The 57,671-nt window shown below is 35.2% G+C and carries 51 protein-coding genes and 1 tRNA gene (2 of these 52 running past the window's edge); 25 read left to right on the forward strand and 27 right to left on the reverse strand.

All coding sequences use genetic code 11. The features are described from left to right. From D7004_RS01405 to D7004_RS01415, 3 genes are all read left to right on the forward strand, one after another. Positions 1-389: the 3' portion of a DUF4397 domain-containing protein gene (locus D7004_RS01405; RefSeq protein ID WP_123204084.1), read on the forward strand. The gene continues 313 nt to the left of window position 1, outside the view; only the last 389 of its 702 coding nucleotides appear in the window; the start codon falls outside the window, past its left edge; its stop codon occupies positions 387-389. A gap of 195 nt (positions 390-584) precedes the next feature. Beyond that, positions 585-1,097, forward strand: coding sequence for an RNA polymerase sigma factor (locus D7004_RS01410; protein ID WP_167459368.1), 513 nt, complete (start codon positions 585-587; stop codon positions 1,095-1,097). Next, the gene (locus D7004_RS01415) at positions 1,090-2,370 is read left to right on the forward strand and encodes a hypothetical protein (protein WP_148042734.1); all 1,281 of its coding nucleotides are present in this window, start codon (positions 1,090-1,092) and stop codon (positions 2,368-2,370) included. The genes D7004_RS01410 and D7004_RS01415 overlap by 8 nt, the downstream gene beginning before the upstream one ends. 83 nt (positions 2,371-2,453) lie before the next feature. On the opposite strand, the gene D7004_RS01420 is transcribed toward D7004_RS01415, so the two are convergent. From D7004_RS01420 to D7004_RS01455, 8 genes are all read right to left on the reverse strand, one after another. Then, positions 2,454-2,960, reverse strand: a complete 507-nt coding sequence (locus tag D7004_RS01420) for an FKBP-type peptidyl-prolyl cis-trans isomerase (RefSeq protein ID WP_123204087.1) — start codon at positions 2,958-2,960, stop codon at positions 2,454-2,456. 611 nt (positions 2,961-3,571) lie between these two features. After that, the gene (locus D7004_RS01425; RefSeq protein ID WP_123204088.1) at positions 3,572-3,892 is read right to left on the reverse strand and encodes a TfoX/Sxy family protein; all 321 of its coding nucleotides are present in this window, start codon (positions 3,890-3,892) and stop codon (positions 3,572-3,574) included. Between the two features lie 132 nt (positions 3,893-4,024). Beyond that, positions 4,025-5,068 (reverse strand): ligand-binding sensor domain-containing protein, encoded by a 1,044-nt coding sequence (locus D7004_RS01430; protein ID WP_167459369.1) that lies wholly within the window; start codon positions 5,066-5,068, stop codon positions 4,025-4,027. 199 nt (positions 5,069-5,267) lie between these two features. Beyond that, the gene (locus D7004_RS01435; protein ID WP_123204090.1) at positions 5,268-5,684 is read right to left on the reverse strand and encodes a hypothetical protein; all 417 of its coding nucleotides are present in this window, start codon (positions 5,682-5,684) and stop codon (positions 5,268-5,270) included. An 11-nt stretch (positions 5,685-5,695) separates the two neighbouring features. Continuing rightward, a complete protein-coding gene (locus D7004_RS01440; protein WP_123204091.1) occupies positions 5,696-6,049 on the reverse strand; it encodes a YciI family protein in 354 nt (117 codons plus the stop codon). Positions 6,050-6,128: 79 nt separating this feature from the next. Beyond that, positions 6,129-6,698 (reverse strand): Crp/Fnr family transcriptional regulator, encoded by a 570-nt coding sequence (locus D7004_RS01445; RefSeq protein ID WP_123204092.1) that lies wholly within the window; start codon positions 6,696-6,698, stop codon positions 6,129-6,131. A gap of 65 nt (positions 6,699-6,763) precedes the next feature. After that, positions 6,764-8,050 carry a hypothetical protein gene (locus D7004_RS01450; RefSeq protein WP_123204093.1) on the reverse strand — a complete coding sequence of 429 codons (1,287 nt, stop codon included), beginning with the start codon at positions 8,048-8,050 and terminating at the stop codon, positions 6,764-6,766. A 328-nt stretch (positions 8,051-8,378) separates the two neighbouring features. After that, on the reverse strand, positions 8,379-10,400 hold the full coding sequence (locus tag D7004_RS01455) for a thioredoxin domain-containing protein (protein ID WP_123204094.1): 2,022 nt from the start codon (positions 10,398-10,400) through the stop codon (positions 8,379-8,381). Positions 10,401-10,511: 111 nt separating this feature from the next. Between D7004_RS01455 and D7004_RS01460 the strand changes: the two genes are divergently transcribed. Together D7004_RS01460 and D7004_RS01465 are read left to right on the forward strand one after the other, a co-directional pair. Then, the gene (locus D7004_RS01460) at positions 10,512-11,501 is read left to right on the forward strand and encodes a PDDEXK nuclease domain-containing protein (RefSeq protein ID WP_123204095.1); all 990 of its coding nucleotides are present in this window, start codon (positions 10,512-10,514) and stop codon (positions 11,499-11,501) included. Further along, on the forward strand, positions 11,498-12,595 hold the full coding sequence (locus D7004_RS01465; protein WP_123204096.1) for a mandelate racemase/muconate lactonizing enzyme family protein: 1,098 nt from the start codon (positions 11,498-11,500) through the stop codon (positions 12,593-12,595). The genes D7004_RS01460 and D7004_RS01465 overlap by 4 nt, the downstream gene beginning before the upstream one ends. Before the next feature lie 113 nt (positions 12,596-12,708). Here the strand turns inward: D7004_RS01465 and D7004_RS01470 are convergent, their stop codons facing one another. Then, complete coding sequence (locus tag D7004_RS01470) at positions 12,709-13,560, reverse strand: glycoside hydrolase family 25 protein (protein WP_123204097.1); 852 nt, start codon at positions 13,558-13,560, stop codon at positions 12,709-12,711. Positions 13,561-13,689: 129 nt separating this feature from the next. Here D7004_RS01470 and D7004_RS01475 point away from each other — a divergent pair, with 129 nt between their 5' ends. Next, on the forward strand, positions 13,690-14,916 hold the full coding sequence (locus D7004_RS01475; RefSeq protein ID WP_123204098.1) for an MFS transporter: 1,227 nt from the start codon (positions 13,690-13,692) through the stop codon (positions 14,914-14,916). A gap of 6 nt (positions 14,917-14,922) precedes the next feature. Here the strand turns inward: D7004_RS01475 and D7004_RS01480 are convergent, their stop codons facing one another. Further along, on the reverse strand, positions 14,923-15,903 hold the full coding sequence (locus D7004_RS01480; RefSeq protein ID WP_123204099.1) for a glycoside hydrolase family 43 protein: 981 nt from the start codon (positions 15,901-15,903) through the stop codon (positions 14,923-14,925). Between the two features lie 144 nt (positions 15,904-16,047). Further along, positions 16,048-16,389, reverse strand: coding sequence for a winged helix-turn-helix transcriptional regulator (locus D7004_RS01485; RefSeq protein ID WP_123204100.1), 342 nt, complete (start codon positions 16,387-16,389; stop codon positions 16,048-16,050). Positions 16,390-16,511: 122 nt separating this feature from the next. Here D7004_RS01485 and D7004_RS01490 point away from each other — a divergent pair, with 122 nt between their 5' ends. Continuing rightward, positions 16,512-17,186, forward strand: a complete 675-nt coding sequence (locus tag D7004_RS01490; protein WP_123204101.1) for an isochorismatase family protein — start codon at positions 16,512-16,514, stop codon at positions 17,184-17,186. A gap of 76 nt (positions 17,187-17,262) precedes the next feature. Continuing rightward, complete coding sequence (locus tag D7004_RS01495) at positions 17,263-17,997, forward strand: pirin family protein (RefSeq protein ID WP_123204102.1); 735 nt, start codon at positions 17,263-17,265, stop codon at positions 17,995-17,997. Positions 17,998-18,112: 115 nt separating this feature from the next. Here the strand turns inward: D7004_RS01495 and D7004_RS01500 are convergent, their stop codons facing one another. Next, positions 18,113-19,483 (reverse strand): dipeptidase, encoded by a 1,371-nt coding sequence (locus tag D7004_RS01500; RefSeq protein WP_123204103.1) that lies wholly within the window; start codon positions 19,481-19,483, stop codon positions 18,113-18,115. 257 nt (positions 19,484-19,740) lie between these two features. Here D7004_RS01500 and D7004_RS01505 point away from each other — a divergent pair, with 257 nt between their 5' ends. From D7004_RS01505 to D7004_RS01535, 7 genes are all read left to right on the forward strand, one after another. Then, entirely contained in the window at positions 19,741-20,712 is a 972-nt protein-coding gene (locus D7004_RS01505) for an SGNH/GDSL hydrolase family protein (protein WP_123204104.1), read from the forward strand. A gap of 136 nt (positions 20,713-20,848) precedes the next feature. After that, positions 20,849-23,146 (forward strand): ATP-dependent helicase, encoded by a 2,298-nt coding sequence (locus D7004_RS01510; RefSeq protein ID WP_123204105.1) that lies wholly within the window; start codon positions 20,849-20,851, stop codon positions 23,144-23,146. Between the two features lie 353 nt (positions 23,147-23,499). Beyond that, the gene (gene smc / locus D7004_RS01515) at positions 23,500-27,039 is read left to right on the forward strand and encodes a chromosome segregation protein SMC (protein ID WP_123204106.1); all 3,540 of its coding nucleotides are present in this window, start codon (positions 23,500-23,502) and stop codon (positions 27,037-27,039) included. A 174-nt stretch (positions 27,040-27,213) separates the two neighbouring features. Continuing rightward, positions 27,214-27,426 carry a DUF2281 domain-containing protein gene (locus D7004_RS01520; RefSeq protein ID WP_123204107.1) on the forward strand — a complete coding sequence of 71 codons (213 nt, stop codon included), beginning with the start codon at positions 27,214-27,216 and terminating at the stop codon, positions 27,424-27,426. 111 nt (positions 27,427-27,537) lie between these two features. Next, complete coding sequence (locus tag D7004_RS01525) at positions 27,538-28,488, forward strand: M28 family peptidase (RefSeq protein ID WP_123204108.1); 951 nt, start codon at positions 27,538-27,540, stop codon at positions 28,486-28,488. Positions 28,489-28,668: 180 nt separating this feature from the next. Then, the gene (locus tag D7004_RS01530) at positions 28,669-29,040 is read left to right on the forward strand and encodes a BlaI/MecI/CopY family transcriptional regulator (protein WP_123204109.1); all 372 of its coding nucleotides are present in this window, start codon (positions 28,669-28,671) and stop codon (positions 29,038-29,040) included. Continuing rightward, positions 29,037-30,347 carry a M56 family metallopeptidase gene (locus D7004_RS01535; protein ID WP_123204110.1) on the forward strand — a complete coding sequence of 437 codons (1,311 nt, stop codon included), beginning with the start codon at positions 29,037-29,039 and terminating at the stop codon, positions 30,345-30,347. The genes D7004_RS01530 and D7004_RS01535 overlap by 4 nt, the downstream gene beginning before the upstream one ends. A gap of 102 nt (positions 30,348-30,449) precedes the next feature. Here the strand turns inward: D7004_RS01535 and D7004_RS01540 are convergent. From D7004_RS01540 to D7004_RS01560, 5 genes are all read right to left on the reverse strand, one after another. Further along, a tRNA-Leu gene (locus D7004_RS01540) sits at positions 30,450-30,533 on the reverse strand. A gap of 45 nt (positions 30,534-30,578) precedes the next feature. Further along, a complete protein-coding gene (locus D7004_RS01545) occupies positions 30,579-31,343 on the reverse strand; it encodes an MBL fold metallo-hydrolase (protein WP_123204111.1) in 765 nt (254 codons plus the stop codon). Positions 31,344-31,392: 49 nt separating this feature from the next. Beyond that, entirely contained in the window at positions 31,393-31,665 is a 273-nt protein-coding gene (locus D7004_RS01550) for a hypothetical protein (protein ID WP_123204112.1), read from the reverse strand. A gap of 208 nt (positions 31,666-31,873) precedes the next feature. Continuing rightward, a complete protein-coding gene (locus D7004_RS01555) occupies positions 31,874-32,524 on the reverse strand; it encodes a LolA family protein (RefSeq protein ID WP_123204113.1) in 651 nt (216 codons plus the stop codon). A 53-nt stretch (positions 32,525-32,577) separates the two neighbouring features. Beyond that, positions 32,578-35,181: an FtsK/SpoIIIE family DNA translocase gene (locus D7004_RS01560; protein WP_123204114.1), complete on the reverse strand. Its 2,604-nt coding sequence runs from the start codon at positions 35,179-35,181 to the stop codon at positions 32,578-32,580. A 378-nt stretch (positions 35,182-35,559) separates the two neighbouring features. Here D7004_RS01560 and D7004_RS01565 point away from each other — a divergent pair, with 378 nt between their 5' ends. Next, a complete protein-coding gene (locus tag D7004_RS01565; protein ID WP_123204115.1) occupies positions 35,560-36,213 on the forward strand; it encodes an ankyrin repeat domain-containing protein in 654 nt (217 codons plus the stop codon). A 52-nt stretch (positions 36,214-36,265) separates the two neighbouring features. Here D7004_RS01565 and D7004_RS20920 read toward each other — a convergent pair whose 3' ends face one another. The 6 genes from D7004_RS20920 to pyrF form a co-directional block, all read right to left on the reverse strand. Then, positions 36,266-36,484: a PspC family transcriptional regulator gene (locus D7004_RS20920; RefSeq protein WP_123204116.1), complete on the reverse strand. Its 219-nt coding sequence runs from the start codon at positions 36,482-36,484 to the stop codon at positions 36,266-36,268. Positions 36,485-36,587: 103 nt separating this feature from the next. Continuing rightward, complete coding sequence (locus D7004_RS01575; protein ID WP_123204117.1) at positions 36,588-36,803, reverse strand: hypothetical protein; 216 nt, start codon at positions 36,801-36,803, stop codon at positions 36,588-36,590. A 49-nt stretch (positions 36,804-36,852) separates the two neighbouring features. After that, positions 36,853-38,136: a DUF2851 family protein gene (locus tag D7004_RS01580; protein WP_123204118.1), complete on the reverse strand. Its 1,284-nt coding sequence runs from the start codon at positions 38,134-38,136 to the stop codon at positions 36,853-36,855. Positions 38,137-38,211: 75 nt separating this feature from the next. Continuing rightward, entirely contained in the window at positions 38,212-39,114 is a 903-nt protein-coding gene (locus tag D7004_RS01585) for a DMT family transporter (protein ID WP_123204119.1), read from the reverse strand. A gap of 299 nt (positions 39,115-39,413) precedes the next feature. After that, on the reverse strand, positions 39,414-39,785 hold the full coding sequence (locus tag D7004_RS01590; protein ID WP_208646772.1) for a GxxExxY protein: 372 nt from the start codon (positions 39,783-39,785) through the stop codon (positions 39,414-39,416). Positions 39,786-40,135: 350 nt separating this feature from the next. Further along, positions 40,136-40,987 carry an orotidine-5'-phosphate decarboxylase gene (gene pyrF, locus D7004_RS01595; protein ID WP_123204120.1) on the reverse strand — a complete coding sequence of 284 codons (852 nt, stop codon included), beginning with the start codon at positions 40,985-40,987 and terminating at the stop codon, positions 40,136-40,138. Between the two features lie 412 nt (positions 40,988-41,399). Here pyrF and rho point away from each other — a divergent pair, with 412 nt between their 5' ends. Further along, positions 41,400-43,118 carry a transcription termination factor Rho gene (gene rho, locus D7004_RS01600; RefSeq protein ID WP_123204121.1) on the forward strand — a complete coding sequence of 573 codons (1,719 nt, stop codon included), beginning with the start codon at positions 41,400-41,402 and terminating at the stop codon, positions 43,116-43,118. Positions 43,119-43,196: 78 nt separating this feature from the next. Then, entirely contained in the window at positions 43,197-43,892 is a 696-nt protein-coding gene (gene pssA / locus D7004_RS01605) for a CDP-diacylglycerol--serine O-phosphatidyltransferase (protein WP_123204122.1), read from the forward strand. Here the strand turns inward: pssA and D7004_RS01610 are convergent. After that, positions 43,889-44,272, reverse strand: coding sequence for an Hpt domain-containing protein (locus tag D7004_RS01610; RefSeq protein ID WP_123204123.1), 384 nt, complete (start codon positions 44,270-44,272; stop codon positions 43,889-43,891). The genes pssA and D7004_RS01610 overlap by 4 nt on opposite strands. A gap of 16 nt (positions 44,273-44,288) precedes the next feature. Next, positions 44,289-44,783: a 2-amino-4-hydroxy-6-hydroxymethyldihydropteridine diphosphokinase gene (folK, locus tag D7004_RS01615; protein WP_123204124.1), complete on the reverse strand. Its 495-nt coding sequence runs from the start codon at positions 44,781-44,783 to the stop codon at positions 44,289-44,291. A gap of 52 nt (positions 44,784-44,835) precedes the next feature. Between folK and sppA the strand changes: the two genes are divergently transcribed. From sppA to murA, 7 genes are all read left to right on the forward strand, one after another. Further along, positions 44,836-46,602: a signal peptide peptidase SppA gene (gene sppA / locus D7004_RS01620; protein WP_123204125.1), complete on the forward strand. Its 1,767-nt coding sequence runs from the start codon at positions 44,836-44,838 to the stop codon at positions 46,600-46,602. A 177-nt stretch (positions 46,603-46,779) separates the two neighbouring features. Then, the gene (locus tag D7004_RS01625) at positions 46,780-48,456 is read left to right on the forward strand and encodes a helix-hairpin-helix domain-containing protein (RefSeq protein ID WP_123204126.1); all 1,677 of its coding nucleotides are present in this window, start codon (positions 46,780-46,782) and stop codon (positions 48,454-48,456) included. A 346-nt stretch (positions 48,457-48,802) separates the two neighbouring features. Then, the gene (locus tag D7004_RS01630) at positions 48,803-49,405 is read left to right on the forward strand and encodes a DUF4254 domain-containing protein (protein ID WP_123204127.1); all 603 of its coding nucleotides are present in this window, start codon (positions 48,803-48,805) and stop codon (positions 49,403-49,405) included. Between the two features lie 26 nt (positions 49,406-49,431). Beyond that, the gene (locus D7004_RS01635; RefSeq protein WP_123204128.1) at positions 49,432-50,460 is read left to right on the forward strand and encodes a glycosyltransferase family 9 protein; all 1,029 of its coding nucleotides are present in this window, start codon (positions 49,432-49,434) and stop codon (positions 50,458-50,460) included. Next, entirely contained in the window at positions 50,453-50,950 is a 498-nt protein-coding gene (locus D7004_RS01640) for a SixA phosphatase family protein (protein WP_123204129.1), read from the forward strand. Before D7004_RS01635 ends, D7004_RS01640 begins: the two co-directional genes overlap by 8 nt. Before the next feature lie 938 nt (positions 50,951-51,888). Further along, entirely contained in the window at positions 51,889-52,575 is a 687-nt protein-coding gene (locus tag D7004_RS01645; RefSeq protein WP_123204130.1) for a DUF4290 domain-containing protein, read from the forward strand. Positions 52,576-52,745: 170 nt separating this feature from the next. Further along, on the forward strand, positions 52,746-54,071 hold the full coding sequence (murA, locus tag D7004_RS01650) for a UDP-N-acetylglucosamine 1-carboxyvinyltransferase (protein WP_123204131.1): 1,326 nt from the start codon (positions 52,746-52,748) through the stop codon (positions 54,069-54,071). 252 nt (positions 54,072-54,323) lie between these two features. Here the strand turns inward: murA and D7004_RS01655 are convergent, their stop codons facing one another. After that, positions 54,324-55,973: an alpha-L-fucosidase gene (locus D7004_RS01655; protein ID WP_123204132.1), complete on the reverse strand. Its 1,650-nt coding sequence runs from the start codon at positions 55,971-55,973 to the stop codon at positions 54,324-54,326. Positions 55,974-55,981: 8 nt separating this feature from the next. Beyond that, positions 55,982-57,671: the 3' portion of an alpha-L-rhamnosidase gene (locus D7004_RS01660; protein ID WP_123204133.1), read on the reverse strand. It continues 1,085 nt past the right edge of the window; the window shows 1,690 of its 2,775 coding nt (coding positions 1,086-2,775); its start codon lies off the right edge, out of view — the gene reads right to left on this strand; it ends in the stop codon at positions 55,982-55,984.

The following is a 57,671-nucleotide window of genomic DNA, read 5'->3' on the forward strand; positions in this document are numbered from 1 at the left end:
AATCTGGTTTATTCTATTCGGCTTTTGTGATAGATGTTTTGCCAACTCCAAAAATTTTAGTGGTTGAAGATGATTTAAAAGCTCCTGAAACCGGCAAAGCAAAAATTCGATTTATAAATTTAAGTCCTGATGCTGCTGCTTTAGATTTAGCTGTTGTTGGTAAAGATGCAGCTTTAGTAGCTGCAAAAGCATATAAAGAAGCTTCTCCTTTCATTTCTATAGACCCATCAGCAAGTTATACTTTTCAAATTAAAGAAAGCAATGCAGTAACTGCTACACTTCCAGACACAAAAATTGAAGCCGGCAAAATTTACACACTTTGGGCAAAAGGTTTAAAAAGTAAAACAGATAGCACCAAATTTGGCTTAAGCATCCTTACAAATAAATAACACCTACATATGAAACGAAAATCGACATCATCCGGTTAAACGGATGGTGTCATTTTCATTAACTTTGCATCAGAATTGCAATCCACACCAAATCATTAACAAATCTCTATAAGTTCTTAAAGGTTGATAAAAAAAATACTCAGTATTGAGGAAATTATACAAGGCTGCCAAAGGAATGATAACAGCTGCAAAGAAATGATGTATAAATCATTTTATGGCTATTTAATGGGTATTATTTTAAGGTATGTAAACAACAGTTATGATGGAGAAGAACTTGTAAATGATAGCTTTATAAAAATTTTTAAGAGTATTGACGGTTTTCAAGCGCCAAATAATGCTTCAGATTTACAAAAAATATTTAAAGGTTGGATTGCCAAAATTGCTTCGAGAACAGCAATTGATAAACTTAGAACCTTAAAAAACCAGGCTTATGTTGATGATTTATCGGAAGCTGAGCATCCTGTTACCCACGTTTCAGTTGCATCTGATTTACATGTTCAGGATATTCTGAAACTGTTAAATCATTTACCTGAAACACATCGGCTGGTTTTTAACCTTTACGAAATTGAAGGCTTTGCAGACGATGAGATTTCGAAAATGATGAACATACCCGAAAGTTCGAGCAGGGTATATTTAACCCGTGCTAAAAATAAGCTGCGAACATTGTATTTAAAAACGCAGGTTAATTCGTATGAGAAAAATGGATAAAGAATTAATTGACCATATAAAAGATAATCTTCAGGCACATGAAGAGGCATATACTCCCGGAGCTTGGGAGCGCTTTAGCGTGCCCGAAAAAAAGAAAAGAAGAGGTATTGCTTATTGGCCTCTTTGGTCGGCCGCAGCAATAATTTTAGTTATGGGCAGTATATTCTTCCTGCAAAACAATGAAATTAAGCAAGATAAAATCGTTGTAAATCAACATAAAGCAGTAGATAAAGAAATAGAAAATAAACCATTAACAACTGTAGAAGAAACTCCTTTACTACAACCTAAAACTCAAAAAACAGAGCGCAACTCATTATACAGTAAAAACGAACAAAATTCGGTTTCTTCACCAATAGAAAAAGATGAGATCATTTTAAATAAAAATCCATTTATCACATCAAATGAGGTAGAAATAGCTTCAGTTTCTGATAAATCATCACCTAACAATGTATTAGCTGGAAGATCAAACATAGAACAAATTGCTCCAAAATTGAAGACTAATGAAACTGAAATCGTTGTAGAGAAAAAGCCGAAAGCGCAATCAAAAACTACTTTTGAAGAACTTTTAGCGCAAGATAGTTATGCCAATAGCACAAACAAATCGCAAAAAACTAAAGGAAATACAAAATGGGAACCTGGAATATTTGTTGCGCCTGCAATAGGAAACGATAATAAAGTAAATATGAATTATGGTTTTTCCCTTTCATATAATTTAGCAACTAAACTTTCTATTAGTTCTGGAATTGCTTACACAGCTTTAAGTTCTACAAGTAACCCCGCACAAAATGATTTTGGGGCAGCTCAAAATTCCCCATCTGCAATGGCTTTGGCAAGTTCTAATAACAGCAACCGAAGTCTTCAATCTGTTGATGCGAGTGTTCGTGGTATTAATATTCCGCTTGAGCTAAAATATAATTTCAGCAATAAATTTTATACTGGAATTGGCGTTTCTGCTTTAGCTATTCTCAACAATAAGCAGCAAAATAATTATATTGTTAGTCAGGCACAAAACACTACAGTTGTAAATACAATGGGTTATGCCGAGCAAAAAATGCAAGTTGTTACAGAAAGAGTTTCAGAGCAACAAAGTGAAGCAACAAGTGCACCCGAAAAATATTTAGGCTTTTATAATTTTAACCTTGGTTACAAACAAAAAATTTCATCGAAGAAACATATTGCCGTAGAGCCGTTTTTGAGGTTACCAATGAAAGATTTCTCTAAAGATAATTTAAACCTTACCAACGGAGGATTAAGGTTAAAGCTTGACTTTTAGAAAAATGCACATAAAAAAAACCTTTCCGAAAAATCGAAAAGGTTTTGCAATTTATCAGTACAAAAACTGATAGATATAATTTATTAATGACCAGAGTGACCGTCAGCGCCGTGAGCATGACCATGAGCCAGTTCATCTTGCGTAGCTTCGCGAACGTTTAAAATTGTTCCGGCAAACATTAAATTTTTACCAGCCATCGGATGGTTTAAATCAACTGCAACCGTTTCATCATGAACTGCAGTTACACCAGCTCTAAACTGATTTCCTTGATTATCTTGCAATGGAATAACATCTCCAACTGCCGGTACTTCACCACCAGCTTCGGTAAACATGCTTTTTGGTAAATCTGCAAATGCTCCCGGATCTAATTCTCCGTAACCATCAGCAGCAGATAATTCGAAGCTATATTCATCGCCAGTTTTTAAACCAGTTAAATGCTCTTCAAATTTTGGCAACATCATGCCAACACCATATAAAAATACTAAAGGATTTTGCTCATCAGCTTTTTCAACAAAAACTTGTTGTCCTTCTTCGTTAGTAGTGTGCAATTCGTAAGTTAATGCAACTACTGAGTTTGATGAAATATTCATTTAAATTGTTTTATTGTAAATACTTTAATGCTTCATCAACAGAACTAACCGGCAACTGGCATAACTATTTTCGGCAAATATCTTTTAATTGATTTAACGCTCGTGGCGCAAAGATAACCGAATTATTAGTTTAACAAAAAAAGTGTTTAATTGTTGGCTATTAGATATAAAAATTAATATTGTTGATAACGTGGAAGAAAAGTGTGTCCGCCAATATTGCTCAATTGCGGTTTTGGGGGTTGACGATGGAGTGGAAATCACTGCCTGCCGGCTGGCAGTGAAGCACTAAAGCTGGATTTATTATTAACTCGAGTTCCATTCTTAAATCTAATATTTTGCTGTTTATAGCCGTATTGCTTTTACGACACGTCATGCTGAATTTATTTCAGCATCTTTCCTGCAAAGAAGACCCTGAAATAAATTCCGGGTGACGTAAACTAGAAAAAAGCAACTTATTAATAATGTGATGGACAGTTAATATAATATAATTCAGGTTATTAAATTAAACTGGAAAAATACTTTTAGATTATTCGTGCCAACCCTAACTTTTTAAACCTTTGTTAATGTTTCCTGGCGTGTCTTCCAGTAAAATCTACTTTCCGTCTTTCGATTTATTTTTTTTTAAGCTTCGGTTCTGGCAATTCATCCACAGTAATTTTTATTAATTTTCTTAGCCATTCCCTATCGTCCAATTTTTCTTCAATTAAAAAACTTGGTTTTGCTCCTGGATATGGTGATGCTTCAACAACTTCATTGATATATACTCTTCCCGATTGAGTTGGCTTAATAAATAATTTATTGTCGCAAACAAGAGCAAATAATTTGTTGTCAAAATATAGGCCGTACTCACCAAACATTTTTTTGCTGGTAACTTGTTCTGAAAAACCAATTTGGTCTATGACAAAATCTACGAATTTCTGCTCTGATGCCATGAATAATTTACATTAATTTGAAATATGGATTAATGTTGATGCGGACAACTATTGTTTGATTAACCACTAATGTGTTTTCTTAGAATCGAATCAGCACTTTGCCCAAATCGATGTTATGCGTTCGTAATTTATTTAATATTTTCTTTCGAAAGAACTTCCGTTGAACCAATATACACCGCTTGGATTAGCTCCTCCAAACCACAATTCGCCTTGTTTGCTTTTGTATATCGTCCAAAGGTGTTTACTTTCAACACCATCGTCTTTATTGAAATTTTTAATGGAATTACCATCATATCTCCACACACCAGAAGCTACAGTCCCAAACCAAATATTTCCTGCAGTATCTTCTCCAATCGAAAAAACTTTTTCAAGAGAATTGCCTTTCGTAAACTCCTTTTTCAACTTATTCTGTGCGGTGAAATTGATTACCTTTTTTCCATCATATTTCAAAACGCCCATTCCATTATTACCAATCCAAAGATTTCCTTTCCTGTCTTCCATTATACTTCGAACATGCAAATAACCAGTTTCTACGTTTAGGCCAAGATATTCATTATCCAGTATCTTAAAACTTGATCCATTATATCCAATTACAGCACCATAAGCTCCAAACCAAACGGTTTTATTTTTAGCTTTGACAAAAGGTGTTGAAATGTAATATTTAAACCCATCTCCAGGTTTAGGTGTAACAGGAAACAGATGATAGGAAAGCTTTTGTCCGTCATATTGATACACGCCCGGGTACGCTTCAAGTTTGTTGTAGCCCTCAATTTTATCGCCTTTGAACCAAAGATCACTTTCATTTAACGTCCATTCGTGCTTTGAGCTATAATCCCGATTTTTGTAAGTAGTCATTTCTTTACCATTGTAAGTACTCAATCCTCTTCCACATTCAAACCAAATTATGCCATTTTTATCTTCGTAAATATTTCTTATCTGGTTGTCGCTTAATCCGTTTTTTGTTGTGAAATATTGAAGCTTCCCATTATGAAGCAAACATACCCCTTCATTATAACTGCCAAACCAGATATCTCCCTTACTATCTTCTAAAATTGAACGAACTCCTGTTGTGTATTTTAATCTTATGGCGCTTTGCTTATTACAAGAGATTATTAAGACAATCAAAACTGTGCAGCAAAGAAAGCATATGTTTTTCAATTTTTGTTTTACGCTCATTCTGATGGTATTTTTTCTGTGATGCATAAGGACTTTGGCTTGGTGATACTGCTTAAATCGAACACAAACCTTCATTCAATCACTTAGCCGCCAATTTCTTGCAACTCCGATTAGGCTTACACGCTTCCCTTTCAACTATGCTAAAATACAAAAAGTCGGAACATAATTGTCCCGACTTAAAATTGATTTGCTTTTGCATTTAACCGATTACACTTTTGTCTTTCGCTACAAATTTTGCAAAAGCCAATAATGCACCTGTTACCATTATGTTTCTGAAAAAATTTACCATTTCCAATTCTTTTTCTCTTACTAAATCAGCGGTCATATTTTGTGTTCCTAATTCGTATCCCATTGCTCGTGGCAAGTGAACCAAAATAGCCATTAGTATTACATACAATGCCATTAGCGAATATGCTAACTTATCGTATTTGCCTAGTACAGCACTTACAATAAATAGCAGAATACAAACCAAAGTGAAGTAGTTCCAGAAATATGGAAATGGAATATAGTCCGGCACGAACGAGGCGCCCACTTCTGGTTTCCCAAGGTGCAAACCAACATACAGTAAAAACGAAAGTGGAAAAATGTATTTTCCTGAATTTAAAATTTTGTCCATCGCAGTAAAGTTTAATGGGTTGGAAATGGAATAAGTGTTCTGATTTCTACCGAACTGTTTGGATATTTAAGTATTGGGCAAGTCCTGCTCCATTCTTGCACTTCTTCTATATTGTCGGACTTACAGATTAAAAAACCTGAAACTAAAACACTATCTGTTTCTTTGTGCGGTCCAACAGTAACTTCATTGTTTTTTACAATTAAAGCATCGTAGCGAATGGGTGCTGTATGCACCAGTTTACCTTGCATTGCGATATTACCAATCCAGGATTGCCATTTGGGCATATCTTCGGCCATATCTTGTGAAGTAGTCAAGTAGCCATTCTCGGCACTTGCGTTGCGAAACAATAATAAGTATTCTGTCATTGTGTTGAAATTTAATTTGTGAATGATGAAGCAAAATTCAGCTATTAAATTTCTGTGAGCGATGACAAAAGTCGATGTTTTACAATTTGGCTTTTAGTCGACTGAAAACGTCTTTATTGATGCCTAAATAAGAAGCAATAAGTTTGCTTGAAAGTCTTGTCATCAGCAACGGTCGGTATTCCATTAACCACCTTATTCTTTCTAATGCGGTTAAGGAAACAAAAGTGTTAATGCGATAAACAGAGTTAGCATAAGATGCTTCAAGGATTTGTTTATACACTTTATCAAACTGAGGAACAGTTTCCATCATTTTTTGAAATGATTGTCTATCAATTGCAAAAAGCTCGCAAGGCTCAACGGTCCTAATGTTCTCTGTTGCAGGTTTGCCGCTTCCGAAACTTAAAAGTTCTGAACACCAGTTATCTTCAATAACAATATCTCTTGTAGTTTCGTTATGGTCTTTATCGTAAACGTAAACATGTAAACAACCTTTGGCAATAAAGTAAACGTTTTTGCAAATATTACCTTGCTGTAAAAGTTGTTCGTTTCGTTTAGTCGTGATGTGTTTAAATGAAGAAAGCACCTTTTCTAAATGGTCAAGGTCATTTCCAAGTCTGGTTGTGATGTGTTTCCTTAAAACTTCTATCATTTATTTATGTCGTTGATGTTTGCAGGGGCGATGGTAGAATTAGGCGTAACGGTTTTCGGCTGCTATTATAGCTGTCCGTTCGTAATGGGATTCCATTTGTCTTCGTTATCGGTCAAATAATTTATTGCTAAGTCAAACACGATGTCGGCATTAAACTTTTGAGATGATTTGTTTTCCTTAAAGTCTGTCCAACTCACCACATTAGTTCGTTTGCCATAATCTTCAAGATTATCGTCACCTTCCAAAAAGCCGATGTAATTTGTCTGTGGTGTGGTATAAATTTTTTCTGGAATCCCACCGTTAGAATTTATATACTCTTTGGCATATTCGTAATATTCTTTCCCTTTGCCAGTATCTGGGGCTATGTGCAATAGCCAAAGTGCGTTGAAAATATTTGTGTTTGGATTAAATCCGTCAGAATTCTTGATGATATCGAATAGTTCACCGGCAATATATTCTCTCGCTTTATCAACTTTATAAAATAGAACAGCCGTTATCCCTAAAACTGCACCCGCCATTCCAAGGATGAATAGGTCATAATCTCTAGAAAGTCCATAATTTGCACCAATTTGCTTTATGTAATAAGATTTTTCTTGCCAGTTCATAAAGTCGTCAAAGTATTTATCCTCTAATTTGTCGTCTGCAAAAGCTGAAAGAATACCTAGATGAATAGGAATTTCCCATTCGTTTCCTAAGTAAGTATCATATGATTCACCTTCAAATAATCCTTTAGGTTTTTCTATTTTGAGTTTTAGTAGTCTTATGAAATGAGGTTTGATAGCTGAATACTTTCTGGTGAGCAAAGCATATGAGGGCAATATTGTTCCTTTATCTTTTTCAAATCCCAAGTCTTCGATATGAAGAAGTATTTTATTAATATCTAATAGTTTCCAATTGTCTAACAGTTCACTAATTAATTCAAAAATATTCAAAGAATTTGTGAGTCTACGATGTTGTGTTAAAATATCCAGAATTAAGTTGAGTTCTTCGTCTAAGCTAAATCGGTAAATTCTATAATTGTGGCTGCCAAATAGGTTTTCAAGTTGAGAGATTTTACCAGACCAGTCTCCGCCTTTCAATAATAAAAGAAAAAGTGGTTTTTCAAATTTCTGATTTGATTCTCCAAATATTTTACTCGGATTAGCAACTATGGAGTTTGTCGTTGCACTTTCAATTTCAAAAATAAAAAGCGGATACTTCTGACCTACCTCATAAAGCCAAGCTACATCAACTGCGGACTTGTTGTCTTTGTCAACCGGGTATTCTTTTTCGGAATGATACCACAAAATTTCTCCAAGTCTAAATAACTTGTCGATGATTCGAAGTCCAAATTCTAGTTTATGTTCTGCCATTTCAGGGTCTGTCACTAGTTGCCGCTAACTATTGAATACACTCGACTTAAAAAATCAAATGCCATAGTAAAATGCTTACAGTCGCTACTTCTACTCGCGTATTTTGAATACATTTTATAAATAGTTAAACATTATAAAAGAAAACTCATAGCTAAGACGATTTCGAAGAAGTAGGAGCGTATGAGGTTATTAATTTAGTTCACACTAAACTATAAATTAAAAAGCACATTTCAAGTAGATATATATTAATTAAATGGTTTGGTAACACCAGGAATGGCAAGTATAAATATTGTATTATACAACTGATTTACAGTGCATTAATCTATTTCTATTCCAAATATCCTAAGGCCTCCTCAACAGTTTTAACCGGCAACTGGCATACTTTATTTCGGCAAATGTAAATTTTAGTTTCATTGCTTTGCTTACCTTTTAGCAGCGGCAAGGTACTTTCTGTTCCGCCCAATGTAATTTTATTTGGAATATAATGGTTGCTTAATTCCAATTTAACTACATCAGTTTCTAAACCTGTTAGGGCAATTTCGTTTATGCTATAAACTTCGTTAAGCAATTGAATGGCCCAATTTGAATAAGCAGAACCATAAGTTTTTATTTTTGGATGAACCGCAGCAAGCATTTCAGCAGCTTTTGCACCGTAGTTTTCTAAATCAAAAAATAAGCCCAGTTTTTTAAGGTTTTGAGCCATTACAGAATTCGCCGCCGGAATTACATTATCCATCACTTCGTGTTTACGGGCAATTAAACTTTCACTTTCTGCTGAGGTATAAAAAAACATTGGCGAATCTGTATCCGAAAAGTTTTCTAGTACATAATCGCTAAGGGCTTTTGCCTCATTTAGCCACTTTTCATCAAAATCATATTCATATAAGGCAATTAGAGCATCAATTAAAAAAGCATAATCATCCAAGAAACCGATAATAGAGGCCTTTCCATTTTTATAATTTCGGTATAATCCGCCTTGTTTTGTTTTTAAATTAGCTAAAATAAATTTTGCTGCTTCTGCGGCTTTTTCATAATATAAATCATGGTTCAAAACGGTTGCCGCATCAGCCAAAGCCTTAATCATCATTCCATTCCAGGCCGTCAAACATTTATCATCTAAACCTGGTCTGATTCTTTTGCTTCTAACCTCAAGTAATTTAGCCTTCGCAGCTTTTACTTTATCGTAAAGAGCTTCAGCATCTATTCCATGTTTAGCAATTAAATCATCATCCAGTATGGTTTTACGCAAGATATTGGTTTGCTCCTCCTCCCAATTTCCATCTTCGGTAATGTTATAGTATTCACCGATTATTTTCGCATCATTACCCATTATTTCATCAAATTCAGTTTTATCCCATACGTAAAACTTTCCTTCAACACCTTCGCTATCAGCATCCAAAGCAGCATAAAACAAGCCGTCTGCTGATGTCATTTCCCTAAAAACCCAATCAATAGTTTCTGTAACAGTTCGTTTAAAAGAATCGAATTTTGTGCATTGATAGGCTTCTGCATACAAGCTTACCAGCTGCGCATTATCATAAAGCATCTTCTCAAAATGTGGAACATGCCATTTATCATCTACAGAATATCTGGCGAAACCTCCACCAATCTGATCGTAAATTCCGCCTCTGCTCATTTCTTCTAAAGTGTGACAAACAGCCGTAAAAGCCGATTCATCATCTTTTAAAAAACCGTATCGCAGTAGAAACATCCAATTATTTGGCAAAGGAAATTTAGGTGCCCGGTTATAGCCACCATAAGTGATATCAAAATGGCGTTTCCAAGGTTCAATAATTTCTGTTAAATGTGCTTCAGTGTAGGCTTCCTGAATATCTACCGCAACTATTTTTTCACTATCATTTATTCCAGATGTTAATCGCTCTGCATATTGAATTGCTTTTTCTGGCTCATTACGCCATAAAGCCGCTACGTTTTCAAGTATGTTTATCCAATCATCTTTCCTAAAATAAGTTCCGCCATAAATTGGACGCTGATCTGGCAAACAAATACAATTTAGTGGCCATCCGCCACTCCCTGTCATTAACTGTATGGCATACATATAAATCTGGTCGATGTCGGGGCGTTCTTCCCTATCTACTTTTATACAGATAAAATGTTGATTCATCACTTCAGCAACTTCATGGTTTTCGAAACATTCGCGTTCCATAACATGACACCAATGGCAGGCAGAATAACCTATACTCACTAAAATTAATTTATTTTCAGTTTTAGCTTTTTCTAATGCTTCGGTTCCCCATTCGTACCAATGAACAGGATTATATGCATGTTGCAATAAATATGGCGATGAAGCATTGATTAAACTGTTGGGTTCTGAATGGGTATTTAACATGAGCTATTGGTGTGAAGATTAAGATATAAAGCTATTAATTATCTACAAACCTGTTCGGTTTTAGTTTTGTTTTTATACTTTAGTTCTTAAATCCGAAAGGCCCAAATTGATATGGAATTGACTCAAAATAATTTATTTTCAGCAATAAAAGAGATTATTATTCAATCTCGCTTGAGGGTTTTCCGTGCCGCAAATTCGGCTTTACTGGAATCTTACTGGCAAATCGGAAAGCTGATCGTAGAAGATGAACTGCAAGGAAAATCGAGAGCAGATTATGGTAAAGAAACTTTAAAAAATTTATCTAAACAGCTCACTTTAGAATTTGGAAAAGGATTTGATTATACAAATCTTACTAATATCCGAAAATTTTATCTAGCTTTTCCAATTGTTGACGCATTGCGTCAACAATTGAGTTGGACGCATTATCGCCTATTATCAAGATTAGATTCAGCCGAAAAACGAAACTTTTATATTAATGAATCAATTGTATCTAATTGGAATAGTAGAGAATTACAAAGGCAAATTAATGCCTTATCATTTGAACGATCGCTAACTAAAAATGAGTCGGTTAAACCCAACCCTAATATTCAAGATTACATCAAAGACCCATATATATTTGAATTTCTTGGTTTAAATCCGAATATTAAAAATACGGAGAGAGATTTAGAATCTACAATAATCGAACACCTTCAAAAATTTTTATTAGAATTTGGGAAAGGTTTTGCTTTTGTTGCACGCCAGCAACACATTGTAACAGACACTTCAGATTTTTTTATCGACCTCGTATTTTATAATTATATTTTAAAATGTTTCTTCATAATTGATCTTAAAACAACAAACTTAAGCCATCAGGATATTGGTCAAATGGATATGTACGTTAGAATGTATGATGATTTAAAGAGAAATGATGATGATAATCCAACTATTGGCTTATTACTATGTACAGAAAAAGACGAAACAATTGTAAAGTATTCCGTTTTAAACGATAAGAATCATTTATTTGCAAGCAAATATTTATTGTATTTACCAAAAGAAAAAGAATTAAAAGCAATAATTGAGCAAGATAGGCAACGTTTTGAATTAGATAATCTGAAACTATGAAAATCACCCATACCGAAATATACCGCTTCAGCATCCCGATGGAACCATTCGTTATTGCAACCGGAACTATGCATTTCGCACAAAATGTGCTGATTAGAATTTATACCGATTGTGGTATTCATGGCATCGGTGAATGTTCTGCTTTCCCGATGATTGTTGGCGAAACCCAGGAAACCTGCATTGCAATGGCGAAAGATTTTTCCGCGATTTTAAAGGGTAAAAATCCCTTAGATATTCCTGAACGGATGAGCGATTTATTGGGTTACGCAGACCATAACAATACCATAAAGAGTGCTTTTGATATGGCCTTATTTGATATTGCCGCCAAAGACGCAGGTTTGCCGCTATACAAATTTCTAGGTGGCACTAAAAGAAGCATAGAAACTGATATGACGATTGGTATTGATTCTCCAGATGGAATGGCTGCGACTGCCTTAAAATATCAAAGCAAAGGGTGCAGGATTTTAAAAATTAAATTGGGAAAAGATATTAATGATGATATTGAGAGGGTAAAAAAGATTCGCGAAGCTGTTGGTGATGAAATGATTTTACGCTTAGATGCCAACCAGGGCTGGAGTTTTGATGATGCCTTATTTGCTCTGGGTGAACTGGAAAAATACAATATCGAATTTTGCGAACAACCAATGCGTACCTGGTACGATGATAAATTACCAGAATTAAATATCAATTCACCAATTAAATTAATGGCCGATGAAAGTTGCTACAATCACCATGATGCACGAAAGTTAATTAACAGCCAATCTACAACCTACCTAAACATCAAGTTTTCAAAATCGGGAGGGATTTTAGAATCGCAGAAAATTCATGAAGAAGCTTTACAAACTGGTGTTAAGTGCATGATTGGAAGTATGCTCGAAAGTCGGATTGCCTTAAGTGCAAACCTTCATTTTGCGTTAGCAAGCCCTAATGTTGTATTTTTTGACTTAGACACCGCCCTACTTGGCCATTTGGTTGACCCAGTAGTTGACGGATTGACTTATAACGGCTATTTTTTAGATGTTCCAGAAACACCAGGTATTGGCGCAGAAGCGGATGAATTTTTCTTAGAGCAATGCGAAAGTTGGACGGTATAGTTCATTAGTCATTGGTTCATTAGGAAATTAGTTTAGGCGCAAACAACTACATGGTCCAAAAGCCAGATTTTCAACTAATGAATAATGACCAGTGAACCAATGAACTAACGACTTTACCGAACGAGCATTCTTGCAAGATCAGTACTATCACCATTAAAAGCATTAAAATCCACTACATGACCAATGCCATTGATTTTGGCTTTATCCGAGTGCTGCCAGAATTTCCATTTACTTTTGTCTAAACGCAACTTAGGTTGATAATAATGCGCAATCCAAAGAGGATATTCATCAAAATTATCTTCAAGGTAATCCTCATAAAACTTTAATCCGGTGTAAATAATAGGTCTTACTTTGGTTTTCATTTCAACATAATTCAGGAAATCAGATAGTTCAGCCCTCATCTTTAAAGGTGAAACACCATCCAAACTTTCAATATCAACAACCGGTGGTAAATCTCCTTTTTCGATATTAACAACCTGAAGAAAAAACTTAGCCTGGGCTTTACCATCACGTTTTGGTCTGAAGAAATGGTAAGCTCCACAAATAATACCTACTTTCGGTGCTTCACGCCAGTTACGCTGAAAGTAAGGGTCGACTTGTAAAATACCTTCTGTTGCTTTGATAAATGCGAAGCGAATGCTAACATCATCATCTTTCATCGATTTTACTTTCTGCCAGTTAATCTTGCCCTGATAATAAGACACATCAATTCCGTGGATTGAATAATTCTTTGGGATTTTGATATTAAAGCTTTCGTAGGTTCTATAATTAGGGTCTTGCCCCCAATCTTTTATCCATCTCCAGGTTCCAACAAAACCTTTTACAATATAACCGTAATAAAATGGAGATAATAAAATCAACAGCAAACCAGCAATAGCAACCTTCCATTGTGTAGAAATTGGTTTGGATTTCTTCTTCTTCGGTGCCGTTTTTCGTACTACAGGTTTTCTTTTTATTGGAGGCATTCGCTTTAATTCGACTACAAATTTGATAAAAATATTGAATGTTTAATCGTCCAAAATAATTAGTTTTTATACATGCAAAAGCTAATTATTTATTTAGGTTTTTGGTAATTTCGCCAAGCAAATAAATATATGTTCAAGCTGGTTTACAATACCTATAAAACTTCTTTTAGTGGATTAAGCAGAGAAACCTGGCTTTTGAGTATTGTAATGATGTTTAATCGGTGCGGTAGCATGGCTGTTCCTTTTATGGGCTTGTATGTTACGCAAAGCTTGCACCGCTCCGAAATGGATGCTGGTTTAATCATCACATTGTTTGGTGTTGGCTCTATTTTGGGTTCTGCCACAGGCGGAAAGTTAACAGATATTATTGGTTTCCGACCGGTTCAAATATTTTCATCTATAATTGGCGGCTTACTTTTCATTTTATTTTCTGCTATAACTACCTTTTCTACTTTATGCATTTTAGCAGTGGTAATCAGCTTTTTTTCAGAAGCATTTCGACCTGCAAATTTTACTGCGGTGGCCCATTATGCAGCGGCTGATACCATTACGCGTTCTTACTCCTTAAATAGGCTGGCGGTAAATATAGGCTGGTCGGTTGGTATAAGCTTAGCCGGAATAATAGCATCTATCAATTATAAACTATTATTTATTGTAGAAGGCGGTGTTAGTATTATAGTTGGTTTATTAATTCTATCCTTCTTGCCAAAAGTTAAAAATTTTATAAAGCAGGCAAAAGAAAATGCTAATAAGCTAACGATTTTAAAGCCCTGGCAAGATCCTTTTTATGTTAAATTCATTTTACTAACAACCATATTTATAACCTGTGCTTTTTTAATGTTTAGGGTTGTTCCGGTATTTTTTAAAGAGCAATGGCATATAGATGAATTTGCAATTGGTATTATTATTGGCCTAAACGGAGGCATCATTGCACTTTTTGAAATGATTATGATAAATAAAATTGAGCACAAACGTTCACCGCTTTATTTTATCATTATCGGTTCTATTCTTTTCGCTGTTTCTTACTTAATTTTAAGTGCCCCGGTAAGTTTTCATCTGGCTGCAGCAATACTAACCATAATCATATTTACCGGTGGAGAAATGTTTGCCTTACCATTTATAAATACAATTGTTATAAGCCGTAGCAACGAACATAACCGAGGCTTGTACGCTGCCGGATATACGCTAAGCTGGTCTTTTGCACAAGTTATCGGACCGTTTGCAGGTTTTTTTATCGCCAAACACTTCGGCTACAATTGGCTTTGGTTTGGTTTAGCCTGTATGCTTGTTTTATGTGCATACGGATTCAGCATCATGAATGGCAAAAAGCAAGCATCAGTTCTGCAGGCTAACTAAATTCATTTATTTAACTTTTTGAGCTTTTACACCTTCTTTTGTAATTTTTACAGGAAGAATGTTTCCCTGAGCATCAAAATTCATTTCTTCAATACAGGTTTCTCTGTGGTTTCCATTTGTGTCGCCTAATGGGCGACGATGATAAATAATATAATATTTATTTTTTTTCTGATTGATAATTATCGAATGATGCCCCGCTCCTGTTGCCATAGTTGGATCTTGTTTCAATATTTTATCTACCCTTTTAAAAGGTCCGAATGGAGAATCGCCAACGGCATAAGCTACAGAATAATCAGGACCAGTCCAGCCGCCTTCACTCCACATGAAGTAATATTTTCCGTTTCTTATAAACATGTACGGACCTTCCACATATTTATCTGGCGTTATTTCTTTAAATATTGTTCCATCATCAAATGGATCGAAACCCGTAAAATCTTTGTTCAGTTTAGCAATGTTGCAATGACGCCATCCGCCATAAATTAAATAATACTGCCCATCCTTATCTTTAAACACAAACTGATCTATCGGTTGTGCACCATTGTGAAATTTATCAACCAATGGCTTTCCTAAATGATCTTTAAAAGGACCTTCAGGCTTATCAGAAACTGCAACACCAATTCCACCGACCTCATTATCGCTTTGAATGTCATTTGCGCCAAAGAACAGATAATATTTTTTATCTTTTTCTACAATTGCCGGAGCCCACATGGCTTTATTTGCCCATTTAATTGCTGCAGTATCCAATATATGTTCATGCTTTTTCCAATTGGTTAAATCATCAGATGAGAAGGCATCAAGAAAAACCTGCTCTTTATACTTTGCTGAATACGTTGGATAAATCCAATATTTGTTATTGAAAACCGCAGCTTCCGGGTCTGCGTACCAACCCGGAAATAACGGGTTTCCAGACTGATTAATCGTTTTAGTACTTTGAGCAAAAGAAGTGATTCCAGCAAAAAGTAAAAGTGAAGAGATGATGTATTTCATGGGTACAATGTATAAAAAAATATGAAGTTAAGAAACTTCGTTGTCATAGTTTTTAAAAGCAGGTTAAGTAGTAGCATGATTAACCATTATAGAAAATGCTATAGATTATGGATGTAATGCCTCACTTATTGCAAAATCCCGTATTTAATTTCCAACAACTTCTTTACGAAAATGAATGCCCCAATCTAGAAGTTCATCTAATAACTTCTTGGTTGACATACCCAAAGGTGTTAGCGAATACTCAACAGTTACGGGCATACTATCAAATAAAGTACGCGTAATTATCTTATTCACTTCCAACGACTTTAATTCTTGCGATAACATTTTCGGAGAAATATCCGCAATATCTCTCTGAATTTCGCCAAAACGTTTGCGCCCATAGGTTAAAGAAATTATAATTGGAATGCGCCATTTGCCTTGTATAACTTCCAATGCATCTCTTGATGCCATTAATTTGAACTGGCATACTGGTTCTCTATGTTCCATATCTATTTGATTTCCAAATTACTTACTTCAAGGTAACTAGTTACCAATAGGTAACAACTATACTTAAGGTAGTAAATGTAGTTACTTTTGTTTCATTATTAACAATTAGAATTAAAAAAATAATGAATAAGAAAGTTCTTCAAATCGCGATGCTACTAATGGCAATAGGTATTTCAAGTAAAGTTTATTCACAAAACAACTCAAAGAAAATGGAACAATTTACACCACAAAATTCTGCTATCTTATTGGTAGACCACCAAACCTCTACAATGGATTGGATTTATAGTCAAGACAAAAAAAATGTAGAGAATAACCTGCGAATGCTGGCAAGAGTTGGCGCAGAAGTTAATGTGCCTTTGCTAATTACAACGACTATGGAAGAGCAAATTGGCCTAACTTGGGATGGCATACAACAAGCCGCACCTAAACAATTTGCAAACAGAATTAAAAGAGGCGGAACTTTAAACTGTTTTATAGATCAAAATTTTAAAACAGCAGTTAAAAACCTAAACAAGAAAAACCTGATTATTTGTGGGTTAACAACAGATATATGTTTGTTGCACACTGTAACATCTGCCCTAGAATTAGGCTATAATGTTATTGTAGTTGCCGATGCAAGCGGAAGTATGAGTAAACTGGCTGACGAAACTTCTTTCGATTATTTTAGACAAATTGGTGCAAAAGTATTATCAGCAAATGCAACTGTTACAGAACTGTTCCAAGATTTTAGCACAGCAGATGGACAAAAAGTTATGCAAATTAACTTGCAGGAAGTGGTTTCTAAATTAGGAAAATAGAGCAATTTCATATGAATTTCAAAACAGTCTTGTTATAAAAGCAAGGCTGTTTTGTCTTAAAATAAAATTTGAAGACATGATACAAATAATAGATAAATCAGCACAGTTTAATACAACTATTTTCAATGGTAATTTTGTTGTTAACAAGCCTGTTGCCAATGGTTTTTCACAAACGATATCACCTTATTCGAGCTTGTTTTACTGGAGCCATGCTGTTGCAACCAACGATTGCGAATTTGGTTTGCATCCACACGAAGGATTTGAAATAATGACCTTTATTTTAGAGGGAAAAGTTAGCCACTTTGATACTGCCTCAAAAGTTTGGACACCTTTACAAACAGGCGATTTTCAAATTATCCAATCTAATAGTGGAATTCAACATCAAGAAAGAATTGCAAAAGGCACCAGAAGTTTTCAAATTTGGTTTGACCCAAATTTCTATAAAGCCATTAAAGAAAATCCTGCTTATTTGGATTATCACAGCGAACATTTTCCAACCGCAGTTGAAAATGGTGTTGATACCATAACGTATATTGGCCAACAAAGTAAAGCAGTTTCAATAACTCCAAATTTGACCATCAAGAAATTAACATTTGCCAGCACAACCAAAATCAGCTTGCCATTAGATGAAACTTCTAGTTACACATTTTATGTTCTAGATGGTACTGGATTAGTTAATAAACAACGAGTTAAAAAAGATGATGCCATAAGAATTTCTAACACACAGCAACTTGAGATAGATTTTGTAGGGCAACTTTTTTATATACAAACGCCTACTGTGCTCAACTATAGCCCAATCTGGACAGCATAGGTGAAAAGGGCTATAGCGAATTGTAAAGAGCTATAGCATAACACCGCTCAATTTTAATAAAAAATCCCGGCTAAATAGCCAGGATTTAATGATAAGAATAATGTGCTGATCAGAATTATTTACTTAACTCTGCGTAGTATTTATGAAATAGAGGCAGTGTTTCAATACCTTTATAATAGTTGTAGATATCATATTTCTCATTTGGTGAATGCAATGCATCACTATCTAAACCAAACCCAAAAAGTACTGATTTAATCCCCAAAACATCTTCAAATAAAGCAACAATAGGGATACTACCACCGCCCCGAGTTGGGATTGCTTTTTTACCAAAACTATCTTCTATAGCTTTTTCAGCGGCTTTGTAGGCAACGCTATCTGTTGGAGTAACTACCGGCTCGCCTCCATGATGCGGCGTAACTTTTACTTTTACATTTTTAGGTGCAATACTTTCGAAGTGCTTTGTAAAAATTTCAGCGATTTCTTCTGAGCTTTGATTTGGAACCAAGCGCATAGATATTTTCGCATTGGCTTTGCTTGGTAAAACCGTTTTTGCACCTTCACCAATGTAACCACTCCAAATCCCATTCACTTCTAGAGTTGGGCGTGTGCCAGTACGCTCTAATGTAGAATAACCTTTTTCGCCCCAAACTTCTTCAATATCTAAATCCGTTTTGTATTCATTTTCATCGTAAGGCGCCGAATTTAATGCGGTTTTTTCTTCATCCGTTAATTCAACAACCTTATCGTAAAATGCAGGAATAGTAATGTGGTTATTTTCATCGTGAAGGGAAGCAATCATTTTGCAAAGAATTGTAGCCGGATTTGCTACTGCACCACCATAAACACCAGAGTGTAAATCGCGGTTAGGACCAACAACCTCTACTTCCATGTAAGCTAAACCACGTAAACCCGTTTCTATTGATGGGTTTTCCATGCTAATCATCGATGTATCAGAAATCAAAACAACATCAGCTTTCAAACGTTCGGCATTTGCCTTTACAAAAATACCAAGATTTGCAGAACCAACTTCCTCCTCACCTTCTATCATAAACTTTACGTTACAAGCTAAAGTATTTGTCTCCATCATTAGGTCAAATGCTTTAACATGCATATAAAACTGGCCTTTATCGTCGCATGCGCCTCGAGCATAGATTTTACCATCGCGAACAGTTGGTTCAAAAGGTGGTGTATGCCAAAGTTCTAAGGGGTCGGCAGGTTGTACATCGTAATGGCCATAAATTAAAACAGTTGGCAAAGATGCATCGATAATTTTTTCGCCATAAACAATTGGATATCCTGCAGTTTCGCAGATTTCAACTTTATCAGCGCCAGCATCTTTTAATTTCTGTGCTACATAATCAGCCGTTTTTAGCACATCAGCCTTATATTTTGGGTCGGCACTTACCGATGGAAAACGTAATAACTCAAACAACTCATCTAAAAAACGTTGCTTGTGTGTTTCTACATAATTTTTAATCTCTTGCATAACAAAATGAATTTGGGCAAATATATGATTTTAGTGTAAAAGCCTTCAAAATTAGATTTAGAAATGAAACTTTTAACAAGCACCACAACGCTAAAATTTTAGTATAAATAACACTACACGTTGTACGCTTTGTGATTATATAATGATGTTGTAAATTATTTATAGTTATTTAAATATGCAATCATTTTATTTCGATTTTTTATTAAATTGCGCCTTTTAAAAATCACACTAGAAACCTCAAAACAAGAAAGTTATCAATGAAATTAAGCGCAATTGTTTCGCATATTATGCTGCTATTTTCATTTTTAACTCCAATAATAGTTTCGGCTCAAACTAACGTAAAAATTAGTTGTCCTGAAGCGGCCCAGTATTATGCTAAAGATAGCATCAACATTGTAACTTTCGGGGCAAGTACGGTAGAAGGCGTTAAAGGACTTGGTTTTCAAACCATGCTCGAAAATAATTTTTCAAATTGCTATTCTGGTAAGGTTATAAACATTACAAATCAAGGCATTGGTGGGCAAACCACCATGCAAGGTTTGCTAAGAATTGATAAAGCAATTAGAGACCGTACAGGGTTTATTGTAATATCTATGGGGATTAATGATGCCCTTGCAATTGCCAACGGACGTGGAAGTGTTGCCGAAACAACGGCAAACATGCGTTTGTTAATTACTACCAGCTTAAAACAAAATCTGGTGCCAATTTTATGCACACTTCAAAATGTTGATGATAGAACTACCCCGGCGCTAGTACAGGTAAACACAAACATCAGAAATATAAATGCGGCCTATCGCCGACTAGCAAGTGAGTTTAAAATTTATTTAGCTGACGTTAATGCAGCCATGCGCCGCGACTTTTCTTTATATCAAGATCCTTATCATCCAAATGCCAGAGGCTACAGGCTAATAAGTTATGTTATTTTTGATGCCGTTAATAAAGCTATATTCGACAAGTTTTTGCTTTTCGTAGTTACTCAGAACTATCCAAATCCGGCATCAAGTCAAACGTTTATAGACATTGTACTCCCAGAACCTGATAAGATAAATGTACAAATCTTTGATATGATGGGACTCTTGACAAGAACTGTAGTGAATGAATATTTCAACACCGGCAAGCATACACTCGAAATTAATACAACTGCATTTGCGGCAGGAATTTACTTTTTTAAAATATCGTCTGATTCTGGTCAGTATAGTTCTGTTAAAAAGTTTATCGTGGCAAGGTAATCTGCGCTTACACCTATCTTCATATTTATGAGGATAGAATAATCTTCTAGACAAAAAAATCAACGTCTATTTATCCACAAATTCAATAAAAAGCTTTGGAATTCCTATTTTTGAACCTCAAAAAACAGGAGCCGATTTGGATTATTTAGAAGGATTAAACCCACAACAAAGAGCAGCAGTAGAAAACACTAAAGGACCGGTAATGATTGTTGCGGGTGCAGGTTCGGGCAAAACCAGGGTAATTACCTATCGTGTTGCACACCTCATTCAAACCGGTACCGACCCATTTAATATTCTGGTTTTAACCTTTACCAACAAAGCCAGTAAGGATATGCGTGAGCGTATTGGCAAAGTGGTTGGTGCAGAAGCCAAAAACATTTGGATGGGAACTTTTCACTCCGTTTTTGCAAAAATATTACGGGTTGAGGCAGAGAAAATTGGCTATCCAAGCAATTTCACCATCTATGATACTGATGACAGCAAAAGTGTAATCCGTGCTATTTTAAAAGAGATGCAGCTGGATGATAAATTGTATGCTGCAAATTTCGTTTTCGGCAGAATTTCATCAGCAAAAAATAACCTGATTTCATGGGGCGAATACCAGGCTAACGACCAAATTCAGGCAGAAGATATTCAAAATAAACGTCCACTGATTGGGCAGATTTACGAACAGTACGCTAAACGTTGCTTTAGAGCTGGCGCTATGGATTTTGACGATTTACTTTTCAAAACCAATATTTTATTAAAAGAGCATACAGATGTTCTAAACAAATACCAACAAAAATTTAGGTATTTGATGGTTGATGAGTATCAGGATACCAACTTTTCTCAATATACAATTGTAAAAAAATTGGCGGCAGCTTACCAAAACATTTGTGTGGTGGGCGATGATGCTCAAAGTATTTATGCTTTCCGCGGGGCGAATATTCAAAACATTTTAAATTTTGAACGCGATTACCCTGATTTAAAAGTTTACAAACTGGAGCAAAATTACCGCTCCACTCAAAATATTGTTGATGCTGCAAGTAGCATCATCGCGAACAATAAAAATCAATTGGAAAAAAATGTCTTCTCTGAAAATGCAGAAGGCGATAGAATTAAAGTTTCCCGTGCTTTTACGGATAATGAAGAAGGCAAATTGGTTGCCGAAGCCATTATTCAGGAACGTAGCACAAAAGGATACGACCATAAAGACTTCGCAATTTTATACCGCACCAATGCCCAAAGCAGGGCCATGGAGGAAGGTTTGCGTAAGCTCAACATTCCTTACAGAATTTATGGTGGTCAGTCTTTTTATCAACGCAAAGAGGTAAAAGACTTAATTGCATACTTCCGCTTAACTTTTAATCCGAAAGATGAAGAGGCTATAAAACGTGTTATTAATTACCCAAAACGTGGAATTGGAGATACATCAATTGATAAAATTATCGTAGCGGCAGACCAAAACGATAAAACGATGTGGGATGTGATTTCTAATGCACATCAGTATGTAGAGGGACGTTTGGCCAATCAACTGAATGATTTTGCAGTAATGATTCAAAGTTTTCAGGCAGAAGCTAAAAAGCATGATGCCTATGAAACAGCTTTGTTTATCGCTCAACACGCGGGTATTTTAAAAGAGCTTTACACCGATGATAGTGTAGAAGGTAGAAGCAGATATGAAAATATTCAGGAGTTATTAAATGGTATAAAAGAGTTTGCGGAGCGTGAAGATATTGAAGAAAAAGGCTTGGATATTTTTATGCAGGATGTGGCGCTTTTAACCAATGACGATAAGGATGGCGATAAAAATAAGGATACCGTTTCATTGATGACGATTCACTCTGCCAAGGGTTTGGAGTTTAAAAATGTGTTTATAGTTGGTTTAGAAGAGAACCTTTTCCCATCGCAAATGTCAGTTAATTCTCGCTCTGATTTGGAAGAAGAACGCCGTCTGTTTTATGTTGCAATAACCCGTGCAGAGGTAAAACTAACGATTACTTACGCTACCTCTCGTTATCGTTGGGGAACCTTAACCAATTGTGAACCAAGCCGTTTTATCAATGAAATAAATCCAAGATTTTTAGAATTGGATGTTAAGCCTTCAAAAAGTAATGTGCTTGAAGGTAATTTTGATGATGAACGCAAAACCTGGACTTCACAACCACGCGATTTCTTTAGCAAACCCAAACCGGCAGGTACAGCAACTACACCACCAGTAAGACCAAAAACTACTTCATTATTAGCAAAAGCACATGTTCCAACTCCTGGCTTTACCCCATCGCTACCTTACGAATTTCAAGGCGGCATGGAAGTAGAGCATGAAAAATTTGGATTCGGCAAAATTATTAGTTTAGAAGGAACTTTACCTGATGTAAAAGCAACGGTGTTTTTTCAGGGATTGGGTAATAAGCAGTTGTTATTAAAGTTTGCAAAATTGATGATTGTGAAATAGGAGTCTTACCTAGCCTCACCCTATTAATGGTAGAAGCTTGTCTTCATTTAATGCAATCCCTCTCCGGAAGAGAGGTTAATTGAGTGTGCGGTTTTGACCTAATCAAGCTAATAAAAATTTAGATTAAATTTTGGTTCAAATCACAGTCTGTCAAAAACCTCTCTTCCGGAGAGGGAGGCTACAACATTTGCGTTATTTCTTACTTTCAAAGGGTGAGGCTCACTCCTCCAAAACGCTCTCTTCGGAGAAGATAAGCTCAATGTTTGCCAAATAATTGCTTTTCATTGGATAAGGCCCCTTGAAAAACCCCAAAATTATCCTTATTATTGGTTTCGGTTCTCCCGTTAAAAACCATGCAACTTACTCGATTAGAAATTAAAGGATTTAAAAGCTTTGGCGACAAAGTGACCATCAATTTTAATGAAGGAGTTACGGCTATTGTTGGCCCAAATGGTTGCGGAAAATCAAATGTAATTGATGCGATGCGTTGGGTGTTAGGCGAACAAAGCACCAAAGCTTTACGTTCTGAAAAGATGGAGAACATCATCTTCAACGGAACAAAAAACCGCAAACAGGCACAACTTGCAGAGGTTTCTTTGAGCTTTGATAATACCAAAAATATTCTCCCAACGGCTTATTCTCAAGTAACGGTTACCCGGAAATTATATCGAAATGGAGATAGCGAATATCGTTTAAATGATGTTCAATGCCGGTTAAAAGACATTACTGATTTATTTTTAGATACTGGAATTGGCTCGGATAGTTACTCCATCATCGAGCTAAAAATGGTTGATGAAATCATTACCAATAAAGAGCATAGTCGACGTTCTTTGTTTGAGGAAGCATCAGGAATTTCAAAATATAAGCTACGTAAAAAGCAAACTTTCAATAAGTTAAAAGATACCGAGGCCGATTTGGAACGTGTGGAAGATTTGCTTTTCGAAATTGAAAAGAACCTGAAAACGTTAGAAAGTCAAGCCCGAAAAGCCGAACGCTATTATAAACTAAAGGAGCAATATCGTGAGTTAAGCGTTCAATTGGCAACGCACAGAATTGCCTTTTTCCGTATTGATTTACAAGCACTCGAAAATCAAGAGCAAAACCAACAAATACAAAGAACGGAATTAAGCACTAAAATTGATACACACGAAGCTGAACTACAAAAGCTCAAACTTGAAAGTATTAATCAGGAGAAAAACCTTTCTGTACAGCAAAAGGCGACTAATGAATTGGTTTCTAAAATTCGAGCTTACGAAAGCGAGAAAAAAGTAAAAAATGAACAAATGCGTTTCTTGCAGGAAAAAGAAACGCGTTTATCTGGAGAACTTGAAAAAGATAAAAATCAAGTTAACCATATTAAGTACAATATTAAACGATTGAATGAGGAGGTTTTAACAGAGACTGAAGTCTTTAATAAGCTGGAATCTGATTTAAAAAGCCTGAAATCAACCCTTAATACGCTAAGAGAACAACAGCAAACCGAAAAAAACAGAACGGATAATTTGCTTAAATCTGTTAACGATTTGCAAAATCAGGTTTATCAATCTCAAAAGGAAATCGATATTTTTAACATTCAGAAAGATGCGTTGGTACAGGAAACCAATAGAAATGTTGATGATACTGAAACGAAAACATTAGAATTGAAAGCTTTCGACCATGCTTTGGCTGAACTTGATGTTCAAATTTCCGAAAAGCAGGCAAACATTAATCAACTTAAGGATGCTGAAGAAATTATCAAAGAAAAACTTGCCGAAGCTGAGTTAAATTTAAGTTCGAACAAAGAAAAACTTACTGCAGAGAATCGAAAAAAGGATGCCAAGCAAAACGAATATAACCTCACAAAATCGCTTGTTGATAGTTTAGAGGGCTTTCCAGAATCCATACGTTTCCTTAAAAAGAATAATGCATTTGCTAAAAATGCCCTACTCCTTTCTGATATTTTATTTTGTGATGAAGATTATCGCATTGCAATAGAAAATTATCTCGAGCCTGTAATGAACCATTATGTGGTTGATAAATATGCCGATGCCGTACAAGCCGTTAATCTGTTAACGGATGCTAGTCGCGGGCGGGCAAATTTCTTTATTTTAGAAAATGTTCCTGATAAAAACATTGCAATTTGGAATCACGAAGGCTTAGTTTCAGCATTATCAGTTACCGAGGTTGATAAAAAATACCAGCATCTGTGTAATCTACTTTTGCAAAATGTTTACATCGCCATTGCTGAGCAGGAAAATATTTTCAAAGAAACACCAACAGAAAGCTTAACCATCTTGGCTAAAAACGGAAAATATGCACAAACAAAATTTACTTTATCAGGCGGTTCAGTAGGTTTATTTGAAGGCAAAAGAATTGGTCGTGCTAAAAACTTGGAAAATTTAGCTAAAGAAATCAAACAATCAGAATCACTGATAAATCAATATAACGCAACCATAACTGCCGAAACGAATAATATTTTAAACCTGAAAGATTCATCAAAGCTTAATCAGATTAATACCTTTCAGCAGGAATTAAATCGGTTAAGCAATGAGCAAATTTCCGTTCAAACGCGTCGCGACCAATACCAGGAATTTATTACGACAAGTGAAAATCGTAAAACTGATATTGCACAAAAAATTGTTTCTATAGAAAAATCGCTTTCGGAAAAGTTGCCGGCATTGGTAGAGTTGCAAAAAAAGCAGCAACAAGACCATTTAAATTTACAAGAGCAACAATTAAATTACCAGGAACTTGCCGACCAGGTTAATGATAGTGCAAGTAAGTATAATCAGGATAATATTCGTTTCCACCAGCAACAAAATAAGCTGGCTGGTTTAGAAAAAGATTTAGATTATCGCTTTGTGCAAGAGGAGGCGCTTAATAAGCGAATTGCTCAAAACGATAAAGAATTACAGGAAACATTAACTCAAATTACGGCTACTTTACAACATACCGATTTGAGCGATGATACGCTTTTGGAGATGTATCAACAACGTGAGGAGATGGAAAAAGGACTGGCCGAGGCAGAAAAGGCATATTTCGATAGTAAAGGAAACATTAATGAGTTAGAAACAGATTTAACACAAATTCGCAAAAACCGTGAAGAATCTGATTTTTTATTGAGCGAAATCAAAGACAAAAAGAACACTTTAAAAATAGATTTAAACTCCCTAAAAGAACGTTTAGCTGTAGAATTCAACATTGATATCAACGACTTGTTAGAAACGGAAACCGATGTTGAGGCCGTAGAAAGTGAATTTGAAATTCGCCAGAAGGTTGAAAAAATGAAACGCCAGCTTAATGAATTTGGCGCCATAAATTCGATGGCCATGGAGGCTTTTAAGGAAATGGAAGAGCGTTACGTTTTTATTCAAAATCAAAAAAAAGACTTAAACGCAGCCAAAACCGACCTTTTACAAACCATAAAAGAAATTGATGATACCGCGAAAGAAAAATTTATGCAGGCCTTTACCCAAGCTCGCGAACATTTTATAGTAGTTTTCCGCTCCCTTTTTAATGAGGAAGATAGCTGTGATTTGATTTTGTCGGATATTCATAATCCGCTGGAGGCCGATATTGATATCATTGCTCGTCCGAAAGGCAAAAGACCCTTATCCATCAATCAGTTATCAGGTGGTGAAAAGACACTAACTGCAACCGCTCTCCTATTCTCTTTATACTTGCTCAAACCGGCTCCTTTCTGTATTTTCGATGAGGTTGATGCACCTTTAGATGATACCAACATTGATAAATTCAACAACATCATTCGTAAATTTTCCGACCAATCGCAATTCATTATTGTATCTCACAATAAACGAACCATCGCCAGTACAGATATTATTTATGGAGTAACCATGGTTGAGCAAGGTGTTTCGAGGGTTGTGGCGGTAGATTTAAGAGAAGTAGCGGCGTAAGCAAAATGAAAAAAGCTTAAAGATTAAAGCGAAATTCGGATTATTGAAGGCAGTTTCGCTGGTTGAAACAATCTACAACATAGAACTGTTATCTAAAAAGACGTAATATTGCACCATAACCTAGGTTTGAATAACATATTGAAAATAGTATATTTGTTTTAAGCAGTCACCATTATGTTAGCAACCGTTAAAGGATATTACGAAAAAGGAAAAATTGTTTTAAATGAAAAGGCACCAGTCCTATCTAAAACAGATGTAATTGTGACATTTTTAACTGATGATAAACCCAACAATATCTTAAAAAGAACACCTGGTGCATTTAAAGGTAAGATTACATTATCTGAAGATTTTGATGAACCTTTGGATGATTTTAAAGAATATATGTAATGCCATCAAATCATTATCTTTTAGATACACATTGCTTAATTTGGTTTCAGGAGTATAATCCAATAATACCAAACCTATTAAAATTGCTTTGGTAATCAATTCAACGTAAACATGAAAATTCTATATATCCTTCCCTTAGCGATGATGCTAAGCTGCTGTTCATCCGTAAAAAACCAAACCGCAGCCGATTCCAGAAAACTCGATACCCAACTTTTAAAAGACGTTGAAGTACTATCTTCTGATGCCTATCAAGGCCGAAAAACCGGAACTAAAGGTACAGAAATGGCTCGGGCGTACATCATCGATAGATTTCAAAAATTAGGCTTAAAATCTTATCCTCAAAATGTTAATTACGCACAAGAATTTACATTTAATGCAAGAGGTGGCGCAAAAGTTAATGGAACAAATGTTATTGGCTACATACCAGGTAAAGGCACAAATATAATTGTGGTTTCTGCCCATTACGACCATTTAGGTGTGGTTAAAGATGAAGTTTTTAATGGTGCAGATGATAACGCATCAGGCACAGCTGGTTTATTAAAAATTGCAGCTTACTTTGCTAAAAACAAACCAAATAATACTATCATTTTCGCCTCTTTTGATGCTGAAGAAATGGGTTTACAAGGCGCAAAAGCATTTGTTGCCAATCCACCAGTTCCGATTAATACCATTGCAGTTAATTTAAATATGGATATGATTAGCCATAGCGATAAATGCGAGTTGTACGTTTGTGGCACTTTTAAATATCCTGCTCTAAAGAAATATGTAGATACTAGTAGAAAGGATATAAAAGTTATTTTAGGACACGATGACCCTAAACTTGGCCATGATGATTGGACAAACCAAAGCGACCAAGGTGCCTTCAACGCCAAGAATATTCCGTTTTTGTACTTTGGTGTAGAAGACCATAAAGATTACCACAAAGCAACTGACGAATACCAAACTATTACTAAGCAATTTTATAGCAATGCCGCAAATGCTGTTTTAGAAGTAGTGAAGAACGTAGATAAACAAACAGGCTTGCAACAATCATTAAAGGATAAAATGATTATGAAAAACTAATCAATATAACATTCAACTTTGTAACCTATCTAATCAGATAGGTTTTTTTTTGGGTAAAAACCTGATCAGAAAAATTTATTTAACTTATAATCAGCACTTTAAAAATTAAACTACATAAATAGTTTGCAAACTATAAATATAGTCGTACATTCATATAAAGAAACTATAAAAATAGTTACAATGATGAAAGAACTTACAAAAGCAGAAGAACAAATCATGCTGATTTTATGGGAAATGGAAGAAGCATTGGTGAAAGATGTAATCGAAAAAATGAATGAACCCAAACCCGCTTATAACACCGTTTCTACAGTAATAAGAGTGTTAGAAGGTAAGGGCTTTGTAGATCATAAGGCGATTGGAAATACATATATCTACTTTCCTATTGTAAAAGAGGCTGATTACAAACGTTTTGCGTTGGATAAAGTAATGAATAATTACTTTGAAAATTCGTACGAAAGCTTGGTTTCTTTTCTTGTAAAAGAAAAAAGCATGAGCAATGAAGAATTGAATGAAATTATTCAATTGGCAGAAAAACTTACAACAAATAAATGATGAGCTGGCTATCTTATTTACTCGAAGCAAACCTTTATCTTATAATTTTTTATGGGTTCTACAGGTTATTCTTACAAAAAGAAACGTTTTACACCCTCAACAGATGTTATCTATTGCTGAGTTCTGTACTGGCATTTTTTATTCCATTACTACAATTGGGCTTTTTATCAAAAGACAATTTGACTCAAGCAGTACCCGTTTATCAGGAAGTTGTAGGTGATAGTTCAATTTATACGATAGAAAATTTTTTATTGTCGGCTTATCTTTTCATCGTAATGATATTTATGGTGAAGCTGTTTTGGGGCTTTAGACACATTTTTAGATTATTAAAAGAACCAAATAGAACATCAGAACAAGGAATTACGATTATTGCATTGGATAATACCAGTACCGCATTTTCTTTCTTTAACCTACTCTTTATCGATCCAAAACTTGCTAAAAGAGAAACCATCATAAATCATGAACTGGCACATATTAGGCAAAAGCATAGTCTTGATGTATTATTTTTTGAACTCATTACATGTATTTGTTGGTTCAATCCGATTGCTCACCTATTAAAAAATGATATAAAGCTTGTACATGAATACCTTGCCGATGAGGAAACAACAAACAAAGGAATTGAAAAATACGAGTATGCAGTTTTTCTGATACAGAACTCATGTGGTAATCGAGAAACACAATTAACTAATCAAATATTTAATTCATCCATATTAAAAAACAGAATAAATATGTTAAATCAAAAAAAATCAGCAAAATGGGCCAGGCTCAAATTGTTATTGGCTCTACCTATCGCTGGCGGGATGCTTTGTGCCTCAACCATGGCTTTTACAAAAGATTATGGAACCATTGATTTGTATCCAAAAAAGAACAAATCAAAAATCGTTTCTATTCAAGATACCGCTAAAAGAAAGAAAGCTGTAGAGGTTATCATTATTCAAGAACCGACAGTTAGTTCAAAAAGAGTTAAAGGTGTAAAATTGGCGCCACCTCCACCACCGCCTGCTGCGCCAACGACAGCTAAAAAAGTAAAAGAGATACAACTTGCACCGCCACCGCCGCCGCGTGCAACTGAAATACCATTAACGAAAAAGGAAAAAGGTGTTCGTATTGCTCCACCACCACCGCCTGTAGAACCAAAATCGAAAGATATAACCGTGGTAAATATAAAAAGTAGTCATACAAAAGCAGATAAACAAGTGTTAGACATTCAAATTGCACCTCCGCCACCGCCTGTTGAACCTAAAACAAGGAAGCAGTTTGATAAAGATGATGTGATCTATGGCGATCCAATTGAAGGAACAAAATAAAGTTTATCCTGAACGGCAAGCTTGATAATAAATATCTATCAAGAGTTTAAATAGATTAATAAAAAAACTTCGGTAGTTTTTACACTACCGAAGTTTTTGTTGTACTCAAGAGGAGATTCGAACTCCCACACCCATACAGGCGCCAGCCCCTCAAGCTGGTGCGTCTACCAATTTCGCCACCTGAGTATATATTGCAAATATAATTTAATTTTAGCGTTTAGAAACAGCGTTCTATAAATCTATTTTCAAACCGTCGTAAGCAAGCCTAATATTTGATGGCAAAAATTGCTCAACTTCATTATGTAAGCCTAAATTGTGACTAATGTGCGTAAGATATGTAGTTTCTGCACCTACCTTTTCTGCAAATGCGATAGCTTCATCTAAAGTAAAATGCGAAATGTGAGGCTCTATTTGCAAAGCATTTATCACCAATATTTTTGTCCCCTTTATTTGCTCAAAACTGCTATCTGAAATCGTTTTAGCATCAGTTATATATGTAAAATCCCCTATTCTATATCCTGTTATTGGCAATAGGTGATGCATCACTTCAAATGGTATAATTTTGCTATTGCCAATATTAAAACTCACTCCATTTACCACTTCATGTAAGTTTATTTGTGGCAAACCATGGTATTTCGTATCCGCGAAAATATAGTAAAATTCGCGTTTTAAAGCGGTTTGAACCCGTTCTGTTGCGTAAACATCAATAACTTTATGCAGCAAATAATTAAATGGCCGGATATCATCCAAGCCAGCAATATGGTCTTTATGTTCATGGGTGAATAGAACTGCATCTAAATCTTTAACTTTCGCTCTTAAAAGTTGGTATCTAAAATCTGGTCCGCTATCTACAACAATCGTTTTATCGTCGGTTTCAATTAAAATCGATGTTCTTAATCTATTGTTCCTAAAATCCGTCGATTGGCAAACTTCACATGTACAAGCAATTACCGGAACGCCTTGCGATGTGCCTGTCCCTAAAAAAGTAACCTTCATCTTAAACACCTCTCCTTTCTAAACCAATAATCTACGTTTCGTACCTGCATTAAAATAATTCTGTTTGCTGTAAAGATTGAAAAAATTGCCTTTGACGATCATCCAATAAATTTTCATCAGTAGTTGTTTGCTTTACCAAATTTACCAAGGCGGTTATTTTGCCTTCTAAATTAGAAAATTTGTTCACAACAATAATCTTACTATGCTCTAGCAAGCAAGAACCTGTTTTAAAATTCCCTTTCTCGTAACGAACCTTGAAACCCATAGCAAAAAGCAACTGCTCCAGTTTCTCTAAAGTATGATTGGTAAGTGGTAATGACATTAGAACAAACTTAGAGAATTATGAGTAGCATTCATAAATACAAACCGTTTTTTTATTATCCAGGCTTAAGAAATTGATCTTAAATTACCCAATATTAATTTACAGGCAACATAAACGAATCGCTAAATATTAGATTAAGTTCTAAAACAAAAAAGTTCAGCTGTTTCCAGCTGAACTTATAAATCTTAACTTTTAAACTAAAAAGAAATTATCTTAAGTCAACAACTTCAACACCTGGATATTTCTTTGCATCGAACGCAAATGTAGTTTCAGGAACTTTAACATTTGGCACAAAGGTTTTTACATTGTAAGTGTATTTGTTTCCGTTTTTATCAAACAAAACAACGTTTGCAATTTGTTTAGCAGCTTTATCGATACTTAAACGAACTTTAAATATGGATTTTTTAGCATCAGTTGGTGTCAAATCAATCATTTGGTAAGTTTTAGAACCTACTTTCTCTTCGCCTGTATAAATGTATTTAAAACCTTTCTCGTAAACAGTAAAAATCTTAGCAGGATTTATTGCATCTCCACTATTATCAACATTGCTTACCTGAACTTCTTTATCTTTTTTAAGATAAGTCCATTGACTTTTACCATCACTAAACAACTCCTGGTTGGTCATTGCCACTTTGTATTTATTTGAGTTGGCTTTAACATATAATGTTCCTTGTTGCGTTTCTTTTACCTTAGCTTTAGGGTTATCTAAAGTGAAAGTAAAATCAGTTTTTACAATATTATACGTTTTGTATTTCTTACTTACATCAGCTAAAATTGCTTTAGCTTTCGCATCAGTTTGAGCATAAGTTGAAGTTGCAAAAGCAGCTACAACCATTAATGCTGAAATTAATTTCTTCATCTTGTGTCTTTTAAATTTTCTATTGAAACATTTGATTAGCTAAATTGATAGTTCTAATCCTTGCTGTTCATACTATTCAAGAACTGTTCCAAAGAGTACTCATCAGGATATAAAACCTCACGGGCTTTACTTCCTTCAAACGGACCAACAATGCCTGCTGCTTCTAATTGATCGATTATTCTCCCTGCCCGGTTATAACCAAGCTTCAGTTTACGTTGTATTAATGATGTAGAACCTTGTTGATGCAGAACTATCAGTCTTGCAGCATCTTCGAAAAACTTATCTCTTTCATTTGGGTCGAAATCTGCCTTGCTACCTTCACCTGCTTCATCGATATATTCAGGGAGTTGATAAGCATCAGAATAGCCGCGTTGATTGCCGATGTATTCAGAAATCCTATCCACTTCAGGTGTATCAACAAAAGCACACTGTAGCCTGATTAAGTCGCTTCCTGTTGATAAAAGCATATCTCCGCGACCAATTAGTTGATCTGCACCTCCGCTGTCTAAAATCGTTCTCGAATCTATTTTAGATAAAACTCTGAAAGCTAACCTGGCCGGGAAATTGGCTTTAATGGTACCAGTAATAATATTTACCGATGGACGCTGTGTTGCCAATACCAGATGAATACCGATGGCACGAGCCAATTGAGCTAAACGAGCGATTGGCGCTTCAACTTCTTTACCAGCTGTCATCATTAAATCGGCAAACTCATCTACCACTAAAACGATAAAAGGTAAAAATCTATGTCCATTGTTTGGGTTAAGCTTACGCTTGATAAATTTATCGTTGTACTCTTTTAAGTTTCTTACCTGGGCATCTTTCAACAAATCATAACGCTGATCCATTTCGATACAAAGTGAATTTAGTGTATTTACTACCTTTTTAGTATCCGTAATAATGGCATCGGCTTCGCCCGGAAGTTTTGCCAAAAAGTGGCGTTCAATTCTATTAAATAAGGTTAGCTCTACTTTTTTAGGGTCAACCAATACAAATTTTAATTGTGCCGGATGTTTTTTGAATAACAATGAAACTAAAATTGCATTAATACCAACCGATTTACCCTGACCTGTTGCACCTGCCACCAATAAGTGCGGCATTTTAGCCAAATCAGCGATAAACACCTCATTACTAATGGTTTTACCTAAGGCAATTGGCAAATCCATGGTATTTTGAGTCCACTTTTCGGTATTTAAAATGCTGCGCATGGGTACCATTTCCGGATGTTGATTTGGCACTTCGATACCAATCGTTCCCTTTCCAGGCATTGGTGCAATAATACGAATACCCAATGCAGCTAATGAAAGCGCAATATCATCCTCAAGGTTTTTAATTTTTGAAATTCTAACACCAGGAGCAGGAATTATCTCGTAGAGTGTAACCGTTGGACCAATCGTAGCTTTAATCTTATCAATTTCGATGTTGTAGTGATTAAGCGTTTCTACGATTTTATTCTTATTGGCTTCCAACTCTTCTGCATTAACAGAAATTTTATTAGTGCCATAATTTTCTAATAAATCTATTGTTGGGTATTTATAACCGGCTAAATCTAACTTCTCATCATAGTTACCAAACTGCTCAACCAAATCTTCCGATTTTTTATCTTCTTCCGTTTTTTGAATTGTAAAGCTAGGTTCTTTAACCTCTTCCTCATCTTGGATGGTTGGCTCAACTACTAAAGGCATAGCTGAAGCAGCTGCAGCTGCTATAGGCAAATTTGTTGCTAATGGCGATAAAACTAAAGGTGGTACGGTTGCTTCTACATCCTGCTCTTCATAACGATTTGGCTGTAAAACAACATTTTGTTGTCTGCGTTCATTATTTATAAGCGTTTTATCCCTTATCGGAAATTCAATGGGTTCATGCTCATCCTCCCTCGCTTTACTTTGTGCAAATTTCTCCCTTACTTCATTAACAAAATCAGGCGTTTCATTATCTAAATAAACTTCTTTCTCTTTACGTTCCGGAAACTTAAAATCGATATTATAGGCGATGATTAAAATGGTTAAGCCTGCGAAAGCAATTAACCCGGCAACACCTGCAGCACCAATTTGAGCACTTAACAATTTATTACTCCAATAACCAAATTCGCCTTCTAAATAATGTGGCGATTCTGACCAAAAACTATGGGCAAAACCCAGAGTTAAGGATATAAATAATAAAAAGAAAAAGCTATAACCAAGGGTTTTAGAAATGGATAAAATTCTAACTTTAAAAAGCAAACGGTATCCAATGATAAAAAAAGCTAAAACAAAAAGGAATGATGCAATACCAAACCATTCGTATATAAATTGATGTGATAATAAAGCACCAAATTTACCCAACCAGTTCTGCACAACAGGAATATTTACACCTGAGTCTTTTAACTCTTCTGCAGTTTTAAATAAATTCCCCCAACCTCCGTTAGCATCAATAACATAACTTTGATCATCCTGCCAAGTGAATAAATAGGATGTAAATGCAATTAAGAAATACAGAGAAAGTATAACAAAAAACAAACCTAGTATCTTTATCGCCCTGCCATCCTGCAAATCGAAATTTGGCAGATATTCTCTTTTCTCCTTAGGTTGGCGAATAGATGAAGACCTTCCAGATGCATTTTCTGCACCTCGCTCTCTGAATGTATTGGATTTAAACTGGTTTCCCTTTACCGCCATTTTCTATGTAATATTATAAAGAGCAAACTTAGACAAAATTGTTACTATTGTAAACAATTTTATTGATTCTCCCCTATCCAAAAAAATTAATATTTAAATATTAATCTGAGTGCTTAAACCTTATACACAAAATTTGGTCTATAAATTTAACAACACACAAGTTGTCGCGTTTTATCAAATGAAACGGATTTTGTTTTAGGTTTATCCCGTTTTACCTGGAGAGGTGAAACGGGATTTTTATTTTCAATCTATAATAAAGGACTTTAAAACAGAATTAAGCTAAAATATTAAGCATCACACAACAAAATTTAATCACTTATTTCTTCACGCTATTTATTTTTATTAATTTGAAAAGATTATTTGCGATAGATTCAAACAATGGATATAATAAACCTTGAAAAAGAAATAGAAGCTGGAAATTTAGATGCTGTAAAAGAAATTTTAATTCAAAATCCCGAGCTTGCCAATACAGATACTTCGCACCGAATTTCTCCATTATTATTGGCCTGTTATTATAAAAAACCTGAAATTGCGAATTTGATAGCGGAGTTTGTAGGTCAGCTAACCATATTCGAAGCGTGTGCCGCTGGCAAATTAGATGCTGCAACATTACTTATCTTTCAAAATCCAAATTGGCTAAATAAGTTTTCAGAGGATGGTTTTACACCTTTAGCATTGGCTTGCTATTTTGGTCACGAAAACATAGCAAGTTTTCTTATAGAAAAAGGCGCAGAGGTAAATCTGGCTTCGAAGAACGGCTTTAATGTTTTTCCGATACACTCTTCCGTTGCCGCAAATAATATAAAAATTACTAAAATGCTACTTGATAACGGCGCATACCCAAATGTTTGTCAAAAAGCGGGTTTAGCACCTTTACATACGGCTGCACAACTTGGCAACATTGAACTAATTATTTTACTCTTAGAACATGGTGCTGAAGTAGGCTTGCGTATGGAAGGAGGTAAATTGCCTGCAGATCTGGCTGCCGAAAAAGGATTTAATGAAATTGCTGAAATTTTAAGGGAAGAATAATCAGTTAACAGTTTTTAGTTTCGCAACTGTGAATTACTAATTGTTAAATTAACTACTCCCAAATTCTTAAGCGCATTTTTTTCATATATGTTCTAATATCAAGTACAACAGCTGCCAAGAAATAAAATAATATAGGAAAACCTACCGCTAAAAATGAGGAATAAATAAAAAACAGACGAACTTTTGAGGTACTCATATTTAACTTATTAGCTAAATAGGTGGAAACTCCAAAACTCTGTTGCTCGAAATAAGTTATAATTCTTTGAAACATATTTAAGCTTATTTATGCGGATGAAATTAATTAAACACCTAATTCTAAACTAATTTATAAATAAAATTTGATTTAAATGATCTTAATTTCTCTTGAAATTTATTTATTCTAAAATTAATTTTTCAAAATCCTGCTTATTCTCGTGCTTTATAAAGAGCGTTTGAGGATCCTCTAAACCTGAATATTTCTTTTTCAAATCATTTTTAAAAAGCTCTATATCAACACCATCAATCAAAATTACAGTTAAAGCATCTGCATTACCCCTAACTTCAATAATTTTATCTGGGTAAAGCTCCTTAAGTTCGTGTGGGAATTCCATATTGGTAAAACTGATTTAATTGTAGAAAGTTTGAGGAATGTTTAAGCAATTACACCTGCCTTAAAATTTTAATTCCTATACCGCAAGATAGACATTTTTTAGCATCGCAATAGTGGTTTTTTAGTTGCAAAATACCTTGGGAAGTAAATGCATTATCCATCTTGACCCCAGCTTGAGTAAATTTCGTTGTAATTGCATTTTCTTCTGCCGGCAAACTTTCTAATAATTTTATTGCCCTGCTGATGTAATATTGAGTGCCTGTATGTTTACCATACGCAAATAAAAACAATGCAATTGTGTTCAGTAAAATATTATCAACAGAGGCTTTCCCAATTTGAATACTAACAGACGTTGCTTCTTTTTTAAAATGATAATGTGTTTCCCAGTAAGAATTAATGGGCAAATTTTCGAATAATTCACGAAGCGTGGCAGTATCTTTTATCTCTAAAATATTCGAAAATAAATGATTTGACTTTACGATTAAGGCTGCAAACTGCGCTAAACGTATGGTTGGAAAATTTTGTGGCCGCATACGCATAAACTTCCACATAGAAACCTCTAAAGGCTTTATGCTATATTTTTTCTGTAGAAATTGAAATTCTTGTTTCAACTTTTTTGGATACTCTTCTTCAAAGTTATCTTTTAAAAATCCTGCTGAGCCAAATACAAGTGCCTCAATTTGCAATGCATTATCTTTGTGCTTGGCATAAATTTGCTGTGGAATAGTCTTTGCAAAAAGTTCGAATGGCAATGCATTAACCTTAAAACCAAAATTGCGAGCCAAAAACCAGTAAAACGTTTCATCCCAATTGCCTTTTAGTCGGTTAAGACAATTCAATACAGTTGCTGTTTTTTGTTCAAACCGCTCAACCACCGTTCTAGATAAAAAAGAATCGATGATGATTTTATCTACATATTGTATTTGGGCAACGCAAGGAAAATCGGTAAGCGTTAAAAACAAATGTTCGTATTTGTGGATTAAATCTGCAGCTACCCGATTTTTAAGCTCCAAAACAGGCAAAACGGAACCATCAATTCGGGTAATTTCAGTATCGTTTTCGTAAACCACATGAAGAATTACATTTTCATAACTTGCATCATTTTGATGATTGTGCTTTAACCAATCAGATGATTTTAGATGAATTTCGACGTTGCCCGCCCAAACTGTTTCAGCAATCTGAATTTTGGCATTATTAAAATCTGGACCAGCATTCTTATTTAAAAATCCCTGATGAGTGATCTTTAATTCTTCTCCATGAACCGTTTTTAAATTATGGTTATCAAACGACTTGAATTGCCAAACATAGTGCAGAAAATCTTCCGGAAAATTCATTCTTGAAGATAATAAATTATTCCTAAAAGTTTTGAATGAATATTTAGAATAATTTATTTTGATTTACACAATCGATTATGCTACAGGAGATTTCTTCTTGTAATTTGTGATGAAAACACCTGCAATAATCAGTACCGTGGCAACTATTAAATCTATCCCCACCTTCTCATTTAGAATTAACCAACCTAAAAATATGGCAATGATGGTATTGAAGTAAGTTAAGATGGATACTTCAGATGCGGAAACTTTTTTGAGCGAATAATGGTAGCAAAAATACCCTAAAACAGAACCAAATATAGCCAGGTAAACTGCTGCTAAAATACTTTCTGTTTTCCATGAACTTACATCAGCCTTGCCCGAAAAAATTAAAGCCAAGCCAAATTGTACTATTGCAGAAAAAACAAATTGATAGAAAAGATTTAAAAATATGTATTGAGGTTTTCCGCTGTGCTTTTTGGAGTAAATGGTTCCAATTGTCCACCCGGAAACCGCTATTACCAACGATAATATGCCATTTCTATAACCAGGCTCGAGCAAATCATTAATCCCATCTCTAAAAATAAATACAACACCTAAAAATCCAATAAATACACCTAAGAAACCTTTCAAAGTTCCCTTTTGAATACCTAGAAATACACATCCTAGAAATACTAATAATGGAGATGTTGCATTTATTAATGATGTTAATCCACTTGGAATGGTTTTTTCTGCAACGGTTGTCATTCCGTTCGCTATTATTACCATTAAAATTGAAAGTAATATTTGTCTTTTAAAACTCGCCCAGCCAATCCATTTTAATTCTTTTTGTTTGATTAAAATCACTAGAATAATTAATGATGCAATGCTTTGTCTTATAGCGGTTACATACCAAGCTGGAATACTTTCTACCGCAACGCGAATACCTAAATAGGTTGTTCCCCAAATCAGGGCTACGCCGGTTAAGGCAAGGATAAGTTTTAAATCTATTTTGGGTTTCATAATTTGTGTTGGTATTTAACCACAGATGGACACGGATATTATTTTATTGCAAGACTTCTATTCGAAGTTTTTTGACACAGATGGACACGGATAAACACTGATATTTAGATACTGTAAATGATTAGGAGAATGTTAATTAGAGTAATAATTGTTTATCAATTTAAATCTGTTTTGAGTTTCATAATTGGTGTTTGTATTTAACCACAGATGAACACAGATAAACACTGATATTTAGCTACTGCGACCATGGATTAATATTGATTAATTAATAGTAGAAATAATTTGGATAAATTTTTATTTTAATACCCATTAATCATTCTTTTAATTTCAATTCTGGGCTTACCAAAATTTAATATCAAACCACATTTCTTGTTACAAGCAATTAGATAGTTCATTAGTTGAGCCTGATGAATTTCTGTAAGCATAGAAACTGTTTTCAATTCAACAATAATTTCATTTTGTACATATAAGTCGACAAAATAATCTCCTACAACTTCGTCATCGTAAAAGACTTGAAGTGCATGTTGTTTAGTTACTGATAATCCACTTTTTTTTATTTCTATATAGAGAGCATTTTCGTAAACCTTCTCTAGAAAGCCACAAACAAGAGTATTTGATACTTTATATGCTGCACCAATTATTTTTTCTGTAATCTCATCTTGATAAATCATAACCTATTTGTGCTATTTAAATCCAAGATTTTCAGTCTAAATCTCATTATTTAAAAAATTGATAAAATCAGTATTTATCCTGCCTATCTGTGGTTAATTTATTTGTGCATTTGAATCAAAGATTGTTAATCTAAATCTTATTATTTTAAAATTGATAAAATCAGTGTTTATCCTGTTTATCCGTGGTTGACTTATTTGTGCTATTTAAATCTAAGATTTTCAATCTAAATCTCATTATTTTAAAAATTGATAAAATCATTGTTTATCCTGTTTATCTGTGGTTGACTTATTTGTGCTATTTGAATCAAAGATTTTCAATCTAAATCTCATTATTCTAAAAATTGATAAAATCAGTGTTTATCCTGTTTATCTGTGGTTAATTTAGCAGATACTAGTATCTGCTCCATTTCTCGTTGCAGTTTCAAAGCCTCTTCCCTCGCTTTTTCAGCGAAATCTTCGCCATTGCCTGCGTAAATAATTCCCCTGGAAGAATTAATTAATAAACCACATTGCGAGTTCAAACCATATTTACAAACCTCATGTAAATCGCCACCTTGCGCACCAACGCCTGGTACTAACAGAAAATGATTTGGCACTAATTTACGTACATCGGCAAAGGCAGCACCACGAGTGGCGCCAACAACATACATCATTTGTTCGTCCGTTGCCCATTGTTGTGAGGTTTTCAATACTTTTTCGAAAAGCCTTTCACCTCCTATTTCTTTCAGTTGAAAATCGGCATGACCAGCATTTGAAGTTAAAGCAAGTAGAATTACCCATTTGTTTTCAAAACTTAAGAATGGTGTTACCGAATCGCTTCCCATGTAGGGAGCAACCGTAACCGAATCGAAACTCATGTCTGATGATTGCTGATTAAAAAAAGTTTCTGCATACATTGCCGAGGTATTTCCAATATCTCCTCGTTTTGCATCAGCAATGCTAAAAATATCTTTAGGAATATACTTCCAGGTTTCGGTTAAAGTTTCCCAACCTTTTTTTCCATAGCATTCGTAAAAAGCTGTGTTTGGTTTATAAGCTACACATAAATCTTTTGTTGCATCAATAATTTGTTTATTGAATTCCAAAATTGGATTTTCGTACTTTAGTAAATGTTTAGGGATTTTATTTAATGAAGAATCTAGCCCAACGCATAAAAATGAACGTTTTTTTTGTATCTGCTCGAAAAGTTGTTGCTTAGTCATATAATGCCTTATTTGCTGCAAATATGAGGTTTTTTAAATTTTTAGAGTGATAAAAAAATAAGGTTACTAAATATTTTTATAAACAATTTAAACATTTGCTTGCAGTTTACGTTTCAAATACATACAATTGCACCATAATTTCTCAACCGTTTATCTGAATATCCCAGAAAAATCTATCAAGACTTGTTTTTTGTTACCATTTTTTTGAAAACGATTAATCGTTTTTATTCAGCACTAAAACAATTATATTACATTTTGAGTATTAAAATCAAACTCAGTTTAGTTTTATAACCGTTAGAATTTATATACAACAAAGCTGGGCTTCGACTAACAATATAGCCTTTGCAGATTTATAGCAGGGAAACATCCGTTATAAAAAATTTAAAAATTTCTTGAAACATATATATTTAGAATGTTCAGTAAAACAGAATTAAATGATAAGCTCACATCAGAATTACGTGAGCTTGCGAAAACCTATGGCATTGAAGCTGCCGATTCTCTAAGAAAAATTGACCTTGTTGAAGTGCTATTACATCAGCAAGAAATTATTAATGCTGCAAAATCAGGTGCTGATCCTTACAGTGAAGCAGCAACAGCTGAAGTTGAAGCAGCACCAGTAGCAAAAGTAAAAGCGTCTAAATCAGAAAAAGCACCCAAAGTAAATGCTCAGGCTACTGAAACTGTTACTGCTGAAAAACCTGCAAAAAAAAGAGCTCGACTATCAAAAGATGAAGTTGCGGCTCCAGTTGCGAGAAGAAAAGAATCTGTAACGCTTTTTGATGAACCTCAGCACCAACAGCAAACTGAAACGCAACCAGACCGGATTATTGAATCAGAAGAAGGTAGTAGCAAACCAATATCAGCTTTAATTGAAGAAAGTGCAGAACCAGTAGTTGCCGCACCTAAGCAACGATTAGAACAAAGAGAGAAAACACAAAGAGACGATAATCGCCAGCCAAAACAGCCAGGCGGCGGAAATCATCATAAAAATGAAAACAGTTATTCAAATTTAGATTTTGATAACGTTATTACAAACGAAGGTGTTTTAGAAATTATGCCAGATGGTTATGGCTTCCTTCGCTCTGCAGATTACAATTATTTAACTTCTCCTGATGATATTTATGTATCACAATCACAAATAAAACTTTTTGGTTTAAAAACCGGCGATACTGTGAAAGGTAGCATTCGCCCACCAAAAGAAGGCGAAAAATATTTTCCTCTAGTTCGTGTAGAAACGATTAACGGCAGAGTGCCGGCAGAAGTTCGCGACCGTGTTCCATTTGATTATTTAACGCCACTTTTCCCAACAGAAAAATTAAATTTATTTACGGATAATAACAATTATTCTACCCGTATAATGGATTTGTTTACGCCAATTGGTAAAGGTCAGCGTGGTTTAATTGTGGCACAACCGAAAACAGGTAAAACCAATTTACTGAAAGAAGTGGCTAATGCGATTGCTAAAAACCATCCAGAAGTTTATTTAATTATCCTTTTAATTGATGAGCGACCAGAAGAGGTTACCGATATGGCAAGGAGTGTAAGGGCTGAGGTTATTGCTTCTACTTTTGATGAACCTGCAGAACGCCACGTAAAAATTGCCAATATTGTTTTAGAAAAATCTAAACGTTTGGTAGAAAGCGGACACGATGTAGTTATCCTTTTAGATTCAATTACACGCTTGGCAAGGGCATATAACACAACGGCTCCGGCATCAGGTAAAATATTATCGGGTGGTGTTGATGCTAATGCTTTACATAAACCTAAGCGTTTCTTTGGTGCAGCTCGTAACATCGAAAATGGAGGCTCTTTAACAATACTTGCAACAGCTTTAACCGATACAGGTTCTAAAATGGATGAAGTTATCTTTGAAGAATTTAAAGGTACCGGTAATATGGAATTACAGTTGGATCGTAAATTATCTAACAAACGTATTTTCCCTGCTATTGATATTACTGCATCAAGTACACGTCGCGATGATTTATTATTGGATAGAGATACGCTACAACGTGTTTGGATTTTGCGTAACCACCTTGCAGATATGAACAGCCAGGAAGCTATGGAATTTGTACAAGCACAAATAAAAGGTACCAAAAGCAACGAAGAGTTTTTAATTTCAATGAACAGCTAATAATAGGTAAGATGGAAGATGGCAAATGGTTAGGGTATCCCTTCCATCTCCCATTTTCCATCTCCCATTTTCCATTATATGAAAAGGCATATCCCTAATGCGATTACCTGTGCAAATCTATTTTCTGGTTGTATTGGAATCGTTTTCGCATTTAAAGGCGATTTACAAACTGCTGCATACTTTGTAATTCTTTCGGGCGTTTTTGATTTTTTTGATGGAATGGTTGCCCGTTTATTGAATGTAAAATCTGCAATTGGCAAGGATTTAGATTCTTTAGCCGATATGGTAAGTTTTGGATTTTTACCAGGCGTAATCATGTTTCAACTCTTAAAAGTAAGCGATTATTCTTCTGAATATCTTCCCTACTTAGGTTTTTTTATAACGGTTTTTTCGGCTTTGCGCTTGGCTAAATTTAATAATGATGAAAGGCAAACTGAAGATTTTATTGGTTTAAACACACCGATGAATACACTGTTCATCTGCTCGTTACCTTTCATTGCTGTAGATTATCCGCAGATAATTGGCTCTACCATTTTATTACTAGCCACAACGGCCATAACATCCTTCTTATTGGTAAGCGAAATAAAAATATTTTCTCTAAAATTTAGCAATTTAAGCTGGGCGAAAAATAAAATCAAATTCATATTTTTAATTCTATCGGCAATTTTAATAGCCGTTTTACAATTCGCCGCAATACCATTTGTGCTGGTAATTTATATTGCTTTATCAATTTTGCATTTCAGAGGTGAAAGCAATCCGTTAAAACAAATTTAGCCAATATTATATTGAAGCCTAACGGCTGTTATTGCATCTTGTATTTGAACATAAACTTTATCTAAAAGCAAATGCAATTCATTAACTTTTTCCGTTAATAAATCTATGTTTACATCATTTTTCGCATCATTTTCTAGCGATTGAACAAATTCTTTAACATCATTTCTACCTACATAACAAAAAGTCGGTTTTATTTTATGGGCACAATTTGCTACCTTCTTTAAGTCTTTAGCCAGTAAAGCATCATCAAGTTCTGCCATGTAAAAAGGTGTTTGCTCAATGAAGGTTTCTAAAACTTCGATCATAAATTCAGGATCATGACCAACCATTTCTTTAAGATAGGATAAATCTAAGGGATGATTATCTCTGTTATCTTGCATAAATAAATATAACCATTTACAATTTATTTACCTCCAAATCATCTAAAATATTTTCGGCAATCTCTAGAATAGTTTTTCCCAAAACCGGATGTTTCACATTAGGAGCGATTTCTGCTAAAGGCTTCATAACAAAGCCCCTATTTTGCATTTGTGGATGAGGAATTTGAAGCTTCCCTTCTATGTTAATAATATCGTTGCCAAATAAAATTAAATCGATATCTATCAACCGCTCACCCCATTTTTCTTTTCTAATTCTACCTAATTTAAGTTCAATTTCTAAAGCCTTATTTAAGAGCTCCAAAGCATCAAATTTTGTACTTATTTTTACAGCCTGATTCAAAAAATCGGGTTGATCCTCCTTTCCCCAAGCCGCTGTTTCGTAGATAGATGATACCGACAACACTTCTCCTGCTTCTTGCTCCAGTAGTTCAATTGCAAGTTGTAAGTTTTTAGGTCTGTCGCCTAAGTTTCCACCTAGTAACAAATAAGCAATTGTGTACTCTAATGCCATATTTAGCCTTTGTATTTTTTATATCTTTACTGCACAAAATTAAAACATTTAAATGAGAGAATTTTTTAAGTATCTATTTGCCTCAATGTTAGGGTTTTTCCTATCAATCATTATTGTATTTTTCATCTGCTTTGTTATTATTGCTGCTGCCATTTCATCAATCGATGATGATAAAATGGTTTCCGTTGGCGATAATTCGGTTTTATTTTTAAACCTAGACCAAGCCATAACCGAGCGCACCCCTAAAAATCCATTTGGTAATTTACCAATTGTTGGCGGCGAGGAAAGAGATGGAATTGGCCTAAATGACCTATTAAAATCTATCAAAAGAGCAAAAAATGATGATAACATAAAATGTATCTATTTAAATGTGAGCAGTCCGAATGCAGGTTTTGCAACCATGCGAGAAGTTAGAAACGCGTTAATTGATTTTAAAAAATCACATAAGAAAATTTTAGCTTACAGCGAAGTTTATACGCAAGGTGCTTATTACCTGGCTTCAGTGGCTGATAAATTATATTTAAATCCTGAAGGTGCTTTAGAGTTTAAAGGCTTTAGTTCTGAATTAACTTTTTTTAAAGGAACACTTGAAAAAGTTGGTGTAGAAATGCAGGTTATTCGGGTAGGCAATTACAAAAGTGCTGTAGAACCTTACATCCTTGATAAAATGAGCGATTATAATCGCAAACAAGTTACCGCATACGTGGGTGGATTATACAATACTTTTCTTACCGATATTGCGCAAAGCAGAGACATTCAAAAGGATAGCCTTTACAGCATCGCTGATAATTATAAAATCAGAGAACCGAAAGACGCTGTTGGCTTCAAAATGATTGATGGTTTGAAATACAAAGACGAAATCCTAGAAGAATTGAAAGCGCTCTCGGGTAAAACTAAAAAGCAAACTATCAGTTCTGTATCGATAAACGATTACGCAAAAAATAATGGCTCAACGGGTTCAGAGAAAGATAAAATTGCAATTATTTACGCAAATGGTGAAATAACCGGCGGCGAAGGTTCTGATAACCAAATTGGTTCTGAAAGAATTTCTAGAGCAATCCGCAAAGCCCGCTTGGACGATGATATTAAAGCAATCGTACTCCGTGTAAATTCTCCGGGCGGTAGCGCTTTAGCTTCGGATGTGATTTGGAGGGAGATTGTTTTAACCAAGAAAGAAAAACCTGTTATCGCATCATTTGGAGACGTTGCCGCTTCTGGCGGTTATTATATTGGTTGTGCTGCTGATAGTATTTTCGTTCAGCCGAATACCATAACCGGCTCAATTGGCGTTTTTGGCATCATTCCAAACTTCCAAAACTTAATGACCAATAAACTTGGTATCACTTTCGATGGTGTTAAAACAGGTAAATATGCAGATATTATGGCAACCAATCGCCCAATGACTGCTGGAGAAAGATTCATCATCCAAAATGAGTTAAACAGAATTTACAACGGTTTTATTACGCGTGTAGCCGACGGCAGAAAAAAGAGTAAAGCATATATTGATAGCATTGGTGGTGGACATGTGTGGATTGGAACCGATGCCGTACAAATTGGTTTAGCAGATAGAATAGGAAGTTTTAACGACGCCATTAACGCTGCTGCTAAAAAAGCCAAAGTAAAAGAATATAAAGTTGTAGAATATCCTGATGTAATCGACCCTTTAAAATCTCTTTTAGAAGAAAGCACTGATAAGATTAAAACTTACTACACAAAACAAGAACTTGGTGATAACTACATGCTGTATAAGCAAATGAAAAAAGTTATTGCAAATTCTGGTATCCAGGCAAGAATGCCTTTTGAAGCCGTTATTAAATAGGTTTTTATGGAAAATGTAAGATGGGAAATGGAATCAAACCATCGTCCATCTTGCATTTCCATTTAACATTTTCCATCTTACATTTTCCATTTTCCATTCCCCATCTTACATTTTCCATTTTACATCTTTACCTATTTCATTCTTCAAACCACATCTTGTTTCCTAATTTTACAGCATATGGAGAATAAAACCATCGCCCGTACTTTACGCCTTTTATCGCAGTTAATGGAATTGCATGAGGAAAATCCTTTTAAAATTAAATCGATTGCAAATGCTTATTTTAAAGTAGATAAATTGCCATTTGCATTGAAAGATAAACCCATCGAGGATATTGATAAAATAGACGGTATTGGTAAAGGTTTGGCTGCAAAAATAATCGAGTTACTGCAAACCGGAGCACTTAAAGAGCTCAATGATATCATTCAGCAAACGCCTGAAGGCATTATTGAAATGCTTGGTATTAAAGGTATCGGACCAAAAAAAATTCTGATTATTTGGAGAGATTTAAACATTGAAAGTATTGGCGAACTATATTACGCCTGTAACGAAAACCGCTTGATTGAGGCCAAAGGTTTTGGTTTAAAAACACAGGAAGAAATAAAAAAAGCCATCGAATTTAAATTGGCTGCAAATGGCCGATTTTTGTACGCACAAGTAGAAGGTTTTGCAGAGGCATTATTTGATGAAATTTCCAAATGGTTGATAGAAGTTGATAAAGATTCTTTACTAGGTTTGACAGGGCAGTATCGCCGTGCTTGCGAAATCATTGATGAATTGGAATTTGTAATTGGTGCCGAAAACATTGAAAAAGTACAAACAAATTTGGAGTTGTTCGAGCCACTTTCACTCATTCGAGGTGAAGAAGCATTCATTGCAACAACTGAAACCGGTTTAAGAATTAAGATTTTTGTGGTAGAAAAAGCCGATTTCTACCTGGAACAGTTTAAGCAAACCGGAAATGCAGAACATGTTGAAAAAGTATTAAGACTGGCCGGAAATGGACCTTTTGCAAATGAAGAAGAAATTTACAGCAAAGCTGGATTGACCTTTATTGCGCCCGAACTTAGAGAAGACTTCGATGAAATTGAACTGGCCAAAAATAATAATCTACCAAAATTAATTACTTACGATGATTTAAAAGGGAGTTTACACAATCATTCTACCTGGAGCGATGGTGTGCATACCCTAGAACAAATGGCTGTTTATTGCAAGGAAATATTAAACATGCAGTATTTGGGCATTTGCGATCACTCTAAAACGGCTGTTTATGCTAAGGGTTTAAATGAACAACGGGTTTATGGTCAGCACCAGGAAATTGATGAATTGAATAAAAAACTAACTCCATTCAAAATTTTTAAAGGCATTGAAAGCGATATTTTAAGTGATGGTTCATTAGATTATTCAGATGATATTTTAAAAACTTTCGATTTCGTAGTAGCATCTGTGCACAGCAATTTACGCATGGATGAGGCTAAAGCAACTGCTCGTTTATTAAAAGCTATCGAGAATCCATATACTACAATTTTGGGTCATCCAACTGGTCGGTTGTTATTGAGTAGAGCTGGCTATCCGATAGATTATAAAAAAATTATTGATGCTTGTGCCGCAAATAACGTGGTTATAGAAATCAATGCAAATCCTTTACGTTTGGATTTAGATTGGCGCTGGCATCGTTACGCACTTGAAAAAGGCGTTTTACTATCTGTAAATCCTGATGCGCATCGAACTGAGGGCTTCCATGATATGAAATACGGTATTTTAGTGGCTCGTAAAGGTGGCTTAAGCGCTGATAAATGTTTAAATGCTTTTTCGTTGGAGGGTATAACCGAGTATTTTAATAGTAAGAAACCCTAAAGTATTAAGCCACGGAACAAAAGAGAATACGAAATAAACCCTCTTACAAAAATTAACCACAGATAGATAGGATAAACACAGATAAGTTTTTGACAACATTATTTAGGCAGCCCAAATCTGTGTTCATCTGCGAAGATCTGTGGTAAAAAAACCTAACTATATCCCTAACCGCATATTTAATCACCCAAATCTGTGTTCATCTGTGAAAATCTGTGGTAAAAAAACCTAACTAGATCCCTAACCGCATATTTAATCAGGTACCAACTGACTGCCACATGTTTAATTTGACATCCAAATCTGTGTTCATCTGTGAAAATCTGTGGTAAAAAAACCTAACTTTGCTCCCATGATAAGTGAAATTGCCAACCGCATATTTAATCAAGTAATTGCAGATTACCATAAGTTTGATGATATAGACTATCCTGTTAAAAACCCATACGATGCGGAAACGCTTGAGCATCTTTTTTACGTTAAAAACTGGATTGATACTGCACAGTGGCATATGGAAGACGTTGTTCGCAATCCGCAAATTGATGCTGCTGAAGGATTAAGTTGGAAAAGGCGTATTGACGCTCAAAACCAGGTTCGTACGGATATGGTAGAGTTTATTGATGGCTATTTCTTAAACCTTTACAAAAACATAAAGGCATTGCCAGATGCTAAAATTAATACTGAAAGTCCGGCTTGGGCGCTCGACAGACTATCTATTTTAGCCTTGAAAATTTACCACATGAAAGAAGAGGCTGAACGTGAAACGGCAACTGCCGAACACCGTGAGCAGTGCCAGGCTAAATTGAATGTATTGTTAGCGCAACGTGATGATTTATCTCAGAGTATTGATGAGTTAATCGCTGATATCGAAGCTGGTAAGAAATACATGAAAGTGTATAAACAAATGAAAATGTATAACGACCCGAGTTTAAACCCGGTGTTATATAACAAAGCGTAAAAGCAACAAGACCAAAGCTTAAAACCATGTCAAAAGAAAAAATCATCGTTTTACGTTTTTCGGCTATGGGCGATGTGGCAATGGTTGCCTCTGTATTAAAAGAATTTTCTGAACAAAACCCATCCGTAGAGATGGTTATGGTTAGTCGTGAGGCGTTTAACCCGTTTTTCGATGGTATTCCGAACTTGAATTTTCATGCAATTGAACCCAAAACCATCCATAAAGGAATTGGAGGGTTATATCAACTTTTTAAGGAGATAAAAAAATACAAACCTACTGCAATTGCAGATTTACACGATAATTTAAGGAGTCGGGTAATTTCGACTTTCTTCCGATTATCGGGAATTAAAATTAGACGTATTGATAAAGGCAGAGTTGAGAAAAAAGCTTTAACCCGCTCGAAAAATAAAATTTTTAAACCTTTAAAGCCAACCGTAGAACGCTATGCTGATGTTTTTCGAGCGCTTGGCTTTGATATTAATTTGTCTCACCAATTAGTTTCTAAACCAAAAGAAATACCTTCGAGCGCTAAAGATTTATTTCGTGATGATACCAAAAAGAAAGTAGGCATCTCCCCTTTCGCACAACATATTTTTAAGGTTTATCCATTGGATAAAATGCAACAGGTGATTGCCGAACTTTCTAAATCTGGTTATGAACTTTTTATTTTTGGTGGAGGAAAAACGGAACAGCAAACTGCAGAAAATTGGGCTAATCAATATCAAAACACTTATAATTTAATTGGCAATTTTAACCTATCAGAAGAACTGGCGATAATTTCAAACCTAGATTTAATGCTCAGTATGGATTCTTCGGGTATGCACATTGCATCGTTGGTTGGTATCCCTGTGGTTTCTGTTTGGGGACCAACACATCCTTACGCTGGCTTTTTAGGGTATGGGCAGTTGGAAAGTGATTGCATTCAAATTGATAATCCGGTTAGACCAAATTCAATTTATGGAAACAAAGCCTGCATTTGTAGTGTTGAAAGTTGTATGGATTTGATTAATCCTGAAACGATTGTAAATAAAATTAAAGCAAAACTAAATGGCTAAGCAATTACTTTTGGTTCGACACGGAAAATCGGATTGGGGAAATATAGATTTAAAAGATTTTGATAGACCGCTAAACAAACGCGGCAAAGAAAATGCCCCAGAAATGGCAGAGCGCTTGTTAACAAAAGGTTTCAAATTCGATTTGATGGTGAGCAGTCCGGCGAAGCGGGCAAAATCTACAGCGAAGTTTTTCGCGGAGGCATTTAAAATCGATGAAATCCATTACGAAGAATCTATCTATGAGGCCAATTCTTCTACCCTTTTGAAAGTTGTAAATGGTTTAGATGATGCAGCCGATACAGTAATAATGTTTGGACATAATCCTGGCTTTACTGATTTAGCTAATGATTTGAGCGATGCTGATATTTATAATATTCCTACTGCTGGGATGGTATTGATTTCATTTCCATTTGATTCATGGGAAATGGTGAGCAAAGGAACTGGTGAATTGGTATTTTTTGATTACCCGAAGAATAGCGATGAAATTTAGATTTTTTACCACGGAAACGCAGAATTTAAGGAAGGGTTTTTAACGCAAAAGGTTTACTAAAAATCATACTATTTAGTTTGCCACGGAAACACAGAATTCACAGAAAACTATGTTTCCCTGAGCCTTCTCATACCTTAAACGTAGGAAATGACGATGGGTATAATATAATACTGCTTACAAAAAAAGCATTCTTATAAAATTGCCACGGAAACACAGAATTCGCGGAAAACTTGTTTGCCTAAACCTCCCATACCTTAAACTTAGGGAATGACGATGAGCATAATATGGCGCAGGTTACAGAACTTGCATTAAAAGCATCTCACCTTTGTTAAATAAACCCGATTGCAATGAAAAGCCCCAATTTTTCATTGGGCTTGTAATGAAAAGCGGGACTGAAAAACCAAAAGAATTACTGAACTTTCATTTCCTAAAAATCATACTATTTAGTTTGCCACGGAAACACAGAATTCACAGAAAACTGTGTTTACCTAAACCTTCCTATACCTTAAAACTTAAGGAATGACGATGAGTATAATATGGCGCAGGTTACAGAACTCGCATTAAAAGCATCTCACCTTTGTTAAATAAACCCGATTGCAATGGAAAGCCCCAATTTTTCATTGGGCTTGTAATGCAAAGCGGGACTGAAAAATCAAAAGAATTACTGAACTTTCATTTCCTAAAAATCATTCTTATAAAACTGCCAAGGAAACACAGAATTCACCAAGACTTTTTAATATACAGATCAAAATAATTCCTCAGAACACGTTTCCAAAAAAATCGCAAATCGTAATGCTAAAATCGTAAATTTAACTATCTTTGAAACTATAAATAACGAAAGTCCGGCAATAGACATTTCGGTGAATTCATAACCTCATCTCTTTTGGTTATTTCATAATTCGTATCGCCGGAAGATTTATCCATTAAATTATCTGTACATGAATTTTGATTATAATACTACGCGTAGCCATTTGATTTTATCGGAATATGGCCGAAACGTTCAAAATATGGTGAAGTATATTTGCGAATTGCCAACCATTGAAGAGCGAAATAAATATGCCCAGGCGGTGATTGACCTAATGGGATTTTTGCAACCACATTTACGTGATGTTGCCGATTTTAAGCATAAACTTTGGGACCATTTACACATTATTTCTGGCTATCAGATTGATGTTGAAAGTCCGTACCCAAAACCTTTGCCCGAAAATGCTTTTAAAAAACCAGAGCCTTTACCTTATCCTCAGCAAAGAATTACCTACAAACATTACGGTAAAACGGTAGAAAATTTGATTGAAAAAGCAATGGGTGAGCAAAACCCGGAAATTAAAAAATCGATGGTTCAGGGGATTGCGAATTTTATGAAAATGGCTTATGTTACCTGGAATAAGGATAACGTTAGCGATGATACTATTATTAAAGATTTGAAGTATTTATCGGGTGGATTGCTATCACTTGATGAAGGTGTGAACTTAGCAAAAGTTGAGTTTAGAGCACAAAATCCTCGTCAGAACAACAATAACAACAACCGCGGAAGAACGAATAACAACAACAATAACGGCAAAAACCGTCAAAATAATAACAACAATAACCGCAGACCAAATAATAACAATAAACCTAAATATTAAGGTTGAAGGTATAGGATTTAAGGCGAAAGGTATAAGGTTAAAAGTTAATGATGGAAAGTAAAAAACGAAAGGTAATAAACAATAGAGCCTTAGTTATACTTCCATCCAATCTTGATACTTGATACTAAAAACTTGATTCCAAATACTTGATACTAAAAACTATTAAAAATATGAACGCATTTGAAATAACAGGCGGAATTAAATTAAAGGGCGAAATTACACCTCAGGGCGCCAAAAATGAGGCTTTGCAAATTTTATCGGCGGTATTGCTTACCAAAGAAAAAATAACCATTAGCAATATTCCTGATATTAAGGATGTAAATAAGCTGATTGAATTATTGGGCGATCTAGGTGTGATTGTAGAGCGTATCAACAAAGACACTTATACTTTCGAGGCAAAAAATATCAATTTAAACTTCTTCGAATCTGATACATTTAAGGCCAAAGGTGGTGGCTTACGTGGTTCGATTATGATAGTTGGTCCGCTTTTGGCCCGCTTTGGTAAAGCTGCGATTCCGAAACCAGGTGGTGATAAAATTGGCAGAAGAAGATTAGATACGCACTTTATTGGTTTCGAAAAACTAGGTGCGAAGTTCGTTTACGATAGCAAAAAAGCTTTCTTTAATGTTGATGCAACAGATTTAAAAGGTGCATATATTTTATTGGATGAGGCATCTGTTACCGGTACAGCAAATATTGTAATGGCTGCTGTTTTAGCTAAAGGAACCACTACTATTTACAATGCAGCCTGCGAACCATATTTGCAACAGCTTTGTAAGATGTTAAACCGCATGGGTGCTAAGATTTCTGGCATTGGTTCTAATTTATTAACCATTGAAGGTGTAAAAGTTTTAGGTGGTACAGAACACAGAATGCTGCCTGATATGATTGAAATTGGCTCTTTCATCGGTTTGGCAGCCATGACGGAATCAGAAATTACAATTAAAAATGTTTGCTATGATGAGCTTGGTGTAATACCAGAAGTTTTTAAAAAACTGGGTATTAAATTAGAGCGCAGAGGCGACGATATTTATGTCCCATCGCAAAAGCATTATGAAATTGATACTTTTATTGATGGTTCGATTTTAACAATTGCCGATTCACCATGGCCAGGTTTTACGCCAGATTTGTTGAGTATTGTATTGGTTGTGGCTACACAAGCGAAAGGAAACGTACTAATTCACCAGAAAATGTTCGAAAGTCGTTTATTCTTTGTGGATAAACTGATAGATATGGGCGCTCAAATTATTCTTTGCGACCCGCATCGTGCAACGGTTAATGGTATTGATAAAAAATATAAACTACGAGGCATCAGCATGACATCTCCTGATATCAGAGCTGGAGTTTCATTGCTTATTGCTGCTTTATCTGCAGAAGGAAAATCGACCATTTACAATATCGAACAAATTGAGCGAGGTTACCAAGATATTGATACGCGTTTGCGTGCTTTAGGTGCACAAATTAAGCGTGTAAATGCTGATGCGCCAAGCCATTAGAAAGGCAGAGGGTTGAAAGGCTTAAGGTTGAAGCCGAAAGAGTTAAGTCTCAAGAATACAACAAAATAAGAAAAACGCCCGAGTGAACATTTGCTCGGGCGTTTTTTTATTGTTCAATAATCCAGAGAAGGCTAATTATTTATATCCTCTTATTTTAGGAAAATTAATAATCGAACTCAGCTTTGTACACTGATGGTCTGTGAGGACACAGACCATGGAAATATAAGACAGTCTCCTGGAAAAATTCTAGAATTAAACTATTTGAAAAACAGTTGCATAAGCTCCACGTAAACGTTCTGGAACTTCGATAACCAATCCCGTTTCATTATGCGTAAAATTTAAAGGATTACTATCGCCAGGAAGGGTTACTTTTTTAACCTTATTAGAATATTTACTTGTAGAGAAGGTTTTAATCAACACTTTATCTGATGTAATCGCTCCAAGTATGGTAGCAAAAATTATTTTATCCTTTTGTCCAAAGCGAATATCTGCCGATGAAAATGGCTTCGATTTTCCTTCATTGAAACCTTGAGCTTTTAGTGGTTGAACATTATCTAAGGCAGGACCTTCACCTAGTATTTTCCATGGTCGTGTTCCAAAAACACTAGATTTATTTACCGCCATCCATTTAGAAATTTCCGCTAAAATCTCTGTTTCTTGGCTATCGAGCGACCCATCTCCTCTTAAAGGAACGCTCAAAAGAAGATTTCCATTTTTACTTACTACATCTACCAATGTTTGAATAACGGTTTTGGCACTTTTATACCCTTTCCTATCATAAATTCTTCGGTCGTAATGCCAATCACCAATACAGGTATCTGTTTGCCATGGAATCGGTTCAATTTCATAACTTTGCCCTCTTTCTATATCCCAAACCATGCATTTTCTTTGCTGTTCATCTAATATCTTACCAAAAAGAACTGCATCGAGTTTTCCATTTTTCTTAATGCTCTTGTTGTATAAATGTGCTGCTATTTTAAGTCCGGCATCACTTATTGGCCATAAAGGTAAAACGGTATCATCAAAGTAAACCAAATCAGGCTCATACTTATCAATTAACGAAATTGTTCGGTTGTAAAATTTATCGCAATATGCTTTTGTTGGAACACTAACACCTTTTTGCCATTCCCAAATTTTAATATTTGAATAAGCTGTATTTTCGTTTGTACTTAAGGCATGTCGCTGGGCGTATAGTTCTTGGGGGTCCATCCCATCCCACCATTTTCCAGCACCATCTGCTTTAGTAATATTTCCATCATAAGGAACTCCTGCAAAAGAACCATTTTTATCAGCGAATTGAGCAGATTCGTACCAGGTCCACGCGTGAGAAGCATGAACGCTTACACCAAACTTTAAACCGTGATTTTTTGCTGCTTTTGCCCAACCTCCAATTAAATCTTTCTTCGGACCAAACTTAGTTGAATTCCATGGTTGATATTTATTTGGGTATAAATCGAAATTATCATGGTGATTTGCAAGAGCGAAAAAGTATTCTGCTCCGGCATTTTTGTACATTTCTAATAAAGCTTCCGGTTCCCATTTATCGGCCTTCCACTCATTTATAACATCTTTAAAACCAAATTTTGATGGGTGACCATAATTTTGCACATGATATTTATAAGTATCGGTACCTTCAAGATACATTTTCCGGGCATACCAATCACCATGTTCAGGTTGGCACTGAGGACCCCAATGTGCCCAAATACCAAATTTAGCATCTCGATACCAATCTGGTACCTGATAATTACTTAAAGAATCCCAGGTTGGCTTGAAAGGACCTTTTTGCATCAATTCTCCTGCAACTTCCAATGGATTTAGGAAATCATTCGCTTTAAGAAATCCTGGCAAATACATAGCTGGAATTGCACCAACCGCAGCCTTTAATAAAGTCCTCCTTTTCATTCTATCTATTATTTTATTTGAAAATGATAGTTACCCGAACCAACTTGAAATATTTTTTTACCCGATTTATAGCCCGAATATTTAATTGCTTTATTTGTTGTTATTGATGTACCACTTTCAAACACCTTTGAACTTTCGTTTGCAGGTAAATACAAGGTAGCTTTGGAATTTGCCGGAATTTCAATATCAATATTAAAAACACCTTTCTCTTTTTTCCAATTTACACTAATTAATCCTCTTGGAGAATTATAGCTGGCTTTTACAAAGGTTACATCGCCCACAGGTTCGGGTCTTATTTCTATATTACCAGAAGCTACATCATTTTCATCTGCCCTAATTCCTGCTAAACCGCTGTAAAACCACTCCATTAAATGCCCAAGCATAAAATGATTGTTAGAAGCATCATTGTTAGCTTGCCAAGATTCAGTAAGTGCAGTAGCTCCTCTTGCTATCTGATACCCATATCCCGGAACATCAGAGCGGCTATTCATATCAAAAATAACATCCGAACGACCTGCATCATCCAAAGCCCTTAACAAATACCGGTAACCAATATCTCCTGATGTTAAACTATTATCTCTTTTCTTTAAGTCTTTAATTAAATTATCCAGTACCGCTTGCTTTCTATCTGGCTCTGTAAGATTCATATACAGCGCCATTGCATTGGCAGTTTGGCTTCCAGTAGCATATTGATTGGTTTCTGAGTAGAAGAATTTTTTATTAAAAGCTGATTTTACTTTCAGTCCTAATGCTTCATATTTTTTTTCATCATCGGGTTTTCCTAATGCACGGGCAATTTTGGCAAGTATGGTTAAATCATAATAATATATGGCTGTAGCCGTAACGCCTTTTGGTGTAAGTTGAGATACACCTGGGGTTTTCGGACCGATATCATACCAGTCGCCTAAGCCGTGAGTTAAAATGTTGTTATTTGCCTTCGTTCCCAAATAATTGATGTATCGGCTCATCATATCGTAATTTTCTTCAAGCACTTGCTTATCGCCGTACCATTGGTAAACGTACCAAGGCAAAATAATTCCATTGCTACCCCATTCTGGCGAATCTCTAAATCCACCACCAAATTGTGAATATTCAGGAGCGATATCTGGAATTAAGCCATCGGCGGTTTGCGACATGCGCATATCTGAAATAACCTTTTTACTTAATGTGGCGATATCATAGGTGTATCTTATAGAACTGCCAACAAGATGTGCTTCTTCTAGCCAACCCAATTTTTCTCGGTGCGGGCAATCCGTAAATACACTCGCCATATTGCTTTTTATAGCCCAATCAATTAAATCGAATGTTTTATTAAACAAAATGTTCGAGCTGGTAAAAGTGCCAATTGTTGGTGCAGCATTTCGTGTATGAATTAATTTGCTTTGCAAAACAACTGGAAGTTTATTGCCGTTATTTTCATTTACAGGTACCGCACCTTCTATTTGCAAATAACGGAAACCATAATACATAAATTTAGGTTGCCAACTTTCTGTTTCGGCACCGTTTAAGGTATAATTAAAGAAAACCGGACTACCGATGGCATTCTGAGTAACCGTTCCATCGCTTGCCAACAACTCACCCGGAATGAGTTTTATAGTTTTACCTTTTAAGCCTTTCACATTTATGAAAGGTATGCCAGATGCGTTTTGACCAAAATCATAAACCCATAAACCTGGCTTTGGCTGGGTTATTTTTACC

Origin of the sequence: Pedobacter jejuensis (assembly GCF_003725795.1) — a bacterium.
Lineage (GTDB): Bacteria > Bacteroidota > Bacteroidia > Sphingobacteriales > Sphingobacteriaceae > Pedobacter > Pedobacter jejuensis.

What these genes read in the sequence shown, in the direction of transcription:
- D7004_RS01410 (WP_167459368.1), top strand. Translation starts at nt 585, where the DNA reads ATGATGTATAAATCATTTTATGGCTATTTAATGGGTATTATTTTAAGG.
- D7004_RS01415 (WP_148042734.1), top strand. Translation starts at nt 1,090, where the DNA reads ATGGATAAAGAATTAATTGACCATATAAAAGATAATCTTCAGGCACAT.
- D7004_RS01420 (WP_123204087.1), bottom strand. Translation starts at nt 2,960, where the DNA reads ATGAATATTTCATCAAACTCAGTAGTTGCATTAACTTACGAATTGCAC.
- D7004_RS01425 (WP_123204088.1), bottom strand. Translation starts at nt 3,892, where the DNA reads ATGGCATCAGAGCAGAAATTCGTAGATTTTGTCATAGACCAAATTGGT.
- D7004_RS01430 (WP_167459369.1), bottom strand. Translation starts at nt 5,068, where the DNA reads ATGAGCGTAAAACAAAAATTGAAAAACATATGCTTTCTTTGCTGCACA.
- D7004_RS01435 (WP_123204090.1), bottom strand. Translation starts at nt 5,684, where the DNA reads ATGGACAAAATTTTAAATTCAGGAAAATACATTTTTCCACTTTCGTTT.
- D7004_RS01440 (WP_123204091.1), bottom strand. Translation starts at nt 6,049, where the DNA reads ATGACAGAATACTTATTATTGTTTCGCAACGCAAGTGCCGAGAATGGC.
- D7004_RS01445 (WP_123204092.1), bottom strand. Translation starts at nt 6,698, where the DNA reads ATGATAGAAGTTTTAAGGAAACACATCACAACCAGACTTGGAAATGAC.
- D7004_RS01450 (WP_123204093.1), bottom strand. Translation starts at nt 8,050, where the DNA reads ATGGCAGAACATAAACTAGAATTTGGACTTCGAATCATCGACAAGTTA.
- D7004_RS01455 (WP_123204094.1), bottom strand. Translation starts at nt 10,400, where the DNA reads ATGTTAAATACCCATTCAGAACCCAACAGTTTAATCAATGCTTCATCG.
- D7004_RS01460 (WP_123204095.1), top strand. Translation starts at nt 10,512, where the DNA reads ATGGAATTGACTCAAAATAATTTATTTTCAGCAATAAAAGAGATTATT.
- D7004_RS01465 (WP_123204096.1), top strand. Translation starts at nt 11,498, where the DNA reads ATGAAAATCACCCATACCGAAATATACCGCTTCAGCATCCCGATGGAA.
- D7004_RS01470 (WP_123204097.1), bottom strand. Translation starts at nt 13,560, where the DNA reads ATGCCTCCAATAAAAAGAAAACCTGTAGTACGAAAAACGGCACCGAAG.
- D7004_RS01475 (WP_123204098.1), top strand. Translation starts at nt 13,690, where the DNA reads ATGTTCAAGCTGGTTTACAATACCTATAAAACTTCTTTTAGTGGATTA.
- D7004_RS01480 (WP_123204099.1), bottom strand. Translation starts at nt 15,903, where the DNA reads ATGAAATACATCATCTCTTCACTTTTACTTTTTGCTGGAATCACTTCT.
- D7004_RS01485 (WP_123204100.1), bottom strand. Translation starts at nt 16,389, where the DNA reads ATGGAACATAGAGAACCAGTATGCCAGTTCAAATTAATGGCATCAAGA.
- D7004_RS01490 (WP_123204101.1), top strand. Translation starts at nt 16,512, where the DNA reads ATGAATAAGAAAGTTCTTCAAATCGCGATGCTACTAATGGCAATAGGT.
- D7004_RS01495 (WP_123204102.1), top strand. Translation starts at nt 17,263, where the DNA reads ATGATACAAATAATAGATAAATCAGCACAGTTTAATACAACTATTTTC.
- D7004_RS01500 (WP_123204103.1), bottom strand. Translation starts at nt 19,483, where the DNA reads ATGCAAGAGATTAAAAATTATGTAGAAACACACAAGCAACGTTTTTTA.
- D7004_RS01505 (WP_123204104.1), top strand. Translation starts at nt 19,741, where the DNA reads ATGAAATTAAGCGCAATTGTTTCGCATATTATGCTGCTATTTTCATTT.
- smc (WP_123204106.1), top strand. Translation starts at nt 23,500, where the DNA reads ATGCAACTTACTCGATTAGAAATTAAAGGATTTAAAAGCTTTGGCGAC.
- D7004_RS01520 (WP_123204107.1), top strand. Translation starts at nt 27,214, where the DNA reads ATGTTAGCAACCGTTAAAGGATATTACGAAAAAGGAAAAATTGTTTTA.
- D7004_RS01525 (WP_123204108.1), top strand. Translation starts at nt 27,538, where the DNA reads ATGAAAATTCTATATATCCTTCCCTTAGCGATGATGCTAAGCTGCTGT.
- D7004_RS01530 (WP_123204109.1), top strand. Translation starts at nt 28,669, where the DNA reads ATGATGAAAGAACTTACAAAAGCAGAAGAACAAATCATGCTGATTTTA.
- D7004_RS01535 (WP_123204110.1), top strand. Translation starts at nt 29,037, where the DNA reads ATGATGAGCTGGCTATCTTATTTACTCGAAGCAAACCTTTATCTTATA.
- D7004_RS01545 (WP_123204111.1), bottom strand. Translation starts at nt 31,343, where the DNA reads ATGAAGGTTACTTTTTTAGGGACAGGCACATCGCAAGGCGTTCCGGTA.
- D7004_RS01550 (WP_123204112.1), bottom strand. Translation starts at nt 31,665, where the DNA reads ATGTCATTACCACTTACCAATCATACTTTAGAGAAACTGGAGCAGTTG.
- D7004_RS01555 (WP_123204113.1), bottom strand. Translation starts at nt 32,524, where the DNA reads ATGAAGAAATTAATTTCAGCATTAATGGTTGTAGCTGCTTTTGCAACT.
- D7004_RS01560 (WP_123204114.1), bottom strand. Translation starts at nt 35,181, where the DNA reads ATGGCGGTAAAGGGAAACCAGTTTAAATCCAATACATTCAGAGAGCGA.
- D7004_RS01565 (WP_123204115.1), top strand. Translation starts at nt 35,560, where the DNA reads ATGGATATAATAAACCTTGAAAAAGAAATAGAAGCTGGAAATTTAGAT.
- D7004_RS20920 (WP_123204116.1), bottom strand. Translation starts at nt 36,484, where the DNA reads ATGTTTCAAAGAATTATAACTTATTTCGAGCAACAGAGTTTTGGAGTT.
- D7004_RS01575 (WP_123204117.1), bottom strand. Translation starts at nt 36,803, where the DNA reads ATGGAATTCCCACACGAACTTAAGGAGCTTTACCCAGATAAAATTATT.
- D7004_RS01580 (WP_123204118.1), bottom strand. Translation starts at nt 38,136, where the DNA reads ATGAATTTTCCGGAAGATTTTCTGCACTATGTTTGGCAATTCAAGTCG.
- D7004_RS01585 (WP_123204119.1), bottom strand. Translation starts at nt 39,114, where the DNA reads ATGAAACCCAAAATAGATTTAAAACTTATCCTTGCCTTAACCGGCGTA.
- D7004_RS01590 (WP_208646772.1), bottom strand. Translation starts at nt 39,785, where the DNA reads ATGATTTATCAAGATGAGATTACAGAAAAAATAATTGGTGCAGCATAT.
- pyrF (WP_123204120.1), bottom strand. Translation starts at nt 40,987, where the DNA reads ATGACTAAGCAACAACTTTTCGAGCAGATACAAAAAAAACGTTCATTT.
- rho (WP_123204121.1), top strand. Translation starts at nt 41,400, where the DNA reads ATGTTCAGTAAAACAGAATTAAATGATAAGCTCACATCAGAATTACGT.
- pssA (WP_123204122.1), top strand. Translation starts at nt 43,197, where the DNA reads ATGAAAAGGCATATCCCTAATGCGATTACCTGTGCAAATCTATTTTCT.
- D7004_RS01610 (WP_123204123.1), bottom strand. Translation starts at nt 44,272, where the DNA reads ATGCAAGATAACAGAGATAATCATCCCTTAGATTTATCCTATCTTAAA.
- folK (WP_123204124.1), bottom strand. Translation starts at nt 44,783, where the DNA reads ATGGCATTAGAGTACACAATTGCTTATTTGTTACTAGGTGGAAACTTA.
- sppA (WP_123204125.1), top strand. Translation starts at nt 44,836, where the DNA reads ATGAGAGAATTTTTTAAGTATCTATTTGCCTCAATGTTAGGGTTTTTC.
- D7004_RS01625 (WP_123204126.1), top strand. Translation starts at nt 46,780, where the DNA reads ATGGAGAATAAAACCATCGCCCGTACTTTACGCCTTTTATCGCAGTTA.
- D7004_RS01630 (WP_123204127.1), top strand. Translation starts at nt 48,803, where the DNA reads ATGATAAGTGAAATTGCCAACCGCATATTTAATCAAGTAATTGCAGAT.
- D7004_RS01635 (WP_123204128.1), top strand. Translation starts at nt 49,432, where the DNA reads ATGTCAAAAGAAAAAATCATCGTTTTACGTTTTTCGGCTATGGGCGAT.
- D7004_RS01640 (WP_123204129.1), top strand. Translation starts at nt 50,453, where the DNA reads ATGGCTAAGCAATTACTTTTGGTTCGACACGGAAAATCGGATTGGGGA.
- D7004_RS01645 (WP_123204130.1), top strand. Translation starts at nt 51,889, where the DNA reads ATGAATTTTGATTATAATACTACGCGTAGCCATTTGATTTTATCGGAA.
- murA (WP_123204131.1), top strand. Translation starts at nt 52,746, where the DNA reads ATGAACGCATTTGAAATAACAGGCGGAATTAAATTAAAGGGCGAAATT.
- D7004_RS01655 (WP_123204132.1), bottom strand. Translation starts at nt 55,973, where the DNA reads ATGAAAAGGAGGACTTTATTAAAGGCTGCGGTTGGTGCAATTCCAGCT.